General features: G+C 38.5%; 45 protein-coding genes (2 of these 45 cut by a window edge). 17 read left to right on the plus strand and 28 right to left on the minus strand.

Translation table 11 applies throughout. The features are described 5' to 3' along the window. The 25 genes from FERPE_RS02170 to FERPE_RS02290 form a co-directional block, all read right to left on the minus strand. Window positions 1-950: the 5' end (the start) of a hypothetical protein gene (locus FERPE_RS02170; protein ID WP_014451045.1), read on the minus strand. 2275 nt of this gene lie to the left of the window's left edge; the window shows 950 of its 3225 coding nt (coding positions 1-950); its start codon is at window positions 948-950; its stop codon lies beyond the left edge, outside the window. Between the two features lie 30 nt (window positions 951-980). Beyond that, window positions 981-3125, minus strand: coding sequence for a beta-glucosidase family protein (locus tag FERPE_RS02175; protein ID WP_014451046.1), 2145 nt, complete (start codon window positions 3123-3125; stop codon window positions 981-983). A 39-nt stretch (window positions 3126-3164) separates the two neighbouring features. Continuing rightward, window positions 3165-4094 carry a carbohydrate ABC transporter permease gene (locus FERPE_RS02180; protein ID WP_014451047.1) on the minus strand — a complete coding sequence of 310 codons (930 nt, stop codon included), beginning with the start codon at window positions 4092-4094 and terminating at the stop codon, window positions 3165-3167. Further along, entirely contained in the window at window positions 4091-4942 is an 852-nt protein-coding gene (locus tag FERPE_RS02185; protein ID WP_014451048.1) for a carbohydrate ABC transporter permease, read from the minus strand. The genes FERPE_RS02180 and FERPE_RS02185 overlap by 4 nt, the downstream gene beginning before the upstream one ends. Then, complete coding sequence (locus tag FERPE_RS02190; protein WP_014451049.1) at window positions 4939-7296, minus strand: DUF5696 domain-containing protein; 2358 nt, start codon at window positions 7294-7296, stop codon at window positions 4939-4941. The genes FERPE_RS02185 and FERPE_RS02190 overlap by 4 nt, the downstream gene beginning before the upstream one ends. Next, entirely contained in the window at window positions 7286-9325 is a 2040-nt protein-coding gene (locus FERPE_RS02195) for a YIP1 family protein (RefSeq protein WP_014451050.1), read from the minus strand. The genes FERPE_RS02190 and FERPE_RS02195 overlap by 11 nt, the downstream gene beginning before the upstream one ends. Window positions 9326-9364: 39 nt before the next feature. Further along, on the minus strand, window positions 9365-10237 hold the full coding sequence (locus FERPE_RS02200) for a carbohydrate ABC transporter permease (RefSeq protein WP_014451051.1): 873 nt from the start codon (window positions 10235-10237) through the stop codon (window positions 9365-9367). Between the two features lie 38 nt (window positions 10238-10275). After that, window positions 10276-11169 carry a carbohydrate ABC transporter permease gene (locus tag FERPE_RS02205; protein WP_014451052.1) on the minus strand — a complete coding sequence of 298 codons (894 nt, stop codon included), beginning with the start codon at window positions 11167-11169 and terminating at the stop codon, window positions 10276-10278. Next, complete coding sequence (locus tag FERPE_RS02210; protein ID WP_014451053.1) at window positions 11166-14114, minus strand: extracellular solute-binding protein; 2949 nt, start codon at window positions 14112-14114, stop codon at window positions 11166-11168. The genes FERPE_RS02205 and FERPE_RS02210 overlap by 4 nt, the downstream gene beginning before the upstream one ends. Before the next feature lie 156 nt (window positions 14115-14270). Beyond that, window positions 14271-15659, minus strand: a complete 1389-nt coding sequence (locus FERPE_RS02215) for an ABC transporter substrate-binding protein (RefSeq protein ID WP_014451054.1) — start codon at window positions 15657-15659, stop codon at window positions 14271-14273. 34 nt (window positions 15660-15693) lie between these two features. Continuing rightward, the gene (locus FERPE_RS02220; RefSeq protein ID WP_014451055.1) at window positions 15694-16611 is read right to left on the minus strand and encodes a hypothetical protein; all 918 of its coding nucleotides are present in this window, start codon (window positions 16609-16611) and stop codon (window positions 15694-15696) included. Between the two features lie 115 nt (window positions 16612-16726). Beyond that, a complete protein-coding gene (locus tag FERPE_RS02225; RefSeq protein ID WP_014451056.1) occupies window positions 16727-17890 on the minus strand; it encodes a carbohydrate binding domain-containing protein in 1164 nt (387 codons plus the stop codon). A 40-nt stretch (window positions 17891-17930) separates the two neighbouring features. Beyond that, a complete protein-coding gene (locus FERPE_RS02230) occupies window positions 17931-18506 on the minus strand; it encodes a hypothetical protein (protein WP_014451057.1) in 576 nt (191 codons plus the stop codon). A 271-nt stretch (window positions 18507-18777) separates the two neighbouring features. Further along, entirely contained in the window at window positions 18778-20166 is a 1389-nt protein-coding gene (locus FERPE_RS02235; RefSeq protein ID WP_014451058.1) for an ABC transporter substrate-binding protein, read from the minus strand. 47 nt (window positions 20167-20213) lie between these two features. Further along, window positions 20214-21701: a glycoside hydrolase family 30 protein gene (locus tag FERPE_RS02240; RefSeq protein WP_014451059.1), complete on the minus strand. Its 1488-nt coding sequence runs from the start codon at window positions 21699-21701 to the stop codon at window positions 20214-20216. A 788-nt stretch (window positions 21702-22489) separates the two neighbouring features. Next, window positions 22490-24601, minus strand: a complete 2112-nt coding sequence (locus FERPE_RS02245; protein ID WP_014451060.1) for a cell division protein FtsA — start codon at window positions 24599-24601, stop codon at window positions 22490-22492. 45 nt (window positions 24602-24646) lie between these two features. After that, complete coding sequence (locus FERPE_RS02250; protein ID WP_014451061.1) at window positions 24647-27082, minus strand: endonuclease MutS2; 2436 nt, start codon at window positions 27080-27082, stop codon at window positions 24647-24649. Window positions 27083-27128: 46 nt separating this feature from the next. Then, window positions 27129-28301: a vWA domain-containing protein gene (locus tag FERPE_RS02255; RefSeq protein WP_014451062.1), complete on the minus strand. Its 1173-nt coding sequence runs from the start codon at window positions 28299-28301 to the stop codon at window positions 27129-27131. A gap of 56 nt (window positions 28302-28357) precedes the next feature. Continuing rightward, entirely contained in the window at window positions 28358-29008 is a 651-nt protein-coding gene (locus tag FERPE_RS10200; protein ID WP_014451063.1) for a hypothetical protein, read from the minus strand. A gap of 192 nt (window positions 29009-29200) precedes the next feature. Then, entirely contained in the window at window positions 29201-29947 is a 747-nt protein-coding gene (locus tag FERPE_RS02265) for an undecaprenyl-diphosphate phosphatase (RefSeq protein WP_014451064.1), read from the minus strand. A gap of 21 nt (window positions 29948-29968) precedes the next feature. Further along, window positions 29969-30430, minus strand: coding sequence for a YaaR family protein (locus FERPE_RS02270; protein WP_014451065.1), 462 nt, complete (start codon window positions 30428-30430; stop codon window positions 29969-29971). 26 nt (window positions 30431-30456) lie between these two features. Then, complete coding sequence (locus FERPE_RS02275; RefSeq protein ID WP_014451066.1) at window positions 30457-31263, minus strand: Mrp/NBP35 family ATP-binding protein; 807 nt, start codon at window positions 31261-31263, stop codon at window positions 30457-30459. A gap of 27 nt (window positions 31264-31290) precedes the next feature. After that, window positions 31291-32316: a galactose-1-phosphate uridylyltransferase gene (gene galT / locus FERPE_RS02280; RefSeq protein ID WP_014451067.1), complete on the minus strand. Its 1026-nt coding sequence runs from the start codon at window positions 32314-32316 to the stop codon at window positions 31291-31293. A gap of 36 nt (window positions 32317-32352) precedes the next feature. Next, complete coding sequence (locus FERPE_RS02285; protein ID WP_014451068.1) at window positions 32353-33807, minus strand: glycogen synthase; 1455 nt, start codon at window positions 33805-33807, stop codon at window positions 32353-32355. Between the two features lie 5 nt (window positions 33808-33812). Next, window positions 33813-34451: an MBL fold metallo-hydrolase gene (locus FERPE_RS02290; protein ID WP_014451069.1), complete on the minus strand. Its 639-nt coding sequence runs from the start codon at window positions 34449-34451 to the stop codon at window positions 33813-33815. Window positions 34452-34615: 164 nt separating this feature from the next. On the opposite strand from FERPE_RS02290, the gene rd reads away from it, so the two are divergent. The 6 genes from rd to FERPE_RS02320 all read left to right on the plus strand — a co-directional run bounded on the left by rd (window position 34616) and on the right by FERPE_RS02320 (window position 42449). Next, entirely contained in the window at window positions 34616-34777 is a 162-nt protein-coding gene (gene rd, locus FERPE_RS02295; protein ID WP_014451070.1) for a rubredoxin, read from the plus strand. Window positions 34778-34933: 156 nt separating this feature from the next. Next, a complete protein-coding gene (gltX, locus tag FERPE_RS02300; protein WP_014451071.1) occupies window positions 34934-36352 on the plus strand; it encodes a glutamate--tRNA ligase in 1419 nt (472 codons plus the stop codon). Between the two features lie 30 nt (window positions 36353-36382). After that, window positions 36383-37813 (plus strand): cysteine--tRNA ligase, encoded by a 1431-nt coding sequence (cysS, locus tag FERPE_RS02305; RefSeq protein ID WP_014451072.1) that lies wholly within the window; start codon window positions 36383-36385, stop codon window positions 37811-37813. Window positions 37814-37833: 20 nt separating this feature from the next. Then, window positions 37834-39552, plus strand: a complete 1719-nt coding sequence (locus FERPE_RS02310) for a proline--tRNA ligase (RefSeq protein WP_014451073.1) — start codon at window positions 37834-37836, stop codon at window positions 39550-39552. Between the two features lie 120 nt (window positions 39553-39672). Then, a complete protein-coding gene (locus FERPE_RS02315; RefSeq protein ID WP_014451074.1) occupies window positions 39673-41088 on the plus strand; it encodes an RtcB family protein in 1416 nt (471 codons plus the stop codon). After that, window positions 41085-42449: an MFS transporter gene (locus tag FERPE_RS02320; RefSeq protein ID WP_014451075.1), complete on the plus strand. Its 1365-nt coding sequence runs from the start codon at window positions 41085-41087 to the stop codon at window positions 42447-42449. Before FERPE_RS02315 ends, FERPE_RS02320 begins: the two co-directional genes overlap by 4 nt. Before the next feature lie 53 nt (window positions 42450-42502). Here the strand turns inward: FERPE_RS02320 and FERPE_RS02325 are convergent, their stop codons facing one another. Continuing rightward, window positions 42503-43687, minus strand: coding sequence for a type III PLP-dependent enzyme (locus FERPE_RS02325; RefSeq protein ID WP_014451076.1), 1185 nt, complete (start codon window positions 43685-43687; stop codon window positions 42503-42505). Window positions 43688-43820: 133 nt separating this feature from the next. Here FERPE_RS02325 and FERPE_RS02330 point away from each other — a divergent pair, with 133 nt between their 5' ends. The 11 genes from FERPE_RS02330 (at window position 43821) to FERPE_RS02380 (ending at window position 54770) form a co-directional block, all read left to right on the plus strand. Further along, window positions 43821-45470, plus strand: a complete 1650-nt coding sequence (locus FERPE_RS02330; RefSeq protein ID WP_014451077.1) for a sensor domain-containing diguanylate cyclase — start codon at window positions 43821-43823, stop codon at window positions 45468-45470. Further along, window positions 45467-46207: a tRNA pseudouridine(38-40) synthase TruA gene (truA, locus tag FERPE_RS02335; protein ID WP_014451078.1), complete on the plus strand. Its 741-nt coding sequence runs from the start codon at window positions 45467-45469 to the stop codon at window positions 46205-46207. Before FERPE_RS02330 ends, truA begins: the two co-directional genes overlap by 4 nt. Before the next feature lie 74 nt (window positions 46208-46281). Next, window positions 46282-47433, plus strand: a complete 1152-nt coding sequence (locus FERPE_RS02340; RefSeq protein WP_014451079.1) for a hypothetical protein — start codon at window positions 46282-46284, stop codon at window positions 47431-47433. Then, window positions 47403-48242: a TlyA family RNA methyltransferase gene (locus FERPE_RS02345; RefSeq protein ID WP_014451080.1), complete on the plus strand. Its 840-nt coding sequence runs from the start codon at window positions 47403-47405 to the stop codon at window positions 48240-48242. The genes FERPE_RS02340 and FERPE_RS02345 overlap by 31 nt, the downstream gene beginning before the upstream one ends. After that, a complete protein-coding gene (locus FERPE_RS02350; RefSeq protein ID WP_014451081.1) occupies window positions 48242-49645 on the plus strand; it encodes a hypothetical protein in 1404 nt (467 codons plus the stop codon). Before FERPE_RS02345 ends, FERPE_RS02350 begins: the two co-directional genes overlap by 1 nt. 14 nt (window positions 49646-49659) lie before the next feature. Then, window positions 49660-51705: a chemotaxis protein CheA gene (locus FERPE_RS02355; protein WP_014451082.1), complete on the plus strand. Its 2046-nt coding sequence runs from the start codon at window positions 49660-49662 to the stop codon at window positions 51703-51705. Window positions 51706-51753: 48 nt separating this feature from the next. Continuing rightward, window positions 51754-52197 carry a chemotaxis protein CheW gene (locus FERPE_RS02360; RefSeq protein WP_211204749.1) on the plus strand — a complete coding sequence of 148 codons (444 nt, stop codon included), beginning with the start codon at window positions 51754-51756 and terminating at the stop codon, window positions 52195-52197. 1 nt (window position 52198) lies between these two features. Next, window positions 52199-52558 carry a chemotaxis protein CheY gene (cheY, locus tag FERPE_RS02365; protein ID WP_014451084.1) on the plus strand — a complete coding sequence of 120 codons (360 nt, stop codon included), beginning with the start codon at window positions 52199-52201 and terminating at the stop codon, window positions 52556-52558. A 102-nt stretch (window positions 52559-52660) separates the two neighbouring features. Beyond that, on the plus strand, window positions 52661-52909 hold the full coding sequence (locus tag FERPE_RS02370; RefSeq protein WP_280985153.1) for a flagellar biosynthetic protein FliO: 249 nt from the start codon (window positions 52661-52663) through the stop codon (window positions 52907-52909). After that, the gene (gene fliP, locus FERPE_RS02375; protein ID WP_014451085.1) at window positions 52906-53658 is read left to right on the plus strand and encodes a flagellar type III secretion system pore protein FliP; all 753 of its coding nucleotides are present in this window, start codon (window positions 52906-52908) and stop codon (window positions 53656-53658) included. The genes FERPE_RS02370 and fliP overlap by 4 nt, the downstream gene beginning before the upstream one ends. 101 nt (window positions 53659-53759) lie before the next feature. Further along, window positions 53760-54770 carry a cation diffusion facilitator family transporter gene (locus FERPE_RS02380; protein WP_014451086.1) on the plus strand — a complete coding sequence of 337 codons (1011 nt, stop codon included), beginning with the start codon at window positions 53760-53762 and terminating at the stop codon, window positions 54768-54770. A gap of 77 nt (window positions 54771-54847) precedes the next feature. On the opposite strand, the gene FERPE_RS02385 is transcribed toward FERPE_RS02380, so the two are convergent. After that, window positions 54848-56599 (minus strand): NAD+ synthase, encoded by a 1752-nt coding sequence (locus FERPE_RS02385; protein WP_014451087.1) that lies wholly within the window; start codon window positions 56597-56599, stop codon window positions 54848-54850. Between the two features lie 20 nt (window positions 56600-56619). Continuing rightward, window positions 56620-57671 carry the 3' portion of an efflux RND transporter permease subunit gene (locus tag FERPE_RS02390; protein ID WP_014451088.1) on the minus strand. 1033 nt of this gene lie beyond the right edge of the window, so 1052 of the gene's 2085 nt are visible here — the last part of the coding sequence; its start codon lies off the right edge, out of view; the stop codon is at window positions 56620-56622.

Genomic DNA, 57671 nt, shown 5'->3' on the forward strand with positions numbered 1-57671 from the left:
TGACTTGAGAATCTCTCTGCGTATTCGTTGAGTAAGTTAATATCAGGCGTATGTCCAACAACTGTGTAAATATAAAATTCCTCGCCGGGTTGGAGTGTTACTTCGGTCGGAGAGAAAGCACAAGGCACCCTATTCGATGTGATTTGCTTCATTTTCCTTATATTTTCTAACCTTGAACCGATGAAAACATCTGGTTCGATATATGAGGTATTCATTCCGAAAACAATGTCAGGATCTACCAACGGCATTAAGAGTTCCTTTTTTCCTGACTGAATCTTGAACGAAACGTAGAAATTGCCCTCTTTGAATTCGGAAACAGCTGCTACATCTTCTGCCGTTGACCTGAGTTTAAATACTGGCATCTTGTTTTCCAAATTATATACTTCCATCCAAGCCTTTAACGTGTTACCCACATGCTTTAAACCGTAATCGTTGATTCCATAAGGAAGGAGTGCAGCAAGCCCATCGAGAATTTCAAAGTGTTTTACTTCGTTAGATATGTTTTGGAATTTAACAATTCTGATAAGTGCTCCTAACTTCTCCTGGGGCAGTATGAAGTAAAGTACATTTGTTTTAAGACCATATACATTATTTATTTCTTCTATCTCGACTTCATTCCTGGCAATATACATCCTTTGTACAACTTTATCGGAAACCACTTTTCCAAAAGGCTCAAAGAATGCATCCATAGACAAATCTTTAACAAACGTTCTGAAGCCGTGTGTGAAGACAACTTGATAAGATCTAAAAGCCGGGTGGAATTCCATAATAGGGTTATCTTTATGCGCAATTCCGAAAGATGCAATTGCTTGAGCTCGGTTAACGTAAAACACCCACAGCGGTATACCTTTCTTACCAGCTATTCCAGGCAAAAAGCTTGCAAATGGTTTTGAGTTATTATAGTCTTCAACTACAAATCTTTTATTCTCGTCGAAGTAGTATCTTACCATTTCAAGACCTCCTTTTTTAAAATTGTGAACTTAGTCTAGTACATACTTACCTACCAATCTGATATCTCTTGATGAGGCACCAACTCTTATTTCGTATTCCCCCTTTTCAACTACCCAGCAATGACCATTAAAACTTGCAAGGCTTGAGACGGGAACTCTAATTTCCATTTTCTGAGTTTCTCCTGGTTCAAGCAACTTCGTCTTTTCAAAACCCTTCAATTCTTGGTAAGGCTTGTCTATTTTGCCTTTTGGAGCTCTCACATAAATTTGTGCAACTTCTTTTCCAACCATGTTGCCTGTGTTCTTGACCTCGAAAGTTACAACAATATCTCCACCGTCTCTATGTAACTTTAGATTGGAATATTCGAACGTCGTATACGAAAGTCCGAATCCAAATTCGAAAGCTGGTTCTATTCTAAACGTATCGTAATACCTGTATCCGACGTAGATGTCCTCGTCGTAAACTACTACTTGCGGATTATCTTTTGGTTCACCCGGGAACGACCTCGATGGAACATCTTCGTATCTTTTTGGGAATGTTGTTGGAAGCTTTCCGGACGGATTCACTTTTCCACTTATCACATCCGCAAAGATTCTTCCTGCCTCCTGACCTGGTTGCCAAACCAATAGTATGGCATCACAAAGATTTTTCCAGCTTTCCACTTCGATAGGAGAACCTATATTTAGAACGACTACGAACTTCTTACCATGCTTTCTGAACGCTGTTGAAAGTTTCGACATTATACTGATTTCATCATCAGCAAGATAGAAGTCACCTTTTTCAAGCTTTCTGTCAACACCTTCTCCTGAGATTCTTGTTATGATGAATATTCCAACATCGTTTCTTAAAGCATATTTTTCAATATCTTCTTCGCTAATGAAATCCTGCGGGAGCTTGGGTACGATATCTTCACCCCATTGACCTTTGGTTATAACATAATCTTTGGCCCTAAAATCCGAGACTTTTTTTCTGTAAAACTCTGCCAGTTCCATGTCAACATTCAATCCTTTTTCAATCGCACCATCCAAGAAGTTAATGGTGTATCTTGGGTGAGTCTCCCCACTACCTGTCCCACCTCGTATCGTTTCAATCTGCCCTGTTCCGAATAGCGCAATTTTTGTATCTGGTGAGAGTGGTAAAGTATTCTCATTCTTTAGCAAAACAACACCCTCGCATCCGGCTTCGTATGAAACCTTTGCGTGTTCGTCAAGGTTTGGTTTGTTCGAATAATTGTATCCTTTGAATGAAGGAGTCTTAACAAGCACTTTTAAAATGGTTCTTACCCGCTCATTTAACATTTCATCGGTGATTTCGCCACGTTCGTAAGCTTCTTTGATTTCCTCGATTTCTGGTCTTCTGTGTTTGAAAATTTGGTACGTATTTCCTGGCATCAGCAAATCGTTCCAAGATTTGATTTGCTCTGCTGCATTATCACCTGCGAACCAATCAGTCATCACTAACCCATCAAATCCCCACTCGTCACGGAGCACATCTTTTAAAAGCCATTTATTTTGAGATGTGTATTTACCGTTTAGCTTATTGTAAGAGCTCATAACAGTCCACGGCTTTGCTTTCTTAATAGCTATTTCAAATGGTTTCAGGTATATCTCTCGCAAAGCACGCTCAGAAACGATAGTGTCAACGGTCATCCTATTCGTTTCCTGTTCGTTTACCACAAAATGTTTTAAACAGGCACCAACACCTTGGGATTGAACGCCTTCAACAAAACTTGCAGCCATTTCGCCTGTTAACAGCGGGTCTTCGGAATAGTATTCAAAGTTTCTTCCGCACAGAGGATTTCTGTGGATGTTAATCGCCGGAGCTAAAAGTATATCTACACCGTACTCTTTGACTTCTTCTCCCATTGCTTCTCCAACTTTTCTAAGCAAATTTCTATTCCAAGTGGCGGCAAGCATAGTTTCAACGGGAAATGCTGTTGCGTGGTATTTATTCTCATCATTTTCACGTTCAGGGTCTATCCTTAAACCAGCCGGTCCATCTGCAAGTACCATACCTGGGATACCAAGTCTTTCTATGGGTCTTGTTTCACCAGCCGCTCCTTTAACTCTAGGAGCAGGGTTGTTAGGTAACGAAAGTAAACCTACGCCAACCAAAAAGCTTATCTTTTCATCAACCGTCATCTCAGAAATTACCCTTTCGATATCGAAGACCATTTTACTCATCTCCCCTCTTCGATGTTTTCTATTGCGTGCTTATTCACCAGTGATTCCCGTTCGCTCAAGACTTTCAACAAATTGCCTTTGGAGGAACAAGTAAGTTATCAATAGTGGAAGAATTGTTATCATAGTTGCTGCCATTCTTATACCCTCGTTAATTCTGTTTGCCGCACTACCATCGGCGGTTGGAAACATGACAGCGTATCTCACAACGAAGTCTCTGAGTTCCAAAGGTAGAGTTTTAATCTTATTTCCAAGCAAAAGCCCAGATAGCAAGGTTTCATTCCAATACCAAACCAATGAGAAGATAAACGTTGTCACGATTGCAGGCAAAGAAAGTGGAAGTATGATTTTGTAAAAGATTTGGAATGTATTAGCACCATCAATTTCAGCCGCCTCGTCGATTGCTTTTGGTAGCATGTTGAAGAAGTTGAGATAAAGTAGTATGAATATAGCACTTCTAATACCCTGTCCAAAAATCGCCGGTAAGAATGTTGCAAAGATAGTATCAGTCAACCTGAGTGTGCTAAACAACACGTATTTTGTGACCAGAGTAACTTGCGTTGGTATTAAGAACGTTGCAAGCATTAAAACAATCCAGAATCTTTTGAGTGGAAATTCAAAACGCGAGAGACCATACGCAATGAGGGCTGTTATCAAACTCTGTGCCAGTGCGGGTATAGCTGATGTATAAACACTGTTCCACAACGCCTTGGGCATTTCCAACACTTTCCAAGCCCTAACAAAGTTGTCAAGAGTAAATTTAGTTGGTATCCAAACAACTGTTGGATTTACCAAATCTTCAACACTCATAAAGGATGAAGTAATCATGTATAGCAATGGGTAAAGGTAAGCATAACCAATGCCTATTAAAACAACATATATTATGGTTTTCGTCGCAGGCTCTTTGAATGTCTTGTAATAAGAAACGCGGAATTTCTTTTCTTTATTCTTTGACATTTTCATATCCTTGTCTTCCTCCTTTCGCGTAACAACAGATACGCGATACCAAGAATCAGCATAACTGCTGCAAAGTATATCCAAGATAAGGCAGCGGAGTATGAGTACGGCTTGTCTATGTCAAACATATGTTGAGTTATACTTGTATTAACTGCGTTGTTTGCGAATGAAGCAAGGTCAACAATGGTATAAATCGTGTTCACCAAGACAAATGGTTTTATAAGGGGTAGTGTTATCTTCCAAAAGATAACCCAGTCGTTTGCTCCATCTATCTGAGCAGCCTCGTATATGCTGTTGCTTATCTTCTGTAACCCTGCGAGAAAGAATATAATCTGAACACCTGAGAACCAGAGAATCAACACCAAGTTATTGAACATGTATAAGAACGGGTAACTTATCGTGTTTGGTATCATTTGAAAGAATCTGTATATGAAGTATTTTCTTGGGTCAACTATACTTGCCGCATTGTTTGCGACAAGCTCCGCCACGACAGGACCACTTACAATGACAACTGGCAAGAAATAAAGCAGCCTAAAGAATGTCCTTGCTACAAGTTTTCTATTGAGTAGTATTGCAACTATCAATGAGAATATGATAATTAAGGGTGTTGATAACACGATATTAAGTATCGTGTTCCAGAAATTTATCGGGAATGCTGGGTCTGTTCTGAAGGCGTAGATATAGTACTTCCATCCAACAAATGTGGCTTCAATTCCATCAACCGTAAAATTTACGTTGAAGAAACTCAAGTAGAGCGAGTAAAAGAACGGATACGCTGTGAAAACGGCGAAACCTATTATCCACGGCAATATGTACATGTAACCGGTAAGCGCTTTTCTTGTGCTTCTCCTCATTTGGAACCAACTCCATTTGTAGAATTGTTGGATTTAACAACTTTGAATGATTCGGCAGGTACAACCACTAAACTATCTTTAAATTCTTCGTTTGTGTAATTGATGTATATCTCATATCCGTTACTGTATGTTACTTTCACCACTCCCGGCTTTATCACAATACGATCTGTTATAGTTGAACCTTTTACATATTTGAGGGCACTGTTGACTGTATTATAGATTTCCACAATCTTAGTTTTCCAATCTTCGTACCGAGTTGATGGGTAATCCCATAACGGTGTGTCCTTCAGAGATGCGTTATCAAGCCAAGATACTAAGAACGAAGGATAAGCACCGTAATCTATAGCTTTTAGAACATCCATCTTTGAGAAGAACCCATTGTTCATATATGGTGTGAAGTAATCTAGTCTACCACTTAACACGATTTGTAGGAAGGGGACGGTATCTGTTTCGAAAAGATACTGACTGGAGTTCATTGGAATGGCTCCAATAGTTGTAGAATACTTCCATGTATAATCGTTTGGTTCGAATAGAATTACGTTGCCCATTTTCGAGGCTATATCGTTCAGTGTCTTCTCGACAATTTGCTTAGCTTCCGAACGGTATATTTCCGAGCCTATCTTGAGATTACCATAGAGTTTGTTCGCATATTCTCTAACAGCAACATTTTTAAAACCAAGTTGAGAAAGTTTTGATGCACGCGTTAAAAGATATCTTGAGGCAAGGTCTATTCTTACATAGTAGCTTTTGTATAGCCAAAGGTCTTTGTTATCCCTTTCCTCAGAGATTATGGATTGCGAAAGATTCAAACCAACTTCTTTTCTAATGTTCAGTTGTTTTTCAGTTACCTTTGTCACGTTGTCAACAAAAAATAGTTCAACTCTTTTACCATTGTCTTTGTTTTTTGTGTTGAACTCAACAATATACCTCAAGAGTTCCTTGAAATCACCGACCTTCTTTTCCAATCCAAACCTTCCTACTTTGTTCCCGTGGATTCCCCCATCTTGCCAGCCTTCAATTAAAAGCACAATGTTGCTGATACCTTTGCTTATTAGTTCGTTGAGGATTTGTTTAATTTGCTCTACAGAAGAGATAGTTATGACTTTATGACCTATCAGCATCTTTTCGATGTCTGAGGCAATGATGCTTACGTAAAGGGGTATATCTTCAACTGTTTTTGAGTTGAGTTGTGTAGTGGACATATTTTTGTTCCCGAATAATTCATTGGCGAACTTTTCTCTGTAATACTTAGCCATACCTACATAGTTTGCCGATGAACCTGTGAGAAAAGAAATTTCAAGTACAGCGTCGAACTTATTCCGATTCTTTTGAGCAACTTGTATTCCTGCACCGCTTCTTGTTGTCGGTTGGAGATATTTCTGCCTGTAGATGAATTTTGCGGATGTCCAGTTATATTTACTTAAAATACCACTTGGATACGAAACTATAGCGCTATATTCTTGTCCAGAGGTGATAACTCCAAAGAGTGCGTTTTGATTTACCCCATGAACTATACCAAATACCGGAATAAGCGCGCTTGGCTCTTCTCTTAAAAAGTCATTTGGCCTTCTTGCTCTCAGGTCGTTGATTGTTACCAAGTTTTCAATAGCGTAGTCCTTACCGTAAACCCTTTTCTCAAACCAATTCAGATAATGAGCTGGTTTTGAAAACCTAATCAGTGCACCCGGACCATCTGGGACGAATGCATATCCGTTGACTTCATCAGCTATTGTGCTTCCTAAGAAGGGTGTAAACATTACAGATGCTATTGTAAATTTCTTCCCTTCTTTTATAGTGCTTTGAGGCAACTCGAATTTTACAGTATCATCCTTGAGGGTTATACGTACATCGAAAGCTATCTCAAGTGGCTCAAAATAAAGGGAATAAACAACCCCGTTATCGATTCTTTTCCAATGCTTTTTAACATTTTCTTCTCCTGAGCCTATCACATTTGATATACCACGCTCATCAAAATACTCCAAGAGCACAAGAGACTTTGCTATAAGTTGGTACGTAGTGTTCATCTCGTTGTAAGCATCAGTTGTTTCTAAAACATCTCCCCATATGTATCCAGACCTTTTGTCAACAACCCGCACCGAAGTAGTTTTTAAATCCATCCATAGTTCCAAATAGCTACTCTCAGATATCTTAGTATACCCTTCAAGTGTGAACGGTGATTTGACGAGTGCGGTTACCTCAGGTCTTGTAAACCTGTTTGAAAGATAATCATTTCCGACTGTTTGCGCAAAAAGAGGGCAGGAGAACATAAACAAAATAACAAGAATGAACGTTGATACAAAAGATTTATTTCTTCTGAGAACATCTTTGAATCTTTTGTGTTGTTTATCTTGCACGGTAGAGCACCTCCTGGACAATTGCGTAGAGTGTTTGAACAAGTTGGTCCCAGAGCATGTAGACTATGGAGTAGACAAGTATTATTACGAATATCCAGACTAAAGTGAGTAATATGCTTTTTACCGTATCTCTAATACCGTAATCATGGATTTCTTTGACACCAGTGAAAAGTAGAACAGCAGACCAGGCTATGAGAATCATCGAGGCAAAAGATACTATGAACGCCTCGTTATAGGTGAGTATGTAAGTAAGCAATATTACAAGCGGCTGGAAAAGAATGTAAGGGGCAAAACTGTACGCTGTGAATATATAAATGTCCCTTAATGTTCCACGACCGTCGTTAATGGAGCTAACTAAGTAGTTTGCAAAAACCCATAACATCGTTGGAGCTACACTGGCAAGTAGAACAAATCCAACGGACCTATCTTGGACGTTTAAATTAAAGATGAAACTTCTACCGAAATAATCAAATTGTACCACCAAGAAGAATAGTACATAAATGATAGTGGCTGAAAACACAGACCCATGTTTTTTCCTTTGAATGTAATAGAACGTATCAAGTGGGTGCCTCAATATGTTTTTAATGTAGAGTATATCACTTAGTAGCTTAGACTTAATTGTTGCTCTTTTTTTGATTAACCCACGTTTTGACAGCTCGTCAAATACTACGAAAAGAATTATTAGGATTATAAACACTAGCAAAATGGTCCCTGCATTCTTTTGTAAGAATTCGTTTCTAATTTCCCAATATGCATCTGAATAATCTCTTCTCGCATAAGCCTTTTTAAATTCCTCTGCTGCAGCTCTGTAATTTCCTTCTTGGAAATATGCTTTTCCAAGTCCGTAATGGGCAATTTTGGAATAACCATCGTATATCATAACTTCTTCCCAGAGTTTTTTGCTTTCGAGATATTTTCCCTGAGAATAAAATTCGAGTGCTTTGTGCAAAGTGCGAATATATTGAGTAGGATTGAAAACGTGGACAAGTCCTCGCTCTTTGTCAAGAACGTAAACCTTACCTTCATCATCAACAGCAATTGCAGAGGCTACGGTAAACAAGCCATTTCTTTCTGTGGCAATAGCACGACCACCGAAAGAAACTAACAAGTTACCTTCAGAATCATATTCGTATATGAGTCCTGTCTCAGTTAATGCGAACATCCTTCCATGTGTATCTACGGTGATATCTATGAAGTTGGGTTCGTCAACCATCCTACGTTCTTTAGATGGAGGGAGTATATTTAAACCTATTGTATTGTGCTTTTTAATAGCATTTCCATGCTCTTTCTGAGTTACTGTGTAGATAAGTCCTTTGGTATCTATTGTAATATTTGTATAAGGTTTTGGAATCCTATTCAGGAACTTCTCTTTTTGTTCTTTAGTGTAGAATATGTCTATGAATTTGTCCAGAAGCGTTATTCCAACGGTATTCGCACCAAAGTAACCGAGAAACTCACCATTTTGGTCGAGTTGTATGATACCTTCGAATGTGCCCTCACTGACAATGTAAAAGTTACCTCTCTTATCGACAACAAGCTTTTTGGGTTTAAAATTTGCAGTCTCTCCGAATAACGGATTTGTAGGTCTACCCAACCTTCTTATTTCGTTACCAGATTTATCGAATATTACAACTTCCGATGTGCCAGGGTCAGCTACATAAATGTATGTGTCATCAACGAATACTCCTGTCGGTTGGAATAAAGACATATCACCCACGTAAGTTGCTTCCCTGGTTACCATATCGAAAACAACAATTCTCGCATTGCCTGAATCAGCAATGTACATTTTATTGTCCTTTATAAAGATATCTTCGGGGTAGTAGAGGTCTAAATCCTTGAAGAGCACCTCACTCACAACGTATGCATCTTGAGTTATTTTCCATTCGTTTTTACCTGATATTGTGTAAGTGAGGAACGCACTATTAATGGCAAAGAGTTGATTGTATAACATAAAAAGTCCAAACAAAATTCCAAAAAGAATACTAGCGTTTCTTAATCTTGATTTGTTCTTTTTGTTCTTGCTTCCCACGATTTTCACACCACCCAACAAAAAGCTTTGAGTAATCTGTTATTTCAAACCACTGTAAGCCATCGTATTCATAACCCTTGATTGCATAATTATGAAAAGTACCAAATTAGGCACGAACATTATTAAGCCAGCCGCAGCAGCTATTCCTTGACCAGCCACTGTGTTACCCGTTGTTTGGGTAAGGTTGGAAACATAAAATGCGAATGTTTTAAGATTTTCGTTATTTATGTAGTAAGTCGACGCCTCTGCACTATTCCAAGCAACTTGAAATGCCAAAATGCCTACTGTTGATATAGCTGGTTTTAAAAGTGGCATTATTATATTGAAGATTATATGGAAATCATTTGCTCCATCAACGAGAGCCGCATCGATAAGTGCGTCCGGGATTTGGTCTATAAACTGCTTTACAAGAAAGACACCAATCGGCATTGCCAAAAGCGAGAGAATATTAATTACAAATGTGTCTATAAGTCCAAGCTTTTGAACTATTAAATACCTTGGAATAATAACAGCAATGGGAACAAACATGAGTGCAAGATTATTTATCGTAAACAGCAAATTTTTGGTTTTAAATTGCTTCTTAGAGAGCGCATATCCCGCAAAAACCGAGATGATTATTGTAAAAAGCACTGTAAAGAAAGCGGTCAATATGCTATTCATTAGATACCTAGATACAGGTATCGTTGAAGCCCGCGTGATTTGGAATAATTCATAGAAGTTAGCCAGCGTTGGTCTTCTAACGAAAAACCTTGGAGGATAAAGGAATAATTCATCGACAGGCTTGAACGCTTGTGAAAAGATGAAGATTATTGGCAACAGCATGAAAATAGCTATTGGTGCTAAGATAAAGTAGAATTTCAGCTGACTTTTATGGAAATATTTCGGATTTGTTTTTGTGGTGAACTTTGCCATACTTTCTCCCCCTAACTCTTAGTAATTTATTTATTTACTTAGTAGCGCTCTCCAAATAAACGCCATGCTATTCTTGAGAAGAACCAGATAATCAAAAGTAGCACAACTGAGAGAGCCGCCGCGTATCCCATTTCGTACCTGAGAAAACCGTAATCTTCGATGTGGTTTACGATTAGTTGACCGGCGTATTGTGGGGTTGGATTTGAGCCAGAGAGTGCAACTCCGATACCCGCAGAAGTAAATGTATTTACTATTGACATCACTGCTCCGAAAAGCATTTGTGGTTTCATTGCAGGTATAGTAACGTATATAATTTCTTGCAATCGGTTCTTTATGCCATCTATGTATGCCGCTTCGTAAAGCTGTTCATCGACGTTTAATATACCCGCAAGCATCGCTAAAAATCCTACTCCCATACTGCTCCAAAGCGAAACGAGAATCATAATATCCATCAAATGTTGTGGTGATTGTAACCACTGGACAGGTTTGTCTATAAGTCCAAGCTTAAGTAAAAGCGCATTCAGATACCCTTGCTGGTCACCGTTGAAAAGTACCCGCCAAATTACAGACATCGTGACACCTGCTGTTAGAGAAGGAGAATAAATTATCAAAGCGAATATTGTTCTCGGTATCCTAGTAAGTTGAGCGACAAGCCAGGCTAATATGAATGAAAGGATGTATCCACCAACACCAACAATCAAAGCGTATTTTATAGTGTTTGGTAAAACCTTTTGCATGAAGAGTGTGTCCCGTGTGATGAGTGTGATGTAGTTTTGTATACCTATCCACTTAGGTTTTTCAATTGCGTTGAAATAGGTAAACGAAAGGTATATAGCGACAACAACTGGTAATGCTATGAATACAATGAATAAAATCAAATATGGTGACAACAAAAGCCAATGTCCACGGTCTTTTTTTGAACTTATTCTCATTCTGTTTCACCTCGATTTACCACAGTCTTTAGGAATTCTTCCATACTGTCATACATCTTGTAATCTTTAACCTTCTTTCCATTGACTATGTAACCAAACTCTGTAAGTTTTCTTTCCAGCTCTCTGTTTATAAGTATCACGGACCTATCAATCGATGTTCGAAGAGGTTTACCCTCAATTACAACACTGTTCCATATATTGCTTACTTCTCTTTCAACCATATAACCGCCCGGATGTCTTTGGACTTCTCTAATCCATCTCCACTGTTCGAGTATGACTCTCTTGTGTCTTTCATCGATAAAATCGAGTTCTTTGAATGCCTCTATATTGGCTGTGTTCCAAAGGTAAGTTGGACCATACCTGTTGACCATCATCCTCGCGAATTTGACTTGCGTGTCTTTAGACATCCACCACTTGATGAATTCCCAAGCCTTTTCCTTCTTATCCGAATTTGCGAAGATAACAATAGCTCTATCACCTGCAACTTGGTATCTAAGAACTTGTCCGTTCTCGTCCTTGACTCCTGGTGAAGGAGCTATATCCCACAGCCCATAAATTTCGTCAGCAGCGTTTAATAGAGTTACATACAATCCGAAGTCACCAACACCTATTGGGATACGGCCGTATCTAAACGAGTTGTAAAAACTTGCAACTTGTTCTGGAATTCCGTATATCGCGAAAAGTTCGGTCATTAGTTCAAACGCCTTCACTGAATTTTCCTCGTTTATAGCTGTTTTCATGCCATCCTTTGTATAAAGCCTTGCTTTATTCTGGAAGAAGAAAGGAGCCGTTGTGTTGAAGTACTTCGTTGTTTGTTCACACATCGGGATAGAGAAATTCATTCCTCGTCTTTGGAGCTCAGGAAGTATCTTCTTTACATCGTCCCAAGTATCTGGTATCGGTATACCCAGTTTCTCGATAATGTCTTTTCGGTAGAAAAGTACATAGAAGTTCTGTGTTTCTGTTATTCCATACACCTTATCACTAATAACCATCGGTAATAGTGTTTCAATGTTAATGTTTTTTTCTACAAATTTGAAGAAGTCAGGAAAATATGAAAGTGGGAAGAGAGCATTCCTTATTGCAAGTTCAAACGGTATCCAATTGCTGATACTCATAGCAACGTCTGGAACTGCATTTGCAGCACTTGCTAAAACGAGTTTCTGTTCATTGGGCATGATAGAGAAAATCACTTTGATACCTGTTTTTCTTGTGAAGTCACTATCTGTTAAATACTGCAATGTCTCAACGTATTGTACGGGTCTATTTACCCATACTCTCAAACTTGCTTCATCAACCTTCTCGTATATGGAATAAGCTTCATTTTTGTTGAACAAGGATAGCCATAACTTTTGAAGTTCTTCGTAAGCGGTTATCAAAAACGTGGATTTCGGATAAGCGAACTTTTCAAGACTTCCTTGAAAAACGTAGACTTTGTCGATACCCATTGGCTGTTCTTTTAATCTCATCGAGAGTTCGGAAAGTCTTTGAGCGATGGAAGAAGATCCCTCACTAAGGACATCTATATAGAATGGCAATTTTTCAGGTTTCCTGAGGATGTTATCTATTATTCCAGCACATACGAGCATGTCTGCAATCGATGGTAGCCCTTGTTTACCCACAATATTGACTAACTTGTCATGTTCGGTTCTCAGGTTCTGTGAGATACTTTCCAAATCTGGTACAGCGTTCGGCATGTATTTTTCAATATTCCATGTTCGGTTTGGGTCTAAATTGTTTCCAACGAGTTTTCTCAGCTCTAAACCTATTTCTTGCAGTTTTTTCACGCTTTCTTGAAGAAATCGGATAGTTTCCTCATATATTCCTGTGGTAACTTCCAACGAGAGGATATGTAGTCCCTTATCAAGATAAACTTCGAAAGGTTCATTTTCTTCGCTCATTAATACGTGGTCTTTCCAGTTGTAACCAGTGTAGGGGAATGGGTAATCTACAAATTCTTTGAACGGGACTTTGCCATCTATAGAAATTCTCCTGAAGACAGGAATACCTCTATTCAGTGATTGTTTGTACCTGAAGGCTATTTTGTAATAACCAGGGGTGTCTACATAGAAAGTCCAAAAAACCTCTTGCCCGGCCTGTTTATAAGTATTCTCATCGACAACGTTAATCCTTTTTTTAAGAATTTCGTAAGGCGTTACCAAAGCGGTTTGCTCGTTGCTTACAGATATTAGTGAATCAGACTTGAATGACAGATTTTCAGCCTCAATGACTATAACGTAATCGTGACTTGAAATATTAGGCTCTAAATTTTTGTATTCCGCATAAGGCTTGCTACTGGTAAGGTAAGATTTTGGAACCAAATAAAGCCCCTCTATAGTTACTGGTGAACGGGTATTTTTAACCAAGATAGGATTATCACCTATGTTTAGTTTCAATAAGAGAGGACTTTTGGAAATTCTGCTTGCATCTTTGATAAATGCCATGTAGGTTTTTTCAAAAGGTTTTTGCTCGGGTGCTATTTCGTTACCATATCTATCGTAAATCTTTTCATTGAAATCATAGTAAGTGAAGTTATCCAGAATCCCCAGATAAGTTTTTCCATTTACCTCAAACTCTAAAGTTCCGTTACTTGTTGTGTTAGTACCGTATTTGTATTTAAGCACGACAGCGTACTCACCATCTTTATTAACAGAAAGAATCAGCGTTGTTGCTTCATCGTTTCCAAGAATAACAGGATTTTGGAAGTCCAAATTAAAAACAGCGTAATTATCTAAATCTGAAAATCTCATTTCAGAAAGCTTTTCATAAGCTTCCAAACTAGACATACCAACAAAATCTTTCGATACCTTTGTGGATTTCTCTACCAACTCAGCTATAGAAGCAACGAATTTTGTATAAACGCTTCTACCTGAAAAATAAAAGACTATCATAACAGCAACAACAATTAAGGCTATTATCCCAGACAAGATGAGAATTTTTTTCACTTATAATCAACCCCTTGCTTTGTTTTTGTTTAACTGTCTATGCTTTCTGCTTTTTTATTGAGCTTACTTGATATAATCCCGTTGGCTGAGTTAGTAAGATTTTGTGAATCTCAGCCAACGGGGGAAGTTACATATCAAACCTGGGATTATCCACCTTCATTTACCTTCAATTTGCTTTCTCAATTGTGGGAATTTCTTTTCCGCATCGATTAACTTCTTTTCGAAAATAGCCCAGTTTTCCTTTATCACTTTATTAGCTTTTTCTTGAGTCTCAGCGGCAACTGCCTCTGGTGTAACTTCTCCACGTCTGATTTTTTCGTTAACTGGGAATATAACGTCCCATATTGCTTCGAACCATCCTGGAACAACTTTCCACATATCCACTCTAACACTTTTATCAAGGTTTTTGAGCATCCATTTGATACCGTTTGGTATCTTCATTGTTTCAAAGTATTTTACAACATCTGGGTGCATCGTTGCAGGAATAAACCAATCAACCAATCTACCTCTTTCCACACCTTCAGACTCATACAGTTTCAATCTCGCAATAACACCTCTCGGGTCGTATGAAAGGAATTTAGCAAAGAGGAATGCTTCCTTTGGATACTTTGTCGTTGCACTTACAAACGTATAGTTGATATGAACAGGCAGTCTCATGCCTATCTTTGGATCGAATGGAAGAGGATAGTAATCGAAATTCCAAGGTACTGTATGTAGCCAGCTCCAATCGTAAGTTGCTTCAAATCCCATGAGCACTTTTGATTCTCTGAAAGCATCAGCATCTTTTCCAAACTTTTTCTGATAGTCATCGAGTTGACCTTGATTTCTCAATTCCTGATTTATAAGGTCATCGGAGACTAACCCAGGTATCGACTTAAGTTCTTTTTGCAACTTAATAGCTGGTATCCATCCTCCGTTCACAAGGTCAAATTCCCATTTTACTGGGTCAAAGCTCCAGAATGTTGTGTGTTTACTGAGAACTGCTGCCATAAACGTATCAAATTCCCATAGGTGATTGATACCAGAATATTCCCTCGTCGTAGCTCTTCTTGCATATTGTTTGAAAAGGTCGACAGTCCATTCTTCGTATTTTGGAACCTGTAAATTCAACTTCTTAAGTAAATCAAGATTCATAACTATACATTCAAAATGCAGCCTTTCCGGAAGGGCATAAGTTTTTCCGCGATACTTGAATGCGTTTTGTGCGCTTTCTGGGACATATTTATAGTCCGGGTCATTTTTAAGGAATTCATCTAATGGGTAAACCCAACCCTGAGAAACAGGATAAGATAGAGGTTCCCATGATTCTGCAATAACATCCGGGAGAGCTTGTTTAGCAGAGACACGTGCCGTCAAAAAGCTATTTACTTCTGGTTGGTTTACGACAAGTTTTACTTCAATATCCGGATAGTATTTGTTAAATTCAGTGATGAGTTTTTTGTATCTATCCACGTTCCAACTCCAAACAGATACCGTTATGGTAGCTTTAGCAAACGCAGAAACCACAAATAAAATTAGAAGCAAAGCCAATACAAACTTGCGCATTTAAAACACCTCCAGCCGAAATATTTGAATTCAATCAGAAATTGAAGCCTACAGTGAACTGTGTGTATTTGTATCCATCTTCTTCAAAGCGCACACGCAATTTACCATCAGCATTTCCCAGTTTCATTGCAATGTATGGTTCCAAAGATAAATCGCCCGTTGCGAAGTTATAATCTCCGCTAACTCCTATCTTGTAGCCCACAAGTTTGTAATTAACATCGCCAGCCAACTTGATTTTCGTAGGATCTGTAATAGTATTTGTCAAATCCATTTCTGCAGAAATGTTGGTCCCTGCAACTTCACCGACGAAACCAATTAGCATACCTTTGATTGTTGCGTTAACGTAATCGTATCCGCTAGCTAAGTAAAGTGTGAATGGTCTTATCGGATAAGCAAGCCTTGCACCAACCAAACCTTCGGACAAATCAGCTTTTCCTACAACGTTTAACGTCAAACCAAGTGGGTAAAAATTGTTAGTTTTCATAAGAAGTGCAAAAGTTAAAGGATTCCCGAAGTTTGTTCCGACATCGAACATAAAACCACCGAACGTGTAGATGAAAGACACTGTGCTTTTGTACCACAAAATTCCTGTTCCGTTATACGCCCATTTAAAGGAGCCACCACTTCCCATAAAGCTATTGTAATCTGCCACGTTTCTGTAGCCAAAGAACACCGTAAGGTTACTATTTACCTTCCATGGCATGAAGAGCTCGTTTACGTACATACTTGTGATATTCGGTGCTGTATATTTTACATCAACAACAAGCACTGCTCCACCTGATGTAACAACAAGATATGCTGCATTATCACCTGGGAACCAGTTGCGAACTGCAAGGGAGAAATCTGGGTTTATTGTGTAATTAAATTCTACTCTTCCGTTGAGTTGAACAGAACCAGCAAAAATGTTAATGAATACTAAGACAGAAAAAATCATCACAATTACTCTCTTCATATACTTCCCTCCACAATTGTTTTTCTGCAAATGTTACTCTAAAACTCTGGGTAACCTACATTCGGTTACCCAGAGTGCCTAATGTTTTTAGTAATTCTTCATGTACCGTGAACTTTCATTTCTTTGGGCTTATTGAAATATCGTCGAAGTAGACTGTGGTTGGTTTGTCTTTTCCGAGCTCAAAGCTCAATGTTACAACAGGATCCGCATCATCTGGGTGAGTGTATTCGAAAACGAATGTTTGCCATTCGGTTGAGAGGTCAACTTCTTGGTTGAAATAAACACCGTATGGAGCACCTGTTTGAACAAGTTTAACCCATATCTTTCTCGGTTCTGCTGCTTTCGCTTTGAACGAAATTACATAGCTGTTGCCTTTTCTCAGTTTCACCCATTGGTTGAATTGAACGTGCCAGGTTTCGGAGCCGGAGTTTTCAACTTTAACAAATCCTACACCATTTTCTACTCCAAAACTTTCCACCTTTGCAGGACTGATTCCATATTTTCCTGCTTCCCAAATCCACCATTCGGTTGGCATACTGCCTTGGTCATTTACTATTTTGTAAGCGAAATCGCCGTTATTAACAAGGTTATCTGGTTCTTCTTCATCGAAGTCGTATTCGACAGTTTCTGGTTCTTCTTCTCTAAATTCTTCAGGGACTTCGGATTCGTCAACTGGCTTCAAAATAACATCTGCAATATAGATTGTAGTTGCCTTGTCTTTACCTAACTCGAAACAGAAGTTAACGGTTTCGTCAGCCTTATCTGGATGTTTATAGTAGAACGTATATGTGTTCCATTCCTTTCCAAGTTCAACGGTTTCAGCAAAATAATTTACCCATGGATCATGGTTCATAAGTATCTTGATGTTGATTTTCCTTGGTTCGTCAGCCTTTCCTTTGAAGGAGATTAAATAGTACTGTTTTTGCTTAAGTTTGACCCACTGGTTGAACTGGATGTGCCACGTGTCGGTACCAGGGTTTGCAACTTTTATAAACGCGTACCCATCTTTTATACCATAAGCATCCACTGTTCCATCGCTAACACCGTAATTTGCTGCCTCCCAAATCCACCACTCGAATGGAGCATTTGCTTGGTCATTTTTGATGCTTGAGCGGAAATTCCAGTTGTTAAGCAAGCTTGTTCCAGATGTATCACTTGACTGTTGTTGCTGGACAACACTTTCAACTGCTTCTACCTTCTCTTGAAACTGGCAGGAAAAAAGTAGGAAAGCAGTGAAAAGTATTAATAATAACTTAGTAATTTTAGTAATTTTAGACATACCAGTCACCTTGCTTTCAAAAGTTTTAAAGTTTATAGGTTCAATTTGCTGTTTCGGTAGCTAATTTAATCTCAAGAACTATGCCTGGGATATTACCAATTTCGAAAGAAAGCTTCAAGAATTTTGGTACGTCGAAGTCCCTAGTAAGCTCAAGTGTAACTTCTGTTGCTTCTGTAGACACATCAAACGAATCTCTGACTGCATGAGCCTCATCCACATATGGCTCACAACCAAAGTAGTATGGGATTGTTGCATCTTGGTTCGCTTTTACACTCAGTTTGACAGTGTAATTGGTTTTTGAAGGATCATAAAATCTCAAAAGTTGGGCTTTCCAGTCATTATATTGACCACCTGTTAACTCAGTCCTAGTAGCTACAACTGTGCCATCAGCTTTTAAGATTGGAGGTTTCGTGAACATCTCACCATCTTGGAACCAATACCATTTTCCAGGTTCTGGGTTTGGAACCTCTTCCAGAGTGAACCAGGTTACTACTGTGCTTTCTTCTGTTACTTGCTGTTGGTCTCCTTGGTTCTGATCTTCTGGCTTAGCACATGATGTGAACACTAAAAGCGCTGCAAGAACTACCAAAAATACCACTAATCCCGTTCTCCTCATACCTTCCACCTCCTGAAAGTTTTTAGGGTTTTCAAACAGTTACTACACTAAAGTGCCGGCATTCATTCGAAGAAGAACATACTTGTTGTAACAACATGAAACTTTTTCAGTAACACTTGTATTATACTCATGAAACATGTTTCATACAAAATTGGCAAAAATCTGTGATTTTGGCTGGAAAAAGGTAAGGAATTGTAAAAAGGCTCGCTTGTGCTAAATAGAAAAAGCTCCCGCTTGTTTTTGCGGGAGCTTGCGATGGTTAATAATCTTTTTACTTACCTTCGATTTGTTTTCTCAGCTCGGGGAATTTCTTTTCTACTTCTGCAAGTTTCTTGGAGAATTCTGCCCATGCTTCTTTGATAATTTTGTTCGCTTTTTCTTGCGTTTCGGCTGCAACAACTTCTGGTTGTACTTCCCCTCTTCTCACTTTTTCACTAACGGGGAATATCACATCCCATGTTGCTTGATCCCACCCAGGAACTGTTTTCCACATATCTACTCGAACTGCCTTGTCGAGTTTCTTAAGCAGCCACTTTACTCCATCTGGAATTTTGAGTGAATCAAAGTAAGAAACAACATCTGGATGCATTGTTGCAGGTATAAACCAATCGATATTCCAACCATTTTCAACACCGTTTGCGTTGTCAATTTTTAATCTTGCAACAACTCCTCTGGGATCGTATGTAAGGAATTTCAGGAACAAGAATGCTTCCTTCGGATACTTGGTTGTAGAAGTCATAAATGCATAATTAACGTGAACTGGCATCCGTAGTCCTATCTTTGGATCAAGTGGGAGTGGGTAAAAGTCAAATTTCCACGGTAACGTCCTTATCCATGACCAGTCCCATGTTCCATGGAATCCCATCAAAACTTTTGATTCTCTAAACGCATCTGCATCTTTTCCGAATTTCTTTTGGTAATCATCCATCTCACCTTTGTTCCTTAACTCATCGTTTTTTAAATCATCAGAAACCAGCCCCGGTATAGATTTTAATTCCTTTTGCAGTTTTATAGCTGGTAACCATCCGCCGTTGACAAGGTCAAATTCCCATTTTGTAGGATTGAAACTCCAGTATGTTGTATTTTTGTTAAGGACAGCAGCCATAACATTGTCAAAATCCCACAGGTGATTTATACCTGAATATTCCCTCGTGGTTGACTTTCTTAAATATAGTTTGAATTGTTCAACTGACCATTCATATGGAGGTTTTGTTAGGTTTAATTTCTTAAGCAAATCCAAGTTAATGTAAATACCTTGAAAATGCAATCTTTCGGGTAGTGCATAGGTTTTGTTGTTGTACATAAACGCTTCCTTCAGCGCTTTTGGAATATATTTAACATCCGGGTCATTTTTTAGAAATTCGTCGACGGGATAAACCCATCCCTGTGAAACTGGATATGGTAGTGCCTCCCATGATTGGACAACAACATCAGGTAAAGGCTTTTTGGCAGCTACTTGTGCGGTTAGGAAGCCATTCACATCTGGTTCATTGACAACAAACTGGACTTCGATATCAGGGTAAATCTTTGTGAATTCAGCAGCGATCTTTTTGTATTTTTCCAAATCCCAACTCCAAACTGCCGCTGTAATCGTTACCTTTCCAAAAATTGAAACGCTTAATACTAACAACACCATGATAAGCCAAAAACTTTTTTTCATCGCTCATCCCTCCCTTGGAAGTGTGGTAACCTAAAAATTTATCGTTTTCATTCTTGCCAAACAAAAGTAGCGGATGCGTATGCTGGTAAAATGTATGAAAAGACTTCCAAACCGTCTTCAACAACTTGAACTTTCTTAGCTGTATTTGTTCTGTTGGACACAATGAGGACTCTCGAACCATTTGGATTCAAAAACGCAACAGATTCGAGTTTGTCTTGATATGTGTAAGAATCTATTCTGTATGCTCCTGGTAACACAAATTTACTTATGTGCCCAAGTGTGTAATAATCTACGTTGTATTTGACTTCACCTGTTTTTTGATTAATTTCTACTAATCCCCTGCATGTGCTCTTTGAAAGGATTGTTGGTCCTCTTCTTTCATCGAGAGCTATATTCCACCACACAACGGTCTTTGCCCAGTTCCTTGGAATTCTTATTACATGCATCATTTGGTCCATATATGCATTGAAAAATGCTGGCACCCAATCTCCGCCTGAACCTTCGGTGAACCAAATTTCCTTATCGGGGAACATCTCTTTTATCTTGCTCATCGCCTCGTGTTTTCCACCGTAGAAATGCCATGCTGAACCTGCTACGTATTTTGAAGCCTTCTCGTGAGATAAAACGTAGGCGGCATAAGTTGTGTTGTCCCAGTTATGGTCGTAGCACAAGATTTTCGTCTTGATACCTGCACTCTCAAAAGCCGGTCCAAGGTATTCGCCAATAAAATCTGCCTGTTCGACCCAGTCCATCTTCATACCAGGGTACTCTTTTGGAACGTACAATGGCTCGTTTTGAACAGTGATAGCGTAAATTGGTATTCCCTCAGCTTCGTAAGCCTTTATGAACTTCACAAAGTACTGAGCGTAAACACCGTAATACGACCTTCTTAACGAACCACCTATCATACTTCCTGTTGTTTTCATCCAACCGGGAGGACTCCATGGAGATGCCATAATTTTTAGCTCAGGGTTTATTTCCATCGCTTCTTTGAGAAGCGGGATGATATATTTTTTGTCGTGGTCAATTGAAAAATACTTCAACTCCGGGTCCTCAGCAACACCTGGGGGTAAGTCATCGTAACTATACAATTTGGTTGTATAGTCGGTAGCCCCCATTGGTTGCCTTAGAAAAGAGATACCAATGCCTTTCTCCCTATCGAATAATTTCTCCATGACCTCTCTTCTTTTTTCCGGGGATAGTTTGTTATATACAAGATAAGCAGAAGCATCAGTAAAAGAAGCACCAAAACCATCCATTTGTTGGTATTTTTTGCTAGTGTTGACAACTATTTTGTATTCCTCCTGATAGCTGGTTGAAAGTGGTTCTTTTATATCCACTTGTTTAAGCAAATGCTTTTGATCCACTGTTGTTAGCCAAACACGAACCTTTAAATTCTCCACCTTTTTAACCTCCTTAGTAGTGTTGTAGGCAGTTGTTAGCGTGTTTGAAGAGCTCAAAGTTGCTATGCATACTAAGAACAAAATCTGTATGTAAAGTGTGAATTTAACTAACGTTTTTTTCGCTCTACTCATAAATCGACACTCCTTGATTGAATTCAGAATGATGCAGCTGTGTACTAATTACAAACCACATTATAACCATGTAACATGTTACATAAAAAACCGGATTTTCTTTAATCAAATAAGAAATTACTAACTGATTGTCTTCAACCTTTCAAGCCCGTTCCAACAAGTGATTTAACAAAGAGGTCCTGCAATAAGGAAAAGAGAAATTACTTTGGCAAAAGTGCAATCATAGTTGCAGCCATTATAACACCCCAATTGTTGCAAGGACAACGTCGACTAAGAGTATCGTTAAATTTCTTGAAATTGTCTATATCAGCTATAAAGACGCTTACTTCTCTTTCATTTTGTAAAACAGCAGGTTCCCAAAGATGAACAACTTAAAACCTTCTTGTCCAAAGTGAGACTCCTTGTTTACATGGTCAGGACGAATATGGAAACCAACAACTCCTTTGCAAAGTTTGAAAACATCCTTTCAAAATTCCTCATTCTTACAAGCACAAAATCATGTCTTAGATGACCAAAAAGCCAATCGTAAAACATCCTATGTGCCAACAAAAACAAATTTTTTTACTAACTGTAGCTGAAGGTTGCTAGCTGCTTGTTAAAAAAATATTGAGATTTGAAGTAGAAACCTGCGCATGCACGAACTCACTTGTCAAAAAATACTATACTTATAAAAATACTATTAATAAGATTGCGCGAGCTTTCCAAAGATAAAACACGCAATGGAAAGCTCGCGCTATCGGAATTTAACTATCGCAATATTTCAACATATTTTAACATCGCTCTATGTTTCAGAAGATTTGGTTCTCACTTTCCGAAGATTCTATAGTTTCGTATTCAAAAGTTATTTCATCGCCACTATTCAAAATATCTGTAAATCCAACTTTTTCTCCGTTTTTGAGTAAGGTATATCTTTTGACCTTTCTTGGGTCAAAGTCAAATAATCTTAGAACATCTGCGACAATGAAGTTTTGTTCTTCAGGTATTTGTGTTTTTATTTTGTCCCCATCTTTAATTTCATAGTCTGGAGTAACGAGCTGGTCGTTAACCCACACTAAAACACCGTCTTTCGTTAGGACCGTTGGTTGACCGTTGACTTTTATAAGGATACTTATCTTTTCCATCTCTGGAAGGTCACGAACTTTTGGATAGTTTAAAACAAGTGCGTATTTTAATTCTTCTCCCGGTTCGACTGTGTTCTCATCTCTCAGCTCTAATTCGTCTTTGAAAATTTTTACTTCTCCAGCGTAAGCTTCTTTGTAAACTCCATTTACCGAGTACTCTATCCTTATCAAATCCTGATTCAAAAATTCCCTTATCTCTCCAACGGTGACTCTTTCATACGTTATTGTATCACCATCGCGTAGTTCGGTATTTTGAAAGACCTCTTTCCCGTTCAGTTTTACCTTTGGGTAGTATTCTATAACCTTATCCGTTTCAATTGAACGCAGGTATATGGGTTTTATTAAGTCATACAACATTGGTTTAGCGTCTTCTCCATCAATAGCTTCACCAACTTCTATGACATCTCCGTGTTTAACGGTATCACGCAGTGTGGCTTCAACACCGTTGATTTTAACGCTTGCTGGAACTGGCATTTTACCTTTTATAACTACCGGGTCACCATTTATCTCTATAACAACTGACCTTCCAGGTTTTCCAAGCAACGAGTGGATGTCCTTACCCATTTGTGCCAATACTTCCCAGACGGTGTATGTTCCCCTAAATCCGATGAGCTGAACCCTTTCGCCGTTTACAGTCACATGTTCGAATACGCTACCTGTCTTCGTCAAAGCCGTGTACCCGATACCCAAAGGGGTTATAAATTCACTTCCGACGATTTGCCCAGTCTTATCAATGAAATCCAAGTTCTTTGCCATTTTTAGGGAAACAAACTCTTCATCCATGTCAAGGTGTTTAGCCAAATAACTTGCAAAGATTGGTACTTTAGCGCCCCCACCGACAATCATAACTACCTGAGGTTTTCCACCATTGAGCTCTATTATCTCGTCTGCAATCTGCTCCGTCATATAATCTACAATGGGTTCTATAGCTTTTATTACGTCTTCTCTCCTTATTTCTTTTTCTTTGTCCAGGATATTTTTAACTCTTAGTACTTCATTTGTTTCGAGGTTGCGTTTTACAAATTCTGCTGTTGAAAAGTCGAGTAGAAAATTCTTAGTTATTGCCTCTGTAATTTCGTCACCTGCCAGAGGAACCATACCATACGCGATGATTGTTCCATCTTTTGATATAGCAATATCGCTGGTTCCTGCACCTACATCAACCAATGCAATGTTAAGTATTCTCAGATCTTCAGGAACGGTTATGTTTACAGCAGCAATAGGCTCGAGTGTCAGATGAGTTATCGTAAGATCGACTTTTCTTAATACCGACAGCATAGCTTCAACTACGTGACTTGGCAAAAATGTAGCAACTACCTTGACACTTGCTCTTCCACCTTTTAATCCTTCTATTTTTTTGAACCACATTCCATCCAATTCGTATCTCACAACAGAGTAACCCACACAGTACATGTTAGGTTCCACGTTGTCCATGGTATTTGCAACCGCTTCAAGCTCAAGCTTTGTTACGATGTCTGAATTTATTTCTTCAGTTTCACTCACGTCTGCCGACGCTTCTCCAAAATATGTTTTAAGAAATCTACCTGCAAGTGCAACCGCTACTTTTTCCAGTTTAACGTTATTTCTGCTTTCTAATTCGCTTTTTACAATACTTACAGCCCTTGCAACCTTTTCAACATCGTGGATTTGACCGTCGAGCATAGCTCTATGCTCATGCTCTCTGACTACCACGTCGTGAACAATCATTTTACCACTTTCATCCATGTCGACAAGTAAACCTGCGATTTTCCTGGTCCCAATATCTAGCGCAAATATCAAGGATTTCACCCCCGGTTACTGTCTAAACTGTCTAATCATCTTAAACTATATCTCTATGACAGTTACACCAACTCCACCTTCATCTGGTCTACCAAATCGGTAATTCTTGATGCGTTTGTCATGACGCAGATAATTCCATATACCTGTTGCAAGTTTACCAGTGCCTTTTCCGTGTATTATGTATCCAGTGGTAAAATCGGACATGAGAAGCTGATCTATAAATTCATCTAGTTTTTCAATAGCTTCTTCGACTGTCATACCACGAACGTCAATTTCGTTTTTCATTAGAGGGGAAGAGTAAACTTTTGTTGCTATTCTTTTTTCGTTTGTTATTTCTGGTTTCGTTTGAGAACTTGCTGAAGTTACAATATTCTTTGTTGCAACTCTCTTTAGTTTTTCTGGTTTTACTTCCAACTTTATTCCATTGAAATCTACGATAACCTTAGAACCTTTTATATCGATAACCTTACCAACAGCAGTGCCATCGATGAGTTTAACGTAATCACCGACTCCGATGTTTTTTTCTTCATCTGAGAGTGCAGTTTCGTAAAACACTTTTTCCAATTTTTCTTGAACTTCCTCAATGTGCTTAACTTCACCTTCGATTTCTTTGAGTCTCTTCTTAATAAGTTGTTCACTTTCTGTATTCTTACTTTGCAAGGTAATTTGCAGGTCTCTCTTTGCTTTTTGAATGTCTTTATAAACTTCTCTGAGTTCTTTATCAAATTCTTCCATTTTTTTAATTTTCAGGAGTTTGTACTTCTCTTCAAATTCACGTTTTTGCCTTTGATATTCACGGAGAGTGTTTTCTAATTCTCGTTTTCTTTCCTCAAGTTCACTAATATGCCTATTCAAGCTTTTTATCAACTCATCTATTCTAACATGTTCCTCATCTAAATGTTCCTTTGCCCTTTGCAAAATGGATTCATCCAAACCATATTTTTGTGCAATTTCAAATGCATGTGATGCACCCGGGATATTCATTAGGATTCTGTATTTGGGCGATAACGTCTCTGGGTCAAATTCCATGGAGGCTGTGATTAATTTATCGTGGCTCATTGAGTAGAGTTTAACTGGTGTTAGGTGCGTTGTAACGATGAATTTTATACGTCTTGCGATAAGTTCTTCGATTATGCCAAGTGCAATAGCACTTCCCTCGTATGGGTCTGTGCCAGAACCAAGTTCGTCGATGAGCACAATTGAGTTTTCATCAGCCAATTTCAGGGCTCTTACGATATTTACGATGTGACCAGAGAACGTGCTCAGGTTTTCTAAAATGTTTTGACTATCTCCGATATCAACGTACACATCGTAATTTGGAATCCTAGAGCTTTCACCTGCCAACACAGGGAAACCGCTTCGTGCTAAGATTATTGATAAGGCTATCGTCTTAAGGGATACAGTTTTTCCGCCCGTGTTTGGTCCAGTTATCACTATCCCAAGCTTATCTGTCGGGAGTTCAATGTCGATAGGTACAACTTTATCCTCAGGTATCAATGGGTGCTTTGCTTTTGAAAGTTTCAAGTAGTTCCCACCAGGAATAATTATTTGGGCACCCTTTTCGATGACGTATCGGGCTTTTGCGAATAAGCCATCCAGTCTTTTTAGAACCTCGATGTCGCCTAAAAGTGATTGTAATCTGTCGAAGACTTTTGATGTCAGTTCTCTTAGAATTCTTGCCACTTCTTTAGCTTCTTCCTCAGTTAATATCCTCAACTTGTCGTTCAGTGGTATAAGTTCCTCTGGTTCAAAATACAAAGTCGAACCAGAAGAAGAGCTCCCATGAACAATACCTTTCAATTTTCCACGTTCGTTGGCTTTTATCGGAAGGACGTACCTGTCATTCTTTATTGTATAAGTAGCCTCTTGGAGTAAGTGTTGATGCTGGGAGATGAAGCGTTCAACGCGTTTACGTATTTCTCGCAATGTTTCAGCATACTCATTTCTGATGTTCTTTAAAAGTAAAGAGGCACTATCCTTAATTTTTCCGTTTTCATCGATAACCTGCTTAATTCTCTCTATAATTTCGTCGTAATTTCCAATTTTTAGCACAAGATTCACAACAGAATTTTGCAAAACCAGTAATCTTTGGTTTTTAAACATTTCCCTTAACGATTTAACACCTAAAAGGAATCTGAGCAGTAGAAGGAATTCCTCGCCATCTACTAATAACCCATCTGCGACTTTTTGTAAAATATGCCTCACATCAATAAAAGCATCGGCTGGTGGATAACCATTTGCACGTACGAAGTCGCAAAGTTCCGCAACATATGACAATTCTTGCTGAGCATCAACATTGTATGGGTGCAGAGAATCCAGGTACTCTTTGCCTAACGAAGAGTAACACAGGTTTTTGTACTTTTCCAACACCAAGTGGTACTCTATTTTTTTCTTTAGAAATTCTAAGTACTCAAGCTTCTCTTCTTCATTTGTACTTTTACTGTCCGTATCATTATGTAAATTCTTCCGAAGTTCTTCCATTTATTTTCCTCCTATTACTCTATTTTTCCATTTCTAGAGTCAGTTTCTAATCAATAATGTAGACACTTCCGTAAATTCGCTTTGCATCGATGTAAAAATCTGGGTTGTGCTTTTTGCTTAATACAAATAAAACCCTTCTACTAACCTTTGGAAGGTCAACATATCCATCTGTGAAAATTATTATACCTTCGCTTCGGAACTGATTTTCAGCCATATCCACAGCAGGTTGGAGGTCAGTTTCTCCCCCACCGTAAATTTCGAAATCCTTCCACCCTCCGGGCTTGTAATCACCGACAAATGTGACAGATTTGTCAACTTGAATTACCTTTAACGAAACCTCTTGTCTTGCAATTGCATCCAGTTCACTCATGAAGGAATTTATCTCTTCTTCGAGAATACTACCACTGGTGTCTATAATAATACACAACTTTGGAACGTAAATGTATCTCCAACCAGGCTGGTCATCATATCGTCTGTTAGGTCTCAATGGTGTTGAATATTTGTCTCCTTTCTGGGAAAGTCCTACAAATCTTCTAATGGCTACCTCCCAATTAATCAATGGTTTTCGGATGGAAAGCTCAATATTTTGTTTCATTCCTGATGGTAACTCACCACCAAATAGATTGAACGCTTTTCCTACCTTTTGCTCCATCAGTTCGACCACCATTTCTATGGGTACGTCACTTGTAAATTCATGGTTGTTTGGTAGATTCTCTGCAATTGCTTCGATATCGAAATTCCCACGTTTCAAAAATTCTTCTATTATGTAATTGTGATATTCTTCCGCTGTTTTGTTTAGCATATTCACGGGAGGACCTGCGAAAATTATGTCGTTATCTGTCCCGTGACCTTCTTCAATAAGAACGTTGAGAGGTACGCTAAGCGCATCGAGTTGAGGTATGAATTGGTTTATTGCAACGTCTTTTGCAAGGTCCCAGACTGCCTTATCACGTTTATCTTTAGGTTTTATAAGATAATGTCTGTTGATAAAGTGCATAAGCTCGTGTAGAATTAATCCTTCGACCATCACTTCACTCTTTGATGCAATACTTACGGGATTGTAAATGAACAACAAATCACCATTCCGAGTAACTGTCATTGTTAAGTTCTTTACGTTACCTTCTTTGTATTTTGAACCCATCAGAATATAGCCATAGAATGCATTTTGTTTTATCAAATTTCCGATAACCTTATTGAGTTTTTCCTCTACATTTGTCAAAGTCCAAAACCCCCAGGTTGAAAAAATTTTTTAAGTGTTTCTATGTTTTTTTGGTTTCAAAATCGGACCTTAATTCTTGCTTCTACGTATGGTGAATTCTCACCTGTAATAAACGATGACCTATAAGACAACCATCGCAGGGAAGCAAAATAACCCACTGAAATAGAAAAAGTAGGTTGAATATACGACATTTTAACATTCAGTAATGAACGAAAGATGTCGTCAGTATAAACAGTTGGAATGTTCACATTGAATGCCGGGTCGTAGAAAAGATAAAAAGCCGAATAGTAAGCTGATACACTGAGATTCATATTTTCAAAATTTACAGACGCCGAGAGACCTACGTTGAACCTTCCTGTTTCAGTTGGTTCATTTGTGTCAACTATTTTCGTAGTTAGTTCGAAAGGTATCGAAACAGCTATGTTCTCTACCTGAAAGTCAGAGCTCAACCTCAAGAAATATGTAGATTTTCCAAAGTCGTAACCACCAACCGTGGAAAGAAAAATCGTTCGGTTCTCATCCAAGGGCAATTTAAATCCAATTTCACTATATGGAAAACCTAGGAAATAAATTATTGATTCTAAAGACCCCGTTATACCCATTCCATCTTTTGTACTGAAGTAAAATTCTGCGCCGAAGGATAACGCATTTAAAATGAATAAACACACGAGCAAAATCCTCAATTTTAAGGCAACCTTAGACAACACGGTAGTCTCCCCCTTTGTTTGTTATGGTTGTCCAAAACAGAGACTGTTCAAAGATGATTATACCACAGACTCTGGTTATAAAACACATGCATAAACTGAACTGAATATTTGATGTTTTACTCCTTCAAAGAAAAATCCCCAGGATTTTCTTTAGGTATATCCTGGGGATTAATACTTTTGTTATTCGCGTTTTTATTTCAAAACAAAGCTCAGCAACGCAGGTATGATAAGATACAACGAGAAAAATTTCAGATGTGCCGATACCGTTAGTTGTCTTACTACAATCAAGGCAATCAATCCTGCGACAAATGCTCCACCAAATCCAGAAAATATACCTGTTGAGAAAACAACATCTTTAAGTTCAAAGATTCCAGCTGCGAGTGTTACTGGTAAACTCAGAAGAAAAGAAAATCTAAAAGCGTCAGTTCGATTCATACCTACCAAGAGTGCTCCAATGAGAGTAAAACCACTGCGTGATATACCAGGCAATACCGAGATCGCTTGGAAGATACCAATAATCAATGCATCAGTATAAGAAATATCGTTTAGTGACTTTTTTCCGGAAAAGAAGTCAGATAACCAGAGTGCCACTGCTGTAACCAAAAAAAACACACCAATTAACATTTGAGAGGAGAATATCTCTTCAATCTTCTTTTCAAAAAATACACCGACAATTCCTGCAGGTATAGATGCAACTATGATTTTAAGTGCCAGGTCCCACGTTGACTTATCAAGTTTTACTAAACCTATGATGATGCTCCATACATCTTTCCAAAGGAATATTAAAACTACTAAGAACGTTGCTAAGTGGAGAAAGGCGAACAGCGAAAGATTTGGCGATAATCCGAAAAGTTTGGAAAACAAGCTTAAATGCCCAGAACTTGAAACAGGGAAGAATTCTGTTAGTCCTTGCACAACTCCAAGTAAGAATTCTTTCATTAATTCCTCTCCTTTCTGGTTCTATTTGTAGAGGTCAAAAAGTATCCCGTTGATTTCTCCAACCTTTTCAGCAAGCTTTAGCGTGTTTTTCTCAGCTTCCATAAGTAAGTTGGTAAGTTGCTCCAATCTTTCATCAACTTGTTCAGCAATTATATGTAACCTCGGTTGTGACAGTGCATAATCGTATTTTCCAGCTAATTTATAGAGGTTTTTTTCCACATACTTTAATACATTTCTAATCTTTTCTTTGTATTTTTTGAGGTTTTCAGCAGTTGGTGACCTTACAAAATCATTTCCCGCTTCAACAACATCACTTATCATTTCTTCTATGGTCTTCCTAATAGCTTCACTCTCTGCTTCTTCAAAAACACCAAGAAAAGAGCTCTTTTGACTCGAGCTTACATGTTCTTTCTTACCTGCTTTTTTTCCCTTTATAGCTGAGTTCTTTAACTTTGGGTCATTTGACGGTGGTTCTATTCTCATTTTTCTACCGCCTTGCGATTAATAAATTATTTTTCAACAGCTTTTGCAACATTTTCAGCAAGTTCTCTAAACGCCTTTTCAACTTCGCTTCCCCTGTAATAAAGTGTTATCGGTTTGCCTTCGTCAAGTAATTCAAGCGCCTTGGGGTCCATAGGAATTCTTCCGAGTACAGGAACACCGTATTCTTGCGCCAATAAATCTGCTCCGCCTCTTCCAAATGGGTAAACTACTTCGTCTTTGCATCTCATATAGGACATATTTTCAACAATGCCCAAAACTTTTTGGTTCATGGCTTTTACGAACTCTATTGCTCTTCGGACATCGTCGAGTGCTACCTTTTGTGGAGTTGTCACCATTAGTACACCGTCAGTTTGACCTATTGTTTGGAAAAGACTAAGTGCTTCGTCTCCGGTTCCCGGTGGTAAGTCAAATATCATGAAATCCAGTTCCCCCCATTTAGTATCGCCGAGAAATTGTTTAATTGCAGAGTGTTTGAGAGGTCCTCTCCAGATGATAGGTTTACCTTCCTCAACCATCATGGAAATTGAAAGTGCTTTCAAGTTTGGCAGTACCTCTGCGGGAATTATTTTTTCGTCTTCGTCAACAGCTGGTAGTGCATTACCACCAAGCATACGGACGATATCAGGTCCATGGATGTCAACATCGAGAAGTCCAACTTTGTAACCACTTTCGGCAAGAGCAGTCGCTAAGTTCACGGCAACCGTTGTTTTACCAACTCCACCTTTTCCACTCAACACTGCAATAAAGTGTTTTACATGTTCCTTTAAATCAGCAATTTTCTGATCCGGGTTTAAACTGAAATTTGTGCTCATCTTTTTTCCTCCTTCTATGCATTCGTGCTATTCCGATTTCGTTTTCTCAATTAACTCTTGGTAATTTTCTACCAAGTACTTTGCTGCATCTTCGGGTGGCACTGGGTTGATATAAAATCCCGAACCCCACTCAAAGCCTGCGACACGTGTTAAACGAGGGATAATTTCAACATGCCAATGGTAATAAAGTTTACCTTCATCCATGACCGGTGCAGTATGGATTAGGAAGTTGTACGGCGGATTGTTCAAAACCAAATAAATCCTGTGCAAGACATCTTTCATAATCCTTGCAAATGATTTAACTTCTTCCTCAGTGATTGAACCAAAATCATGTGAGTGTCTTTTTGGAAGTACCCATGTTTCGAATGGAAACCTTGCCGCGTAAGGTTCAAAAGCAATGAAATGTTCGTTCTCCTCTACTATACGCCTTCCTTCTATTCTTTCTTGATTTATCATATCACAGAACACGCAGCGTTCTTTGTAAGAATAGTAATTCTTTGCCCCATCTAGCTCCTCCTCAACAGTCTTTGGCACAACAGGAGTGGCTATAATTTGGCTGTGAGGATGCGCAAGTGAAGCTCCTCCTTCCTTACCGTGGTTTCTAAAAATGAGTATATATTTGACTCGTTCATCTTTTGCAATCATTCTAAACCTTGTAACGTATGCCCAAACGACTTCCTCAGCTTGTTTGTAATCCAAAAGTGCGAAAGTGGAGTTGTGGTCAGGAGTTTCGATGATGACCTCGTGGTAACCAAATCCGGTCATCGCATCGTACATCCCGTGTCCATATCTATCAACTGGTAATTCAGGATCTACAGCCGGGAATTTGTTGGGAACGACTCTAACCCACCATCCAGGAGTGTTGGGCTGCGTATCAGCTGGACGGAACGCAAGGATTTCAGGTGGTGTGGTATGTTCGTTTCCATAATCAAAAGGACAGAAACCTGTTTTTACCTCTTCTGGTGTTACCTGAAAGTCGTGAGGTCTTTTTGCACGCTCGGTTGAAATGATAACCCATCTTTTTACAACTGGGTCCTTTCTGTATTCAGGCATAGAGATTCCTCCCTAGGTTTGTTTTGATTTCTTTATTTACTGGATTTTCGATTTCGCACGCTGGTAAAGTTTTACATATTCCTTCGCTGAATTGTCCCAGCTCAGGTCCGTTGTCATCGCGTTCTTAATCAAGGCATTCCAATGTTCTTTTTCATTGTAATAATACAGTGCTTTGGCTATGGCTTTAAGCAGGTATGCAGAGTCATATGGTTCAAATCCAAAACCGTTTCCTTCTTTTGTTTCAGGATTGTATTCTTTTACTGTATCTGCCAAGCCACCGGTGTATCTTACTATCGGTATTGTTCCGTATCTGAGACTATACATCTGTCCAAGTCCACAAGGTTCGTATTTTGATGGCATAAGGAACATATCTGCACCAGCGTAAATTTTTTGAGCAAGTACCACGTCGAATTTTAGATTTATAGAATATTTCTCTGGGTATCTTTCCCCTAGCTTTTTGAACATGTTCTCGTATTTTTCCTCACCGGTACCAAGAAGGACGAACTGTATGTCAAATAGCGAAACATAATCCATTATCTCTGCCATGATGTCGAGTCCTTTTTGGTCTACAAGTCTGTTTATCATTCCAATCATAGGAACGTCTCTTGCTGGTAAACCGAGCTCGCGTTGAAGTAGTCTCTTGTTCTCTTTTTTCTTTTCGATAGTTTCAAGGTTGTAGTTAACGTATATCCTTTTATCTGTCTCTGGATTATACTCTTCGTAGTCGATACCGTTTAAAATACCATAAAGGTCCGCAGACCTTACACGCAATACACCATCGAGTTTCTCACCGTATTCTTTCGTTTGAATTTCGCGAGCATAGGTTGGACTTACTGTGTTTATTACATCTGCAAAAAGAATACCACCTTTCAAGAAGTTGATATTACCATAGAACTCTATACCGTCAATACTAAAGAGATACTCAGGCAATCCTGCGAATTTCATGTAAGATGGTTCGAAAATCCCCTGGTAACCTAAATTGTGGATTGTTAAAACAGAGGCAATTTTTGATAGCTTTTCATCGTTTTTATATACTGATTTCAGGTATACAGGAATCAGTGCAGTCTGCCAGTCATTAACGTGGATTATATCGTAGCGAAAGTCTAATTTTTTAATCGCTTCGAGCACAGCAGCTGAGAAAAATATTGCTTGTTCTGCCAAATCAGGGCCTTGATAAACCTCATCTGCGCTAAAGTAATATCGATTTGCAATCAAAAATACATTCACGTTTTTACTACCAGGTAGACTTGTTCTGTAAATATCGAATTTTTCTTCAGTGAGTAAGTGTGGAATGGAAATGCCTTCTGAGACTTTTTCAATGGTATAACCAAACTTCGAAGAATTCTCATCAACCTTTTTATGGTATGGCATGAAAATATCTACAGCCATTCCTTGCTTTTCTAGATACTTTGGTAATGCTCCAACAACGTCTGCGAGTCCACCAACTTTGGCAAATGGATAAACTTCGTAAGACACCATGGCAATTTTCATATTTCTCACCTCCTGAAATAGTCATCACTCCTTACATGTTCGTCATGCGTAAAAACTATGTAATCACACTTCCGACCAATGGTATTAATGAACCTTGCGCAATCATCTTTTCTCAACCATCTTATTATATCATAAAACTCTACGCGATTCATAACTATATCCCCAGTATACAGAATTTTGCCCATGTTTTCTGTATCTATGACAAACGAACAGTGCTCTTTTGCATGCCAAGGAGTGTGAAATACTACAACTTTTCCATCGAATAGTTTCATCCCAGCATCAATTTCCACTACATTTTTCCAAGAGTTTATGATTTCAAGGTAGAGTTTACTCTTGAATAACCCGAATTTGTTGTATGGTTTTGCTTTGTAAGCACCATGAATATAGACAGTAGCGTTTGGGAAAAATCTTGTTGCATAGGCATGGTCTAAGTGTAAATGAGTCAGTAGAATATCTGTCACATCCTCCAAGTTTATATTATGATTTTCAAAATATTCTTCCAAAAATCCGAAAGAAGTGTAATCGCCAGGGTCGATAAGTATTTTACGGTCATTTTGTGTCAGAAGAACTGGAGTAGAGTATGCAACTTCCACATTCTTTGGGATTCTTATGCTTCCACCGTTGTTTATGATTGTTGCTACCATGTAGAGCCACCTCCATACTTATTTACCCTTTCAACTCTTCTTTTACACTCAACTATTTTAGCATCTAAACGATTCATTAACAATACTCTACAAAATGTCTGTTGAAAACTCTACGTTTCATGTGGTATAATACTTACACCCAGTAATTAGATGGAGGTGGAAATATGAAGTACAGATGTACCGTTTGTGGTTACATTTATGACCCAGAAGTTGGAGACCCAGATTCCGGAATTGAACCAGGCACACCTTTCGAAAATCTTCCTGATGACTGGACATGCCCGGTTTGTGGAGTAAGTAAAGATATGTTTGAACCTCTTGAAGACTAAGAACGTTGAGAAAATAAGGACGCACTAACACGTAGTTTTAACTTGCTAGATTTCATTTGTATTTTTCAAAAGTTCAAAATTCGGGGGGCATGCCCCCCGATTTATGTATAGATAGCTTATATATGAAAAAACCAAATTAGCTTCGGAGGGATATGAATGTCTAATAACGGTCAAGTTAGAGTAAGATTTGCCCCAAGTCCAACAGGTTATCTGCATGTTGGTGGTGCAAGAACAGCTTTATTTAACTATCTCTTTGCAAGGAAAACAAACGGAAAATTCATTTTAAGAATTGAGGACACAGACCTTGAAAGGTCCGAAAAAGTTTTCGAAGAACAACTCATCAATGCTTTAAGGTGGCTTGGGTTAGATTGGGACGAAGGACCAGATATTGGTGGTCCGTACGGTCCGTACAGGCAGAGCGAACGGACAGAGCTATACCATTACTATGCACAAGAATTGATAAAGCAAGGGAAAGCTTACGAGGTTTACGCCTACCCGGAGGAAATTGAACAACTTCGTGAGAAACTACTTGCTGAAGGCAAGGCACCGCATTACACGCGTGAGATGCTTGAACCATACAATACTGCAGAAAGAAAAAGAGAGTACGAAGAAAAAGGGTTGAGACCTGCGATTTACTTCTCTATGCCTCGGAAGGATTATGTAATCAATGATGTTGTAAAAGGTGAGGTTGTATTCAAAGCTGGCAGTGTTGGTGACTTCGCACTTTTGAGAAGTAACGGCATGCCTACGTATAACTACGCTTGTGTTATTGATGATGGTCTCATGAAAATAACCCATGTGCTAAGAGGGGACGACCACCTTTCCAACACTGTAAAACAAGTTGCGCTGTATGAAGCACTTGGTTGGCCTGTTCCTGTGTTTGGTCATGTGTCGATGATTCTTGGACCTGACGGAAGTAAACTTAGCAAGCGCCATGGTGCTACTTCAGTCGAAGAATTCAAAGCAAGAGGATACTTACCAGAAGCTTTGGTCAATTTCCTAGCACTTCTTGGTTGGTCGCATCCAGAGGGGAAGGAAATCCTTACAAAAGAGGAACTCATAAGCAGTTTCTCCTTGGAACGATTGGTTAAAAACCCAGCTATTTTCAATCCTGATAAATTGAGATGGATGAACTCCGAGCATATCAGGATGAAGGATACCAAAGAATTAGTAAAACTTGCGAAAATGTTCATCAACAGAGACGTTGACGAGGCTTATTTAGAAAAAGTTATTGTAGCTGTAAAAGACAGAATCGAAGAACTCTCCCAACTGCCAGAGTTAACAGATTTCTTCTTCGAAAGACCGAATGTTTCCGTAGAAAAAACCCCAGAAGCTGTTGAAACGTATAAAGCCCTACTTGAAGAGTTACAAAAGGTAGAAGTTTGGAATAAGGAAAACATATATGCTTCGTTTAAAACAGCGATGAAAAATGCAAAACTAAAAGGTAAAGACTTTTACATGACACTCAGGCTTATTTTAACAGGTAAGAACGAGGGACCAGAGTTGATAGATATTCTTGAAATACTTGGGAAGGAAGAAGTCATAGCACGTATTCAAAATTATTTAAACGCGTAAATTAAATTAACCAAAGAGTGGTGAATAACAATGAAAAAAGTGTATATCACCGATACTTTGACAAAAGAAAAAGTTCCGCTCGAACCTGTTGAACCCGGTATCGTAAAGATGTACGTATGCGGTCCAACTGTCTATAACTATATTCACATTGGCAATGCACGTCCAATGGTTGTTTTCGATGCGTTTAGAAGGTTTCTTGAGTTTATCGGATACAAGGTTATAATGGTTCAAAACTTCACAGATATAGATGATAAGATTATTAATGAAGCAAGAGAATGGGGAGTAGATTGGAAAACCGTTGCGGACACTTTTATTGCTGAATACTTCCATGATGCACATTCTCTCGGAGTGCGTGCAGCAAACTTTCACCCAAGAACCACGGATTTCGTGGATGACATAGTAAACGCTGTTCAAAGAATAATAGAAAATGGTTATGGATATGTTGCAGCAAATGGTGATGTATATTTCAGTGTAAGAAAATTGACAGACTACGGTAAGCTATCAGGCAAGAATCCGGACGATTTAAGAGCAGGGGCAAGGGTTGATGTCAATGAATTAAAACGTGACCCGCTTGATTTTGTCTTGTGGAAATCTGCTAAACCGGGGGAACCAACCTGGGATAGTCCATGGTGTTTAGGCAGACCTGGTTGGCATATCGAATGTTCAGTGATGTCACAAAAATTGCTGGGTGATATGTTTGACATCCATGGTGGTGGGGAGGACCTCATATTTCCGCATCATGAAGATGAAATAGCGCAAAGTGAAGCATTAACCGGGAAACCTCCCGCGAAGTATTGGATGCACAATGGAATGATAATAGTTCGCGGAGATAAGATGAGTAAATCATTGGGAAACACTTTCCTGGTTAGAGAGGCTGTAAAGAAATACGGCAAAGACGGTGTGAAACTCTTTTTATTGTCGAAACACTACAGGTCACCAATTGAGTTCTCAGATGAAGTGCTTGAAGATAATTCAAAAGCAGCCCAAAGGGTTCTTGCAGCATTAAATAGATTTAGGGAAAAATATCCGTATCCACTGGTTCCGAAAGAAGATGCAGAAATGAAAGAATTGGTTCAAAGGTTTGTTGAGGCACTGTCTGACGATTTCAACACTCCTGTAGCGCTTTCTATCATCTTTGATGTCGTTCGCGAATTAAATAAGGCGATGGATAATGGAGACGATGGAAGAGCGTTAAGGATGTATCACCTAATTAAACGAGTATTTGGACCGGTTCTTGGAGTTTTTGACACGGAGAGTGAGAAAAAAGCACCGACTTCAGCTGTTTCGAGCAATTTTGAGACTTTAATAAGGTCACTTGTAGAGGTGCGAAATGAATTTAGAAAATCAAAACAGTTTGATTTTGCTGATAGAATTAGAAATGTTTTGGCTGAATCTGGTATTAAGTTGTACGATACGCCTGAGGGAACAAAATACGAAATCGTTGAGAAGGAAGAAAAATAAGAAGTGGTGGAGGGAGCAAAATGAGGTATTCTCAATTTTACGCACCAACGCTCAAAGAAGCACCAGCCGATTCCGAAGTTCCAAGTCAAGAATTGCTTATCAGAGGAGGGTTTATACGTAAAATTGCAGCAGGTATCTATTCTTACCTGCCGCTTGGTAGACGTGTGCTACTTAAGATTGAAAGAATAGTCAGAGAAGAAATGGACAAGATAGGTGCTAATGAAATCCTGATGCCAATAATTCAACCCGCTGAATTGTGGAAACAGTCCGGCAGGTGGGATGATTACGGACCAGAGATGATGAAACTTAAAGATAGGCATGACAGAGAATTTACACTTGGTCCTACGCATGAGGAGTTAGTAACATTTTTAGTGCAAAACGAACTCAACAGCTATAGACAATTACCAATAACTCTCTATCAAATTGCCAACAAATACCGTGATGAAATCCGACCAAGATTTGGAGTGCTGAGAGCTCGTGAATTCATAATGAAAGATGGTTACAGTTTCCATGATAGCTGGGAATCCTTAGATGAAACGTACAGAGCTCACAGGGAAGCGTATTCAAATATAATGGAACGCATAGGGCTAAAGTATGCAATTGTTGAGGCGTCTTCAGGAGCTATAGGTGGTAGCGAAAGTCATGAATTTGTAGCCTTTGCCAATACCGGAGAAAGCAACATTTTGTATTGTGATTGTGGATATGCGGGAAATGACGAGCGTGTTCCGTATGTTGGAGAAGTTGTTTACGAAAATGAAGAAGAGAAACCTATAGAAAAGGTTTATACCCCGAACGTAAGGACAGTAGAAGATGTTGCTAATTTCCTCAATGTTCCTGTAAGAAAAATAGTGAAAACACTCATTTACAAAGGCAGAAATGGTTACTACATGGCTCTTGTTCCTGGTGACAGAGAGCTCAACGAGGAAAAGTTGAAGGCATTTGTTAACGACCAGTCCCTTACCTTTGCTACACCTGATGAGATATTCAGAGACTTCGGAGTGCCAATTGGATTCTTAGGCCCTGTAGGAGTCAAGGGTATAAAGATTATAGCCGACAACCAGGTCAAGGGTATGAAAAATTTTGTAGTTGGTGGTATGGAGAAAGATTACCACTATGTCAATGTCAACGTTGGTCGGGACTTTGTCCCTGATGAATGGACTGACCTTGTTGTTGCTATTGCTGGGGACCCTTGTCCGGTTTGTGGAAAACCTTTAAACATGAAGAAAGGAATTGAATTAGGACACATCTTTAAACTTGGAACAAAGTATTCAGAAGCGATGGGGACAAAATATATGGACAGAGATGGGCAGCTAAAACCATTCATAATGGGATGCTACGGCTGGGGTATCTCGAGAACAATGGGTGCGATTGTAGAACAGCTTCACGATGACAAAGGTATCATATGGCCAATTTCTGTTGCTCCATTTACAACAATCATTACTCCTGTTAGCAACAACGAGAATCTGATGAAATTTGCGACAGAGCTTTACAATTACCTAATTGAGCGTAACGAAGAAGTGCTCTTCGACGATAGAAATGTATCGCCTGGTGTCAAATTCAGCGACGCAGACTTAATAGGAATACCATTTAGAATAACGGCTGGTAAGGCTTTGAACGAAGGCTTTGTTGAAATTAAGTGGAGAACTGGTCATCAGTTCAGAATAGAAGCAGATTTTGAAAAAATTTACCGATTCTTACAAGAATCGAAAGAGAAATACAATCCACACGAAAGAGCATAAACTGATTAGAGCCAAACCACCCGAGACAAAATGTCGAAGGGTGGTTTGTTTTAAATTCTTTCTTCAAAGCTTTTATGCACAACTTCCGGAGTTTACGTTATTGAAAGGAGGTGTTTGAATATGTCCATCCCGGGTGTTGAGAAGGAAGGAAAATATATTTACAGGATTAAAAAAACGGGCAATATGAGGGTTGATGCAATAGTTCTTGCTGATTACGAAACTATCGATGAGGAAGCTATTGAACAACTTAAAAATGTGGCAACATTACCGGGAATTGTGAAAGCAGCATACGCTATGCCTGATATACATTGGGGATACGGCTTTCCTATTGGTGGTGTTGCAGCATTCGATTTAGAAGATGGAATAATAAGCCCCGGCGGGGTTGGCTTTGACATAAATTGCGGTGTCAGAATGCTGGTAGTAGATGGCAATTCCGATATTGTAAAGAAGAACTTGGAAAGTCTCATCAAACGCATCTACGAAAGCGTACCTGTTGGAGTCGGTGAAACAAGCGATTTAAGGTTTTCAAAAAACGACTTTAAAAAGATCGTAGAGCAAGGAGTCAGGAAAGTTATTGAAATGGGCTATGGAACAGAAGAAGATTTGTTGCGAATAGAAGACAGAGGAACATTAGAAGACTGCGACTTTTCTGATGTTAGTGAAGAAGCGTATGAGAGAGGGAAAGATGAACTAGGAACACTTGGTGCAGGAAACCATTTCATTGAGATACAACTAGTAGAAGAAGTATATGATGAGGAAATCGCATCTGTGTTTGGTATTAAAAAGGGAGATATAACGATACTTATACATACCGGTAGCAGAGGCTTTGGACACCAGATAGCAACCGATTACATAAAATACATGAGAGACAACCTCAAAGACCACAACAAGAATCTACCAGACAAACAGCTTATCAATGCGCCCTTTAAAAGCGAGTGGGGACAAGCATATTACAGCGCGATGAACTGCGCTGCGAATTACGCGTTTGCAAACAGGCAAATCATAACTCACATGATTAGAAAAGCGTTCAAAAGTGTGGTTGGAATGAATGTCAGGCTTGTTTATGACGTTGCACACAACATTGCAAAAGTGGAGGAATACGAAATAGATGGAAGGAAAAGAAAAGTGATTGTTCACAGAAAAGGAGCAACACGAGCATTTGGACCTGGGAACGCAGCACTTCCAGAGATATTCAAAAAAACTGGACAACCAGTCATTATACCAGGGAGTATGGGAACAGCGTCTTACATACTTGTTGGAACCAAAAAAGCTGAAGAAATGACCTTTGGTTCAACGGCTCACGGAGCAGGTAGAGCACTTGGAAGAAGAGAGGCAACGAGAGAGTTAACGGTAAACCATGTCTTGAAAGAACTTGAATCAAAGGGCATTAAAATCATGGCGAAGTCTAAGAAAGGTATAGTAGAAGAAGCTCCGGAAGCTTACAAAAATGTTGATAAAGTGGTTCAAATTGTCGATGAACTTGGAATTTCTTTGAAGATAGCCAAGTGTATTCCACTTGGAGTGGTTAAAGGATGAGTCAAGAAAGTGGCAAATTCAAGTTTCACAAAAATAAAAATGAATTCTTTTTAACGCTTGAGGGAGTTTTTTCTTCGTTTTACTTTGTTCTAACTCAAACAGCAATCTTCACAGCAGTAGCTATCTACTTCGGACTTAATGAAGTATGGTTAGGACTTGCTGCGTCATTCCCTATGGCGTTCCAGATATTTCAGCTTTTTGCACCTGCTGTTATCGAAAAATTTTCTAGTAAGAAAATGCTTTTAGCATTCTTCAATTCAGGACGATTCTTGTGGGTAGTGCTACTTCCATTTTTGTTTGTTGAGCAAAGAAGCCCAAAGCTTTTTATTGCTGTCTTTGCTTTGAGTCAAATCTTTGCTGCTTTTGCAGGTAATATCTGGGTCAGTATGATTTCAGACATGATACCAGAAGAGCGAAGGGGTAAATACCTGGGCTTAAGAAACTTTTTTGTTTCGCTTTCAACGTTATTGGTGTTTTATTTGTTTTCAGTTATAAACGACAATGTCAAAATTCCATTTAACTTTCTATTGATAATTACTGCTACATTGCTTGGAAGTTTCCTGTCGCTCCTTACATTGATGCCTCTTGAAGAAAGAAGGGCAACTAAAACAGGAACTGTTAATGATTTAAAACTTGTCCTTGCAGATAAGAACTTTATGAAATTATCCAAAGCCTATTTTGCTTGGAACTTCGTGGTACTTCTGGCAGCACCTTTTTTTCCTTACCATCAACTCCACAATCTTAAATTACCCATGACCTATATCAGCTATGCTTCCATAACAGCTTCAGTTTTGTCTATGGTATTTTACACGATTTGGGGAAAGCTCTCCGATGAATTTGGTCACAAAAGTGTTTTAATTGCTGGTTTATCTATAGTGTCAATAACGCCAGCTATTTGGATATTGATGAACGAAAGAGATTGGATTTTGGCCTTGGCTTTGGATGCAGTTCTATCAGGTGTAGGTTGGGCAGCAGTGAACCTTGCGTTTATAACCCTTCCGATGGAAACGGCGTCTTCGAATTCACCAATGTATTTTGCAGTTTTCTCTGCCCTTGGTGGTTTGGGCGGAATGATTGGTTCTCTTGTTGGTGGTCCCTTAGCAAGTTTTTTCAACTCCTTTGATTTCTATATAGGTGATTTCCATATTTACGGACTCCAGATATTTTTCATAATGGAAAGCGCATTGAGATATTCCGTAATTCCGTTGTTTGCAAAGATATCAAGTAGAAAATACGTTTCTTTACCGACGCTGTTTACAAACGTGCTTTCAATTTTGTCCGGAAGGCATGTTGTGAGAATTCATGAAGGAAACCGTTCAGATGTTATTATAGGTAGAAAAAGAATAAGCCGTTGGTGGTAATAGATAAGGGCTGGGAAATCCCAGCCCTTATTCATTAATGTTTACAAATTCGCTTAATCTTCTGAATTTTCACTTTCAACTTCTACGATTTCAGGAATTTTTACCTCATATTCTTCGTCTGACAAAATTCCGTTTACAAACACTATCTTTGGTGAATCTATACCATTGAAATTTGTTCCATACTCGGTAGTGTAAGCACCTGCTGTATGAAAGTATACAATATCTCCAAGTGTTGTGCTTTTTGGTAATTGAGCATCATAGTACATCACATCAACGCTATCGCATGTAGGCCCAGCGAGGACAAAGGTATCGAGTTCTTCATCTTCTTTACCGTCAACAGTTATTCGGTAGCGTATGTTCTGAATTGTTTCTGTCAGGCCATGGAACACACCCGCATCAAGGTATAACCAGTTCTCCTCACCTTTTTTACTTCTCAAGATAACTTTTGTAATCATAATTCCTGCATTTCCAACCATCGACCTACCGGGTTCTACGATGACGGTTATATTATCGCCCAGGTATTCTTCCACAGCCTCGTTTATTACTTTTGCTATTTGCTTGACAGTTGGTATGTCCCTAACGTATTTGACAGGCATCCCACCGCCTGTGTTAATCATGGACAAGTTGATACCAAATTCCTTTGCTTCTTCAAACACAACGGAAGCTTCCCTTATAGCTGTTCGCCAGTTTTCAGGGTTGTAGTTTTGAGAACCAACGTGGAAACTCAAACCTATGGGGTTCAATCCTAATGTTTTCGCATATTTTACTAGTTCAATCGCATGACTTACGCTTGTTCCAAACTTTCTTGTAAGCGGCCAATCAGCATCGTCTTCCATGCCGTTTGTACTTATTCTGACGTAAATATCTGAGCCAGGAGCAACCATGGCTATCTTTTCTAGTTCCATTTCGGAATCTACAGCGAACATCCTAATGCCATGGTCGTATGCAAATTTTATATCTTCTAACTTTTTAATTGTGTTTCCGAAACTCATTCTGTATGGTTCCACACCAAGTGAAAGTAATTTTTCGATTTCACCACGTGATGCCACATCAAAATGGCTTCCTAAATCTCTCAGAAGCTTTACAATTTCGACATGAGAATTTGCTTTGACGGCGTAGTAGACCTTACAATTTCTAATATTATTAACTAAGTTCATGTAATTTTGCTTTATCACGTTCAAATCCATCACTAAAACAGGCGTTCCATAAATCTCTGCAATTTGTCTGAGTTGTTCCATCTCTTTATATACCTCCTTGTGTAAATTGTCGGTCTTATGATAGAATATATTTGCCAGAATATACATAAACAGAAGTTTAAAATACAGTGTTGGTATGTTACAATCTGTATAACATAACATTGGGGGGAAAGAAGTGACCAAAAAGACTTTGATATTTGTATTTTCGTTGTTCTTGATAGGTTCTGTCTCCTTGTTCTTCTCGAAACCATTTGTTTTTAGTTACGACATACGAATGATTATTGCTTCATTGATAGCTATGTTTTTAGCTCAGTATATTGAAATTCCCATTGGTGGGGTTAGATTCACTGCCAAGCCTTTTTTGTACCTGTTTTTAATTCCTTTTATCACTCCGGAAACGGTAATGTTTCTCTCATTGCTCACGATACCTCTAGTAAAGAAAATTCCTTGGCAAACAAAGCTTCTTAGATTAGCTTTTGAGTTCTTGCAATTTTCAGTAGGTATCTTTTTTTTCAAACATGCTATTTATGACTATCTATCGCTGGTTTATTTCGCTGCCGGTTATTTTGCCACAAACGTTATACTCAGTTTTGTTTACATACCCTTTTTTACAAAGACGAACTTGAAGAACTATCTTAGTGTAGGATTTCTTGTGTTTTTACTAGGTCTCTACGCCTCTTTGATTGTAACCACGCTTTACATTTTGCCAGAAGTGAAGTTGACTTATTTGATTTTTACATTTCTACTCTACGCTGGTTTTTTGGTCCAGCTGCATTATACTGTAACAGCACAAGTGTGGTATCAAGAATTGAAGTACGAGCAGGATGAGATTAAGAGAGAAATTGAAAACCTTTCAAAGATACCAGCTGTCTTGGAAGAACTGGGAAGGGAGGATGTAGATAAAGTATTAAGTGATCTACTTGAAGTATCGTGTAAAATGATAGGTTTTTCTGCTGCGTTGCTGAACTTATTTGATTATAAGTCAGGTAGGGTTGTAAGAGTTGCAAAGTATGGGATTAAAGACGAAGATTTCGAGATGTTAAAAAGCAGACAACCGCAGATAAAAGATACACTGGTACTGATGCAGAGTCGTTTTGACTCAGGAGGGGTTTATTTTATTCCGAAAGGTAGTATTAATTTGGATCAGACGTATGTTTTCAGACCATTAGAATATGCTATGCTAGATGTTGATAATGCATGGGACCCGGATGATTTATTCCTTGTGCCATTAATATACAATAACAAGACAATTGGATACATCAGCTTCGACAAACCTATCAATGGTTTAAGACCGGCAAAAAGGGAAATCGAATTGTCAAAGTTTTTTGCTTGGCAATTTGTACAAATTGTAAAAGAAAGTAAGTATCGAGGATTTTTCTTAAGTTACTACCCAGAAGAAACTACAGTCTCAGAATTAATGGAAGAAATATCGAAAGCTATAGAGATGAAACGAACTTTTTCGTTCGTGTATTTGGACATAGATAATTTTGATAAGCTTAATCTTGAAAAAGGCTATGCTTTTGGCGATGAGATATTGCGAGAAATCAAGAAATCTTTAGAAAATGAAGTAAGAAACTATGGGTTTTACACTCGTATAGGTGATGAGTTTATGATTTTGCTGTGGACAAAAAGCAAGTCGGATGCAATGATTTTAGTCCAAAAAGTAATTGAAAATGTTAAAGAGAAGTACCCTTATGTGAGTATCAGTGGTGCAGTTGTCAAGTATCCAGTTGATGCGGGCAATTTGGAAGGGATATTGAACAAAGCTAAAACTGCTTTGAATGCGAGTAAGAAGTCTGGAGGAGGACGCTTAATCAACATATGAGAAGAGTAGCCATAGAATTCGCATATGATGGCACAGACTTTTTTGGCTATCAGCGTCAAACCGATGTGAGAACTGTGCAAGAAGATTTGGAAAAAGCACTCGAACGAATATTCAAAGTACCTATTCAAACATATGCGGCGGGACGTACTGATACGGGTGTTCATGCAAATGGACAAGTTGCAGCGTTTGATTGTCCAAACGATAAACTTACAGAAAACGATATCAGAAACGCTTTAAATGCAAACCTACCGAAAGATATATACGTTAAGAAAGTCTGGTTCGCAAGTGAAAATTTCAACCCACGATACGAGGCAAAGCGCAGAATCTATCACTATTACATTCTAAATTCGAAAATGAACGACATATTCCTCAGAAGGTATGCTTGGTGGTTTCCGTATGAGTTGGATATCGCGAGAATGAGAGCAGGTGCTGAATACCTTATAGGGACACATGATTTCACAGCTTTTAGCAAAAAGGGAGAAGAAGACATAAGGACCGAGAGAACCATTACTGCTATTAGAATTGTAAAATTGAAGAAAAATCTCATACTTGTGAGAGTCGAAGGTATATCGTATTTACGAGGAATGGTTAGGAGTATTGTTGCAAACCTCGTAAAAGTTGGAGTTGGAAGCTGGGGACCAGAGAAGATACTGGAGGTGTTAGAATCAAAAGATCGCTCAAAATCAGCCGGATTGGCACCTGCGCATGGATTGTTTTTGTACAAGGTGTTGTTTTAGGCATTGTCTTTGCCGGCATTCAAATACCGGATGAAAGTTTAGGTGCGGAAGTTTTATCTGTAATAAAAAAATGGGTGGAAAGACCTCAAATTGTTGTTTTTGAAAAAAACATCGCACCACATCTTTCTATCTTTATTACTAAAGAGTTGTCAAAGGCTGGTTTTTTTGCAACAAACGTAATCTTGAACAGTGAGCTTGATAGTGAGATAGAGCTTGAGTTAGCCTCCACATCCGCATCGATTGATGTTTCTAATTTTGCTGCTCGAGAGCTTTTGAAGATAAGTGTTGAATCTATAGGAGATACTATTTCTTTAACAACGAACGCAAGTACGATAGTATTTAAATCTGAAGAAGAGTTTTTGAGTGGTTTTCTCGAATACATTACCACCAGTTTTAGTTTTGTTCGTATTGAAACTGGCTCAAACGAGGATACACGCGATTTCTATCCAGAGACTGTCGTTTACGACCCAAAGTCAAGCAAGTTATACGTAACCGTTCCGACAGGCGTACCTCTGATAGTTGTTCCAAACTATATGAATTACATACCCGCTACCGTAACTATGGATGGAAGCTTTTACAGGGATAAAGTTCTCTATGTATCTGAAAAAATCCAATATCAAGTTGATTCATTACCACTTTTATACACAGGTTATTCTATTTTGACGGATAATTATATTCTTAACCTTAGAACTGGTAGGAAAGAAGTGATACTTTCAGTACCGATATTTGGCTGGGACAAGTATATCATTTATGCGGATGGTTCGATTAGCGATGTGTCTCTTACTTGGAAATTGAAAGTTTCGAATACTCCTTTGGATTTTTTGCTGGTAGAGAACATGCTTTATTTATTGGACGTTACTAAAAACGTTTATGTGGTAAATCTTAAAACCCGCAAAGTTATTTTTGCAGGCAATTTTGAAGAGGCTGTTTGTTTCGATTATGACGAACGTAGGGCAACTGTAATATTAAAATCTTTGAAAGAAAACTACGTTTTGTCTGTAAATGGTTCAATTAAAGTGGATAGAACAGAAAGTTTCTTCAAGAATGATTTTCCAAACAAAAGGCTATATCCAATATTCACCAACATCAAGGATTTTGGTTTTGGCTTTTTTTATGATGATATTTACCTCGGAAATTCAATTTTCTACATGTTTATCTCAAAAGGCGTGCTGAACATAGTAACGGATGTGGGAACATGGCAAGTGGAAGTCAAAAAGCAAGATTAGATGTAACTTTGGTTAGAAATGGGCTTGTTGAGAGTAGGAACAAAGCCAAACAAGTTATAGAATCCGGAAAAGTGTCAGTTAATGGGCAGATATGCAAGGAGCCATCCAGATTAGTCAGTCCTTTTGATAATATAGAGGTCTTAGAAACTCCTAGATATGTTAGTCGTGCAGGTTATAAAATCGAGGGTCTGTTTAAGAATATTTCTCACATGGAAGATACAGAAATAGAAATTCGTGGAAAAGTGATATGTGATATAGGAAGTTCAACAGGTGGTTTTGTTGATTTCTTTATCCAAAACGGTGCTCTAAAGGTTTACGCTGTTGATGTGAATACTGAGCAATTACATCCCAAGCTACGAAGCGATGAAAGAGTGAAACTTATCCAAAAAAATGCAAAAGAATTAAGTTTTGAAGACTTGAGAGAATTTGTTGATATTGTTAGCACTGATGTTTCTTTTATATCCGTCAGAAAAATTAAGAAAACCATTTTGAATTTACTGAAACCTGGAGGATATGGTATAATTTTGATAAAGCCACAATTTGAAGTTGGTTATTCTCATCGTGGAGTGATTAAAGACAAGCCAGAACATGTAAGGGTCTTAAGAGAGGTCGTGAGGGATTTTATAAAAGAAGGCTTTAAGCTTGTGCATTTAGATTTTTCCAGGATTCTTGGAGGAGACGGGAATATTGAGTTCTTTGCTGTATTTCAAAAATGTTTAGATGTTTCTCTCGATAAAAACATTGCCGATACTTTTTTGGACAGTAAAATAGTTGAAGTTGTTAACGACGCTTGGGAGGAGCTCGGGTGATGGCGAAAATCAAGGACTTAAAATTAGCCCTCGCAATTTTTCTTGCACTCATTGTCTTAACAACCGTTTTTGCAGATTCTGATATAATAGATTTGGTTCATAAGGATTATGATTTCTTTATCAGAGTTTCAAACGGTGGTAATTGGTACGATGAGCTTAAGAAGGTACCATTTTTCTCATTTGTTTTAAATAGAAAAGGATTAGGATTTGAAGAATCATTTTTAAGGATCCTTGAAGACATGCGTTATCGAACAGGTGTGTTACCTTCTATTATTCAAGATGCGATTTCAACAGATGTTTTATTTGCTTCTAAAGGAATCCAAATTGACTTGAGTAACGTTGTGTCGTTCGATATTAACTACTATTTCGACTTTATAAAAACTATTGCTGCAAACAGTTTCTTTGCCTTTCAAACAAAGTCGCCATCGCAGTTTGTAAAAGGAATAGCGTATCTGCTTTCGGTTAATTACAAAACGCTGCCAAACAATCAGTATTTACTCGGTGATTCTCTTTACTGTGGGTATTCTGGAAAATACTTCGTAATAGCTGGAAGTAAGACAGCGTTAGAGTTAGCATTAAAGACTTACGCAACTCCAGATATGCAGTTATCAAGAACATCAAAAGTTTTTGAAAGATTGAAGGCAGGAACCTTCTTTATAAGCGGATATTCGAAACCAGAAACTCTGAGATTTAACTTACCAGGGGCATCGATTGACTCTTCTGAGTCAGAGTATGTTCTATTTTACTCGACTGTTTCTGCAGGAAACCTTAGCATAACATTTGAACAGAAAAATAAAAAGCAGCTGACAACTAAACGCATAAGTGAAAATATTGGAAACATTCCCATGGCTTGGAATTACTACTTATCGGTGCCTTCAAGTGACACGGAAAGCATTGTTGAGATTCTCAAACAGTGGTTACAGGGTTCTAATGCAGATTTAAGAAGAGTCCTTGAATTTGTTTCAGCACTTTCGAAATCCTCTTCAAATGTTTACGTTGTTGGCAGATTGGAAACCGGAGACTTTCTATTCATATTCGACAATTCTACCACAAAAGCATTGGAGACAACCGTTGCTAAACTTGGTGCAAAGTACGATGCGCAAAAACAGGAATGGGAAATTACTTTTCAAAATTCTAAATTGTATACTTTTTACATTGCAAATAGGGTTTTTTTTGGCTCAATTGATAGGGCAAAGTACGAGCAGTATGAAAAGACTCGAGGACGATTGAAAGAACTACCAATGTATTTCGATTTTTCCAAACTTACAACATACGAGTTTAAACTTTTACTGGACATTGGTGATATAATTAAATCGACTACAGGTTTTAATGTGTCCTCTAAACTGTTATTTTGGAAATACACTACTGGTTATTTCAGCTATTACAAAATCATAATCTCCTAAAAGGAGTGAAGGACATGGGAGAGTACAATGAATATCTCAGCGTATTTATCGACGAATCAAAAGAGTATATCCAGCTTTTGAACGAAGCATTACTAGAACTAGAAAAGAACACTTCTGATGTTGAACAAATAAACAGGGCCTTCCGTGCGTTGCATACCCTAAAGGGTATGGCTGGAACTATGGGGTTTGAAAGACTTGCAAAGTTGTGCCATAGAATGGAAAACTACTTAGATGCGGTAAGAAGCGGGAAGGTAGAAATTACTAGCGATGAACTTGACTATTTGTTTGCCGGTCTCGATATGATAGAAAAGATGTTGAAAGCTATTGTTGAACACGGGTCAGATGAACTGGACGAGAGCAGTGAGGGGCTTGTAGAAGTGTTTGAAAGAATTGCAAAAGGCGAAAAGGTAGAAAAGAGCGGTAGAAAAATTGACAAATCCGAGTTTGGAGAGGTAAAGGAAACGAAGGAAAAGACATCAGCTGAAACGAGCACAAAAGTGTTTACAGAAAGTTTCACTCAAGAGGTTTTAAGAGATGTATTGGAAGAAGCTGAAAAAAAGGGTGTACCTGCATATCATATCGTTGTAAATCTCCAAGAGGGCACGCAGCTTAAATCAGCAAGAATGTACATGGTATTCCACGCACTTGAAGAAATAGGTGTTGAGATAGTTCACTCTATACCACCTGTTGAGGATATAGAGAATGAAAAGTTCGATTTAACTGTAGAATTGATAGGTATTGGTAACGTACCGCAGGAAAAGATATATGAAAAGATAATGGGTGTTTCAGAAATCAAAAGTGTTATTGTCAAACCACTGAAAATTGAAGAAAAGAAGAAAGAAACAGCAGTTGGTAGTGAAACTAAGGAACCTGAAGAGCAAAGTGTTAAAGAACAAAAGAGAACAAAGATTACGCAAACAGTGAGAGTCGATACGGAAAAACTCGACACATTGATGAACTTGATGGGAGAGCTTGTTATTGCAAGAAGTAGGATAGCAGATATTCTGAAAAAGTACAACATCAAAGAAGTGGACGAATCATTGGCTCAACTTAGTAGAATAACTTTGGACTTACAGAACATTGTCATGAAAGTTAGAATGGTACCTATCGAATTTGTTTTTAACAGATTCCCAAGAGTTGTTAGGGACTTAGCAAGAAACTTAGGTAAGGAAATCAATTTTATCATGGAGGGTGAAGAAACAGAACTTGATAGAACTTTTGTTGAAGTTATAGGAGATCCTCTTGTTCATCTCATTAGAAATGCCATCGACCATGGTATAGAAACAAAAGAGGAGCGAATTGCTTTAGGAAAACCTCCAATAGGAACTGTTAAACTATCAGCACGGCACGAGGGCAACAATGTTGTTATTGAAGTCGAAGATGATGGAAGAGGTTTGAACCGCGAGAAGATATTGAGAAAAGCTATCGAGAGAGGTTTAATAACCGAAGAAAAAGCAGCTACGCTACCCGATGAAAAAGTTTTTGACTTCATATTCCTACCGGGTTTTTCAACGAAAGATCAGGTGAGCGAACTCTCCGGTCGAGGCGTTGGAATGGATGTGGTTAAAAACACTATAGAGTCTTTGAATGGTTCGGTTTCCATAGAGAGCAAACCTGGAAAAGGAACAAAGGTAACTATACGCTTACCACTTACATTGGCGATAATCCAAGCATTACTCGTTAAGGTTAACAATTACGTCTATGCTATCCCTATCTCCATTATTGATAGCACATTAATCATTAGTCCTGAGGAAATAAAAGTTGTTCAAAACGAGGAAGTCATTGTTATCAGAGGAGAAGTGATACCGTTGATAAAGCTATGGCATGTGTTTAACTTCCCACATGAAGAAACCCCGAGTGAAATGAAAGTAGTTGTTGTAAAGCATGGCAACAGAAAATATGGATTAACTGTTGATACGCTTATAGGTCAGGAAGATATAGTCATCAAATCTCTTGGAAAGATTTTCAGCGATGTGAAGATATTCAGTGGAGGAGCCACACTTGGTGATGGAAGCATTGCATTGATATTGGATGTGGCAAATATTGTAGAGATGGCATAATAGAAGTTGGTGGAAGAGTATGTGAACGGTCTTAAGGGGGTGAATATCGTGGCAGATAATATGGAATTTGAAGTTCTTGTTTTCAAAGCACTTAATCAAGAGATGGCAATCGGTGTTGAAATGGTTGAAATAGTTATAGAGAAAACCGAAATAACACCAGTTCCAAGAGCCAAGAAGATAATTGAGGGTGTGATTAACTTAAGAGGAAAGATTGTTCCGGTAATAAGTCTCCCAATGTTGCTTGCCAATGAGAGTAACACCGAATACAAGAAAATAATAATTGCCAAGGTAGAGGACGTTGAATTCGGACTTATGGTCGATGAAGTTGTTGGAGTTATGCGAGTAAGAAGCGAAGAACTTGAAACTAACCTTGGCAAGATGAATACTTATGGCAAAAAAGCAAAAGGGCTCATAAAAAAAGACGCACGTTTGATAGTATACCTCAATTTAGAAGAAATAGTTAAAGAAATTGTAGGGTCGGAGGTGGCATAAGATGGCACGTATTTTAGTTGTTGATGATGCAGCTTTCATGCGCATGATGTTGAAGGATATTCTCACAAAGGCAGGTCACGAAGTTGTTGGAGAAGCTGCTAACGGAGTTGAAGCAGTGGAAAAATATAAAGAGCTTAAACCTGACGTTGTTACCATGGATATCACCATGCCCGAAATGAATGGTATTGATGCTATCAAAGAAATTAAAAAGATAGATCCAAACGCTACGGTTATTGTCTGTAGTGCAATGGGACAACAAGCAATGGTTATAGAAGCTATTCAGGCCGGAGCCAAAGATTTCATAGTTAAGCCATTCCAACCCGCAAGGGTAATTGAAGCGGTTCAAAAAGTACTTAAGTAGTTTTAAATACATTTTATCTAAGGAGAGAGGAAAATCGGAGGACTTGGTGGTTTCTTAATAGGTCTGATTTCTATAATAGCGATACTCTTTGGTACTTATTGGATATTAAAAAAAAGGCTCCCCAACGCAGTTGGGGGGCGCTTTGCTAAAGTGATTAGCAGAGTTTACTTGGATAGAAATACGTCGTTGGTACTTGTTAGAATATTGAAAGAATACTATGTTATCTTGATAAGTCAGAACCAAGCGACAGTTGTAAAAAAGTTGGACACAATTGAAGAAGGCGAAATAAGTTCTGAGATTGGCTCAAATTTTGAGACCATCCTTCAAAGATTTGTTGGTGGTAAGAAATGAAAAAGATAGCTACCTTGCTTTTCATTTTGATGCTGACCACTTCTTTCTTTCCTCAAGACGAGGTACCTATTCCTGGTATACGTATCCAAGTTACTCCTAATCAATCTCCTCGTGACCTTGTAGCGACTTTGGAAATACTTTTGGTGTTGACGGTGCTTACCTTAGCACCGAGCATTCTGATGCTTTTTACCTCTTTTACGAGGATAATAATTGTTTTCTCTTTTGTGAGAAATGCTTTGGGTACAAGGCAGGTGCCACCGAACCAGGTGCTGATAGGTCTCGCACTCGTTTTGACATTTTTCATAATGCAACCCACATGGAATGAGATAAACACAAATGCTCTGCAACCGTATATGGATGGTAAGATAACCTATGAAGAGTTCTTTTCGCGAACAATGGCGGCTGTTAGAAAATTCATGATTAGCGAGCTTGTTAACCACCACAACGAAGACAACGTGTTCGTTCTTGCCAAAGCCCTCAAGCAAGATGTTCAGAAGATTGAAGACGCTCCAGATTCGTTGCTAACATCGGCGTTCGTGTTGGGTGAGATAGAAATAGGCTTCAAAATGGGTATTCTAATATACGTACCTTTCATAATAATAGACATGGTGGTAGCAAGTATTCTTCTTTCGCTTGGTATGATTATGATTCCTCCGGTTTTAGTTTCTCTTCCCTTCAAAGTACTCATATTCGTTTTAGCAAATGGATGGGAGTCCGTTATTGTGAGCCTTGTTAAGAGCTTTGGTTGATTTTTACATGAATTCAACCAATGCTTTGGCCAAAAAATATGACTTTGTCAAAAACTTGTTTCTGAATATTGTAATATTGTAACTATGAGGGAGCAGATTGTATGGTAGAAAAAAGTAATCCAAGGAAACTTAAGGAGCAAGGACATGCTGGGGCAAAACACAACCCACACCAAGAAGATACTCATTTGCACAAACATCCACATGATTACATTCACAAACATACCAACATAGAGGTAGAAATAGATGTGGCCCGGTTTACATTCGTTGTGATACTAAACCTTGGAATAACTTTGGTAGAATTTGTTGGTGGTATTATCGCAGGTAGTTTAGCACTAATTTCAGATTCTGCCCACAATTTTGGTGATGTACTTTCTTTAATGCTTTCTTACGTGGCTGAAAGAATTTCGAGAAAGCCAAAAAACTACAAGAAAACTTTTGGATATAAACGTGCAAACATAATAGCTGCATTTTTCAACTCAGCTACACTTTTGATCATAAGTGGATTGCTTACAGTGGAAGCAATTCGCAGATTTTTTGAACCAGTATCATCGATAAAGACTAACGTCGTTTTAGTTGTCGGAACCATTGGACTTATCGCGAATTTTTTGAGCATGATGATATTGAAAAAGTGGTCCAAAGCAAGCTTGAATATAAGGTCCGCATATTTGCACATGTTAATGGATTCTTTGTCATCTATAGCAGTTCTTATAGGTGCTGTATTCATAAAGTTTTATGGGTTGAAATTCTTAGATTCGATTGTAACCATTTTGATAGCGCTGTATGTAGTCAAAGAAGCGATTGAAATCTTTAGTGGTTCTCTATCGATTCTTATGGAAAGTACTCCTGTGGGTTTCAATATTGAAAGTATTAGTTCTCAACTGTTGCGAAACCCCGTGATAAAAGATATCCATCATGTTCATATCTGGGCACTTGACGAAAGGAGTATTCTTTTTGAAGGACATGTCAACCTTAGGGAAGATGTAAAAGTAAGTGAGACAATGGACATATACAACGAAATCAAATCGGAACTTGAAAAGTTTGGTATTAATCATGTCACTATTCAGTTTGAGTACAACGGTTGCAAAGGCAATGGATTAATCTCGTGTTCCTAACAGCAAAATTGTGTTAAATACAATCAGGAGGGTTTAATACCCTCCTGATTTTTTATTTTAAATTATACGTTTGTTTTTCACTTTCTTTTGTATTCCCTGTATCCATTCGTTATAGGTAGCCTTCTATCCTTTCCGAAAGCCCTTTTTCTAACTTTTGGCCCTGGAGGCGTTTGTCTGCGTTTGTACTCGTTTATATTCACCATTCTTACAACCTCTCTTACGATTTTTTCTTCAAACCCAAGGTTTACAATTTCTTCAATACTCATGTCTTCTTCTACGTAAAGTTCCAATATTTGATCCAATATTTCATAAGGTGGAAGCTTGTCTTGGTCAGTTTGATTTTCTCTCAGTTCCGCACTTGGTGGTTTTATGAATACCCTTTGAGGTATAATTTCTCTTCCGGCCTTTTGATTCACATACTCGCTCAGTTTGTAAACCATCGTCTTATATACATCTTTGATTACAGCATATCCGCCAGCTGTATCACCGTACAAAGTAGAATACCCCGTTGCACTCTCACTTTTATTGCCCGTTGTTAAGACAAGCCAACCAAATTTGTTTGAAAGTGCCATAAGGATAACTCCGCGGATTCTTGCTTGCAAGTTTTCTTCAGTAGTATCGAATGGTAAGTCTTTAAAAATAGGTTTCAAAGTTTCAAGAAATGTTTCGTATACCTCTACAATAGGAATTGTTAAGAATCTTATTCCTAGATTCTCTGCCAGCAACCTTGCATCTTCTTTACTGTGTTCTGATGAAAATGGACCAGGCATAGAAACACCTATCACATTTTCTTTGCCTATCGCATCAACTGCGATGCAAGCAACCAAAGAACTGTCTATACCACCGCTAAGTCCGATAACTGCCTCTTTCATTCCATTTTTCCTCATATAGTCTCGTAGGCTAATAACCAACGCGTTATAAACCTCCTCAACTTCTGGAAGTGCAGGTTCTGTGCGGTTAGTTATTTCCTTTCTTTGAGTTTTAGCTTCGAAAGGTATTGTGACAATTTCCAAGGTTTCTAAATCTTCTTTTGTAACCAAGAGTTTATCCTGCCTTCTTCTTGGGTCTTTTAAACGTGCCTTGTTTACCCCTTCAATATCGACATCAACCACAAGCAAATCTTCTTCAAACTGTTTTCCTCTAGCTAAAACTTTGCCTGATTCATCTAATACAAGGCTTGCACCGTCAAAGACGAGTTCGTCCTGACCACCGACAAGGTTTACGTATGCCACTATCGCCAGGTTGTCGTTTGCCCTTGTCGAGAGCATTTTTTCTCTCCATTCGAGCTTCTTTTGGTAGTACGGTGAAGCTGAGATGTTTGCCAAAATCTGTGCGTCACCGTAAAGAGCCTCAGCACGTGCTGGTCCACCAGGATACCAGATATCTTCGCATATGGTTATTCCCATTCGCACATCGCCGAATTGAATTACTAAGGCCTTGTTACCCTTTTGAAAGTACCGCATTTCGTCAAAAACACCATAATTAGGCAGGTAGTTCTTATGGTACTTTGCAATAACTTTACCGTCGTTTATTACAGCAGCCGAATTGTAAATATCACCGTCCATATCAACGAACCCTACAACCGCAATGAGTGACTTTGGCACATATTGTACAATTTCTTCAAGAGCTTTTATATTGTCTTGAATGAAGTGAGTTTTGAACAATAAATCTTCAGGCGGGTAACCTGTTATCGACATTTCAGGGAAAAGCAAAACATCTGCATCATATGATACAGCCTGCTTTATAAACTCAATAATTTTTTGCTTGTTTCCTTCTATATCACCAACTGTTGTGTTTATTTGTGCCAAAGCAATCCTTACATTTCTCACAAAACTCCCTCCTTGTATACTCATCTTTCAGCATCTAGATCTTCTTCAACTTCTTTGGTTCTTCCCAAGGATAAAAGGAATGGTAAAACAGTTAGAGCCAGCACAGCGGCAGTTGATATACCCAACGACACAAGAATCGCTATCCTTTTAAACATGGCTAACTCTCCTCCAAACAGTAGTGTCAAAAAACCACCAACAATACCGAATGCATTTCCTAATATCGCGGGACCTACGTTTTTTATTGAGCTGAAAATATTTTTAGTTTTGCCATAATCGTGACCAACATGTATAGAATAGTCAATGGCAAGGCCTATAATGATGCTTGAAGTCAACGCGGTTGATATTTCAAGCTTCATCCTGAAGATAGCCATATAAAAGAAATTTAGAATGGTAGCGAAAACAACAGGAGAAATTAGTTTTATGGACTCTGTGAAGTCTTTAAACACAACAACAATTGTTACAAATACGATGATTAAAGATGCAACTAAACTTTGAATCTGACTGGTGAGTATATTATCGTTAACCGCCTTCCATATAAAGGGAGTTCCTGCAAGGTAGTAATTGTAGTTGTACTTCTTCATAACTTTGTCGATGATTTTTGTAACCTTTTCCAAATTATCTGCTCCTTCTGGTGAAAGGTTTATCGAAATTCGTATTGTCTTCGCATCTGCAATGTAGTATCTCAACAAAGGTTGAGTTCGTGAAGCCAAAATGAGGGCCGTAATGGGAACGTTCCTAGGGAAATCGACACTACTAACTTCAGAATATTGCGAGAGCTCAGCAATTATTTCGTCTATATTTCTGTCGTCAAACGGTAGAAATATACCTTCTTCTTTTTCCAATACCAGGTAGATAGCATCTTTCATACCAAAGTTATCTTCTAAAAGCTTGTAAGCCTTCGTTATTTCTGATTTCTTTGAAAAATAATCTGTACTCGTCAAACCTACCTTAATAGAGGGTATTAAAAAGAACGATAGACCAACTAAAAAGATAACGGCAAATAATATGCCCATAGCTGGTTTGCTGCCTATGTACTTTATTCCAAAGGACTTAGGTTTTCTTGATGCTCTTC

This window comes from Fervidobacterium pennivorans DSM 9078 (genome assembly GCF_000235405.2).
Taxonomy (GTDB): domain Bacteria; phylum Thermotogota; class Thermotogae; order Thermotogales; family Fervidobacteriaceae; genus Fervidobacterium; species Fervidobacterium pennivorans.

Excerpts from the sequence above, each read along its gene's own strand:
- FERPE_RS02175 (WP_014451046.1), bottom strand. The coding sequence starts at position 3,125 with ATGGTCTTCGATATCGAAAGGGTAATTTCTGAGATGACGGTTGATGAA.
- FERPE_RS02180 (WP_014451047.1), bottom strand. The coding sequence starts at position 4,094 with ATGAAAATGTCAAAGAATAAAGAAAAGAAATTCCGCGTTTCTTATTAC.
- FERPE_RS02185 (WP_014451048.1), bottom strand. The coding sequence starts at position 4,942 with ATGAGGAGAAGCACAAGAAAAGCGCTTACCGGTTACATGTACATATTG.
- FERPE_RS02200 (WP_014451051.1), bottom strand. The coding sequence starts at position 10,237 with ATGGCAAAGTTCACCACAAAAACAAATCCGAAATATTTCCATAAAAGT.
- FERPE_RS02205 (WP_014451052.1), bottom strand. The coding sequence starts at position 11,169 with ATGAGAATAAGTTCAAAAAAAGACCGTGGACATTGGCTTTTGTTGTCA.
- FERPE_RS02215 (WP_014451054.1), bottom strand. The coding sequence starts at position 15,659 with ATGCGCAAGTTTGTATTGGCTTTGCTTCTAATTTTATTTGTGGTTTCT.
- FERPE_RS02220 (WP_014451055.1), bottom strand. The coding sequence starts at position 16,611 with ATGAAGAGAGTAATTGTGATGATTTTTTCTGTCTTAGTATTCATTAAC.
- FERPE_RS02225 (WP_014451056.1), bottom strand. The coding sequence starts at position 17,890 with ATGTCTAAAATTACTAAAATTACTAAGTTATTATTAATACTTTTCACT.
- FERPE_RS02230 (WP_014451057.1), bottom strand. The coding sequence starts at position 18,506 with ATGAGGAGAACGGGATTAGTGGTATTTTTGGTAGTTCTTGCAGCGCTT.
- FERPE_RS02235 (WP_014451058.1), bottom strand. The coding sequence starts at position 20,166 with ATGAAAAAAAGTTTTTGGCTTATCATGGTGTTGTTAGTATTAAGCGTT.
- FERPE_RS02240 (WP_014451059.1), bottom strand. The coding sequence starts at position 21,701 with ATGAGTAGAGCGAAAAAAACGTTAGTTAAATTCACACTTTACATACAG.
- FERPE_RS02250 (WP_014451061.1), bottom strand. The coding sequence starts at position 27,082 with ATGGAAGAACTTCGGAAGAATTTACATAATGATACGGACAGTAAAAGT.
- FERPE_RS02265 (WP_014451064.1), bottom strand. The coding sequence starts at position 29,947 with ATGAAAGAATTCTTACTTGGAGTTGTGCAAGGACTAACAGAATTCTTC.
- FERPE_RS02270 (WP_014451065.1), bottom strand. The coding sequence starts at position 30,430 with ATGAGAATAGAACCACCGTCAAATGACCCAAAGTTAAAGAACTCAGCT.
- FERPE_RS02275 (WP_014451066.1), bottom strand. The coding sequence starts at position 31,263 with ATGAGCACAAATTTCAGTTTAAACCCGGATCAGAAAATTGCTGATTTA.
- galT (WP_014451067.1), bottom strand. The coding sequence starts at position 32,316 with ATGCCTGAATACAGAAAGGACCCAGTTGTAAAAAGATGGGTTATCATT.
- FERPE_RS02285 (WP_014451068.1), bottom strand. The coding sequence starts at position 33,807 with ATGAAAATTGCCATGGTGTCTTACGAAGTTTATCCATTTGCCAAAGTT.
- FERPE_RS02290 (WP_014451069.1), bottom strand. The coding sequence starts at position 34,451 with ATGGTAGCAACAATCATAAACAACGGTGGAAGCATAAGAATCCCAAAG.
- rd (WP_014451070.1), top strand. The coding sequence starts at position 34,616 with ATGAAGTACAGATGTACCGTTTGTGGTTACATTTATGACCCAGAAGTT.
- gltX (WP_014451071.1), top strand. The coding sequence starts at position 34,934 with ATGTCTAATAACGGTCAAGTTAGAGTAAGATTTGCCCCAAGTCCAACA.
- cysS (WP_014451072.1), top strand. The coding sequence starts at position 36,383 with ATGAAAAAAGTGTATATCACCGATACTTTGACAAAAGAAAAAGTTCCG.
- FERPE_RS02310 (WP_014451073.1), top strand. The coding sequence starts at position 37,834 with ATGAGGTATTCTCAATTTTACGCACCAACGCTCAAAGAAGCACCAGCC.
- FERPE_RS02315 (WP_014451074.1), top strand. The coding sequence starts at position 39,673 with ATGTCCATCCCGGGTGTTGAGAAGGAAGGAAAATATATTTACAGGATT.
- FERPE_RS02320 (WP_014451075.1), top strand. The coding sequence starts at position 41,085 with ATGAGTCAAGAAAGTGGCAAATTCAAGTTTCACAAAAATAAAAATGAA.
- FERPE_RS02325 (WP_014451076.1), bottom strand. The coding sequence starts at position 43,687 with ATGGAACAACTCAGACAAATTGCAGAGATTTATGGAACGCCTGTTTTA.
- truA (WP_014451078.1), top strand. The coding sequence starts at position 45,467 with ATGAGAAGAGTAGCCATAGAATTCGCATATGATGGCACAGACTTTTTT.
- FERPE_RS02345 (WP_014451080.1), top strand. The coding sequence starts at position 47,403 with ATGGCAAGTGGAAGTCAAAAAGCAAGATTAGATGTAACTTTGGTTAGA.
- FERPE_RS02350 (WP_014451081.1), top strand. The coding sequence starts at position 48,242 with ATGGCGAAAATCAAGGACTTAAAATTAGCCCTCGCAATTTTTCTTGCA.
- FERPE_RS02355 (WP_014451082.1), top strand. The coding sequence starts at position 49,660 with ATGGGAGAGTACAATGAATATCTCAGCGTATTTATCGACGAATCAAAA.
- cheY (WP_014451084.1), top strand. The coding sequence starts at position 52,199 with ATGGCACGTATTTTAGTTGTTGATGATGCAGCTTTCATGCGCATGATG.
- fliP (WP_014451085.1), top strand. The coding sequence starts at position 52,906 with ATGAAAAAGATAGCTACCTTGCTTTTCATTTTGATGCTGACCACTTCT.
- FERPE_RS02380 (WP_014451086.1), top strand. The coding sequence starts at position 53,760 with ATGGTAGAAAAAAGTAATCCAAGGAAACTTAAGGAGCAAGGACATGCT.